This window comes from Aureimonas altamirensis (genome assembly GCF_023702225.1).
In the GTDB taxonomy this organism is placed as follows: domain Bacteria; phylum Pseudomonadota; class Alphaproteobacteria; order Rhizobiales; family Rhizobiaceae; genus Aureimonas; species Aureimonas altamirensis_B.
Map to the genome: position 1 here is coordinate 57672 of NZ_JAMQCO010000001.1, position 55815 is coordinate 113486.

A 55815-nucleotide genomic window follows, 5' to 3' on the forward strand; every position below is an offset into this window, starting at 1 on the left:
GTTGGAAAAGGTGAAGGACAGGACGCGGCGATAGGCGCTGCGCCCGCTCTTGGATAGCTGGGTCATGGTTCGATGCGGCGCGAGGGCCGCCCTTCATCGCGGACTAATCGGACGTCCGGCAGTGATGGAGAAGTGCTCTGCTTGAGGCGAAGCGGTGGGCCGGCCGGGATGGGCGGCGGACGAGCGGAAGGCGGTGGCTACGCCTGGATCGTCGAGGGACGTGCGAAATCCGGATTGTTCATTCAGCCGCCCCCTTTCCGTCTGCTTCGATGAGAGAGGCGCCATAAAGCCATCGAAACCCCGGCCGGTCAAGCCGAGCGTCGGGCTCCGTCGCGGGGTGCAATGGCCTGTGGCTTTCTCGCCACCCCTTGTTGTATCGCCCCGGCACGTCCTCTATTGAAAGATTACGCGCCGCGAGCCACTTGCGGGACACCGAGGCATCAATACGGAATCAGCGTCATGACCGTCGAGCGTCACGCCGAAGTTCTCATCGTCGGCTCCGGGCCGGCCGGCTACACCGCCGCCATCTATGCGGCGCGCGCCATGCTGAAGCCGCTGATGGTCGCCGGGCTGCAGGAAGGTGGGCAGCTCACCATCACCTCCGACGTCGAGAACTATCCGGGGTTCGCGGACCCGATCCAGGGCCCGTGGCTGATGGAACAGATGAAGGCGCAGGCGCTTGCCATGGGTACGGAGATGGCAGCCGACCTGATCGTCGACGCAGACCTGTCCACGCGGCCGTTCCGCCTGCGCGGCGACGGCGGCGTCGTCTATACGGCCGACGCGCTCATCATAGCCACCGGCGCGCAGGCGCGCTGGCTGGGCCTCGACACCGAAGCCGAGTTCCAGGGCTTCGGCGTTTCGGCATGCGCCACCTGCGACGGTTTCTTCTATCGCGGCAAGGATGTCGTCGTGGTGGGCGGCGGCAATACGGCGGTCGAGGAAGCGCTCTACCTTTCCCACATCGCACGCAGCGTTACGGTGGTTCATCGGCGCGACACCTTCCGGGCGGAGCGGATCATGCAGGATCGGCTCCTGGCACGCGACAACGTCTCCGTTGTCTGGAACGCCGAAATCGCCGACGTGGTCGGCATAAAGCATCCCATGAAGCAAGTTACCGGCGTCCGGCTGCGCGACGTCGTCACCGGCGAGATCACCGAACGGGCGGCCGACGGCGTCTTCATCGCCATCGGCCATGCGCCGGCAACCGAGCTCTTCTCCGGCCAATTGCGCACGAAGCCGGGCGGCTATCTCTGGGTAGAGCCGGGCACCACGCAGACATCGGTCGAGGGCGTCTATGCGGCCGGCGACGTCGCCGACGACACCTACCGCCAGGCGGTGACGGCGGCCGGGCTCGGCTGCATGGCCGCCCTGGAGGCGGAGCGCTGGCTGGCGGCGCGCGCCGATGCGCCTTCCGCGCGGCAGGCGGCGGAATAAAGGGCTCCGGCAAGAGTTAAAGGAAGCGGGACGGATCGATGGCGCTCGACTGGGACAAGCTGCGCATATTCCACGCAGCGGCGGAAGCCGGCTCCTTCACCCATGCCGCCAACGCGCTGAACCTGAGCCAGTCGGCGATCAGCCGGCAGGTCGCGGCGCTCGAACAGGAGATCGGCGCCCCCCTCTTCCACCGCCATGCGCGCGGGCTGGTGCTTTCCGAGCAGGGCGAAATCCTGTTCCGCACCGCAACGGATGTGCTCAAGCAGCTCGAAACCGTACGCATGCAGCTCACCGAAACGCGGGAGAAACCCAGCGGTCGGCTGCGCGTCACCACCACGGTAGGCCTCGGCTCCGGCTGGCTTACCCACCGCGCGCAGGAGTTCCTCGAACTTTATCCCGAGCTCGAACTGCAACTCGTGTTCGACAACGAGGAGATCGACCTGACCATGCGCAAGGCGGATTGCGCCATCCGCCTGCGCCAGCCGCAGCAGCCGGACCTGATCCAGCGCCGCCTGTTCACCGTGCATCTGCACGTCTATGCCGCGCCCAGCTACCTTCAGCGCTACGGCAGACCCGAGACGATCGCCGACCTGGACCGCCACCGCCTGATCACCTTCGGCGAGCCCGCCCCGCCCTATCTGCGCAATCTGAACACGCTTGAAACGGTTGGTCTGCCGGAAGGCATGAGCCGCCCGGCAGTGCTGCAGATCAATAATCTGATGGCGATCAAGTCCGCCATCGAGCGCGGTATCGGACTGGCCCTGCTGCCCGACTACATGATCGACAAGGATTCCCGGCTGGTTCAGGTGCTGCCCGAGATGGAGATGCCGGCCTTCGACACCTATCTTTGCTATCCCGAGCAGATGCGGGAGGCCGCCAAGCTGAAGGTGTTCCGCGACTTCCTCATCGCCAAGGCCCGCACCTGGGCCTTCTAGGGCGGTTACCGGACACGCCATGCAAATGTGCATGGCTGGCATGTGCAATCGGCTCTGGTGATCCGGACGTGACCCGCTATTTTCATTATCAGTCGCGGCCGGGGAATACCTCCTCCCATTCCTCCGCCCGACCGTTTCCTCCCAAGGGTTTGCCATATGCAGCCCTTTTGATTTAGCCGGGTTTTCGAACCCGGCTTTTTTTTCCCTGTCGCCGCTTTCCTCACGAAAAAGCCCGCGCCGAACGACGCGGGCTATCGGTCCTTCATGCCGCGCTGCGCTACCGCAGGCTGGAGCAAAAGCGCTGGATGCGCTTGCACGCTTCTTCCAGCAGAGCTTCCGAGGTCGCATAGGAGATACGGAAATTGGGGCCGAGGCCGAAGGCCGAGCCATGCACGACGGCGACGCCTTCCTGCTCCAGCAGCGCGGTGACGAAATCCTCGTCCGTATCGATACGCTTGCCGCCTTCCGTCGATTTGCCGATCAGCCCGGCGCAGGACGGGTAGACGTAGAATGCACCCTCCGGCGTCGGGCACTGGATGCCGGTCGCCTGATTGAGCATCGAGACGACGAGATCGCGCCGGCCCTGGAAGATCGTCCGGTTGCTGGCGATGAAGTCCTGCGGCCCCGTGAGCGCCTCGACGGCCGCCCATTGCGCGATGGAACAGGCTCCGGACGTCTGCTGGCCCTGGATCATGTCCATGGCCTTGATCAGGTTCAACGGGCCACCGGCATAGCCGATGCGCCATCCCGTCATGGCATAGGCCTTGGACACGCCGTTGATCGTCAAGGTACGGTCGTAGAGGCGGGGCTCCACCTGCGCCGGCGTGGCGAAGGTGAAGTCGCCGTAGACGAGATGCTCATACATGTCGTCGGTCATGACCCAGACGTGCTCATGGCGCAGCAGCACGTCCGTGAGCGCCTTCACCTCGTCGTGCGTATAGGCGCCGCCCGACGGGTTCGAAGGCGAATTGAACAGGAACCACTTGGTCCTGGGCGTGATCGCCTTTTCCAGCGCGTCCGGCGTAAGCTTGAACCCGCTCTCCAGCCCGGTCTCCACGAAGACAGGCGTGCCGCCGCACAGAAGCACCATCTCCGGATAGCTGACCCAGTAGGGCGCCGGAATGACGACCTCGTCGCCGGGGTTCAGCGTGGCCATGAAGGCGTTGAAAAGCACCTGCTTGCCGCCGGTGGACACGATGGTCTGGGCAGGCGTGTAGTCCAGACCGTTCTCGCGCTTGAACTTCTGCGAAATCGCCTCGCGCAATTGCGGGATGCCGGCGATGGGGGTGTACTTGGTCTCGCCGCGGTTGATCGCATCGATCGCCGCCGCCTTGATGTTGTCCGGCGTATCGAAATCCGGCTCGCCCGCGCCGAGGCCGATGACGTCGACCCCCTTCGCTTTCAGTTCCCGCGCCTTCTGCGAAACGGCGATGGTGGCGGAAGGCTTCACGCGGTCGAGCGCGGCGGCAAGGAAGGCCATGATCCTGGTACTCCGGCGGTGATGGCATGGATAGTCTGGCTGCGGGCCACACATAGAGCCGGCGCGCCTTCATGCGCAACACGTTATTCGGCATCGCGGATATCAAATAATGTGATGCTTGTCCGCGGCATAATGAATTGGCCGAAGCCTTTCGTCGCCGCTAGCGTCGCGGCCGGATCAAGAAACGTGGACGGGGACGGACGGGATGCGCATCTACGGAATGATGGACAGCGGAAACTGCTACAAGCCGCGCCTGCTGATGGCTCTCACGGGCCGTCCGTTCACCCATGTGGAAGTCTCCACCCGCGACGGCTCGACCCGCAGCGAGCATTTCCTTGGCCGCAACCCCATCGGCCAATGTCCGCTCCTCGAACTGGACGACGGCCGCTTCCTGGCGGAATCGGGCGCGATCCTGAACTATCTGGGCACAGGGACGGACTACGTTCCCGAAGACCCTTACGATCACGCGCGGATGCTGCAGTGGATGTTCTTCGAGCAGAACCAGCACGAGCCCGCCATCGCCGTCCGGCGGGCGCTGACTGTCTATCCCGAGCGGAAAGCGGCAGCCACGGCGGAGAGGCTTCAAACGACGCTGGAAAGGGGTAAGTCGGTTTTGGCGGTGATGGACAGGGCCTTGGCAAAATCGCGCTTTTTCGTCGGCGACCGCCCGAGCCTTGCCGATATCGCGCTGTATCCGTACACGAGGGATGCGCCGGAAGGCGGCTTCGACCTTGCCCCCTTCGGCAATGTCACGGCCTGGCTGAGCCGGGTGGAAGCCCTGCCCGGCTACCGGCCGAAGGACTGGATGCCCGCCTGATGGCAGGCGAGCATCCGGATCGTGCGGGCGCCTCAGTCGCGGCCGAGCACCATGGCATCGACATCCACATCGGCCGCGGCTTCGAGTTCCTCGCGGGTCAGCGTCGGTGCGTTGACGCGCAGGTCGCCGTCGGTGACCTGAATGTCGAGGGCGGACCAGTCCACGAGGACTTCCTTCTCGCCGATGCCGAGGAAGCCGCCGACTTCGACCACGACTGCCGCGATCTGGCCGTCGGTGTCGACGACGAAGTCCTCGATCTCGCCGATCTTGGCGCCGTCGACGCCGTAGACATCCTCATCGTCCAGATCGTCGATCAGGAAATGCGCCGGTGCGGCGCCCTGCGTGACCGGGGGCAGCACCACGATGACCGGGTTGTCGGAAGCCGGGGCCGGGGTCGTGGCGGCCGTCTGCGCCATGGCGCTTCCGCTCATGAGGGCTGCAATGCTGGCGGCGATCAGGATGTTCTTCATAAATGCCTCTCTGTTCATAAGCGGGCCACGGTGACAGCACCGACGGCCTGCGGGTTTCGAAAGGCGCAACTGCGCGCATTGGTTCCAACATTTCCGGTTACGGACATGCGATTTTTTCCCGGCGGGCTTTCGGCATGTCACGCGTAACGGCCAATCTCCTGCTGCTGTTCGCCGGTGCCGTCTGGGGCATGGGCTTCGTCGCGCAATCGACCGCCATGGAGAAGATCGGTCCCTGGTCCTACAACGGATTGCGCTTCCTGATCGGCGGCCTTGCGCTTCTGCCGCTCGTCCGGCTGGAAGCGCACCGCGCCGTCGCGCCCCTGTCCATCCGGCAGTGGCAGGGCTTCTGCGCCATCGGCCTGTTCCTCTTCGCCGGCTCGATCCTGCAACAGATCGGCATCGTCCATACCAGCGTCACCAATGCCGGTTTCCTGACCGGGCTCTATGTCGTGCTGACCCCGCTTCTGGCGCTGGCGCTGTTTCGCAGCCGTCCGCACCCCGTCATCCTGATGGCCGCGCCCATGGCTTTCCTCGGCATCGTGCTGACGGGCGGTGCGCATCTGGGGCCCTTGTCCGGCGGTGACATGCTGGTGCTGGCGGGCGCGGTGTTCTGGGCGCTCCAGATCCTGTTCATCGGCCGCTTCGCCCCGGGCGCCGGCCGCCCCTACGCCTTGTCGGCGACGCAGTTTCTCGTCGCGGCCGGACTATCCTTCGCCGGCGCGCTCGTCCTCGAGGATACCGGCCTTGCGGAAATCGCCGCTGCAGCGCCGGAGATCCTCTATGCGGGACTTGTCTCCGTGGCGCTCGGCTTCACCCTCCAGGTGGTGGCCCAGCAACATACGACGGGGCCGCAGGCGGCGGTGATGCTGTCTTCCGAAACGCTCTTTGCCGGCCTGTTCGGAGCGATCATCCTCGGCGAGCGGCTCGGCCTCGCGGCGCTGGCCGGATGCGCGCTCATCTTCACCGCAATGCTGCTCGTGGAGATCGGCCCGGGCGCCTGGCAGGCCCGACGCCGCGCCGGAAATTGAACCCTTCGCCGCACTTGTGTATCTGCTGCCTGCAGGGGATCTGAAGCGGAACGGAACAGATGACGCAACCAGCAAGCGAGACACCGACGGGCGAACTGACGGTGCGGGTACCGGCAATGCCGGCAGACGCCAACGCTGCCGGCGACATCTTCGGTGGCTGGGTCATGTCCCAGATGGACCTTGCAGCCGGTATCCGCGGCGTGGAACGTGCCCATGGCCGCGTCGCGACCGTAGCGGTGGACAAGCTCGTCTTCAACCGCCCGGTCAAGATCGGCGACACACTCAACGTCTATACCGCCGTCGAGCGCGTCGGGCGCACCTCCATCCGCATCGAGGTGGAGGCCTGGGCACAGCGCTATCTGACACGCGACCTGGTCAAGGTGACGGAGGGCGTCTTCACCATGGTCGCGCTGGATGGCGCCGGCAGCCCGACACCGGTGCCCACCGAAGCCTGAGCGCGTTCGCTTGCGGGCGAGCAAGCATCTACGATTGGCACCTGCAAAAGTTGTATCGCGCCGGCAACACACCATCGCCAGTTCGCCGGAACGACCGTCGGCTGCCGGAAATAACTTGACTGTGCATGTCATATTCATGCTTGACGGGATGGAACGAGCGTTTGCCCAAGGCGGGAAGATTCGCTCAGCACCCATCCTTGTGTTCAGTATGATTGGCGCCCCAATGACGACGAGCTCGCCTTCCTCTTCCGCCGACCGGTTCCGGCCTCGCGTCCTCGGGGCCTCGCTTCTGGCCGGATGCACGTTCCTTGCCGTCATGCCGCAGGTTGCCTTCGCACAGGCGACCGCGCCGGCTTCGGCAGACGGCGGACCGATCGTTCTGGACACGATTGTCGTCGACAACGGCGGTGGCGGCAGCATCTTCGGGGGCGGCTACTATAGCGGACTGATCGTTCAGGAAACGACGGCCGGCGGCCGTATGCCAAGCCGGATGCTCGATACGCCGGCCTCGGTTTCCGTCATCACGCCCGAAGAGATCGCCTTGCGCAATGCGAGCAGCGTCGAGGAAGCACTCGATTACACCGCGGGCGTATCTACCGGCTTCTACGGCTCCGACGACCGCTTCGACTTCGTCCGCATCCGCGGCCTCGACGCCTATGCCTTCCGCGACGGGCTCCCTCTCGGCCTGCCATTCGGCGCCCCGCGCGAAGAGATATACGCGTTCGACAATATCGAGGTTCTTCGCGGCGCCAATTCCACGGGCTTCGGCCTGGCCGCCCCCGGCGGCGTCATAAATTACGTGACCAAGCGGCCGAGGCGCGACACTTTCGGAGAGGTCTACGTGACCGGCGGTTCCTTCAATCACAAGGAAATCGGCTTCGATGGCGGCACCAACCTGACGGCCGACGATACGGTTTCGGTACGGGTGGCCGGCAAGCTCCGGGACGCCGACAAGGAATACGACTATTCCAACGACGACGAGAAATTCTTTCAGGGCGGCCTGACGTGGCGCCCGACCGCCTTCACCAATCTCAGCATCGTCTACGACCACCTCTATATCGACAGCGTGCCGGGCAGCGGCGGCCAGCCGAGCGGGTTCGATTTCCCCCGAAGCCAGTTCTTCGGCGAGCCGTCGTTCAATTATCGTGGCACGAAGCGCGATACCGTCAGTCTCTTCTTCGACCATGATTTCGACAATGGTTTCTCCGTCGCCTCCACGGCGCGCTATTCCAGCACGGACAGCGACTTCGGCTACGCCTATATCAGCCGTTCGCCATTGCCTGGCTCATCCATCGCCAGCCGTTCCTTCTTCGGCAACGACAGCGGGTCCGACGTCTTCGTCGCCGACGTCCATGGCCTCTATGAGACGACCTTCGACAGCGTGAATAGCCGAACCCTGTTCGGGTTCGAATATCGCGACGCCTCCGGCGACAACGACACGCTCTTCGGCCCCGCGCCGTCGATCGACGTCCGCAACCCGTTCTACACCGGCGGCCCGTCCTCGCTTCCGGTCATCTCCAGCCAGCGCAACGACCAGCGGACGCGGGCGCTCTACGCGCAGGAAGAGCTGACCTTCTTCGACCGCCTCATCGCCACGGCGGGCATCCGCAACGACTGGCTGGACCTGGAGCAGACGAACAAGCTGACCGATGTCACCCTGTCGGACGACCTCAGCGAGACGACCGGCCGTTTCGGCCTGACATACCTTCTGACCGAAGAGTTTTCGGTCTTCGGCAGCTATTCGGAATCGGTCGTCCCGGCAGCCATCGGCGTCAAGCCGGAGACCGGCGAGCAGTACGAGGTGGGGGTGAAGTACCAGCCGGACGCCTTTCCGGGCCTCATCACCGCCTCCATCTACGATCTGACGCGAGACAATCTCACCCGCACCGACCCCATAACGCTGCAGCGCGTGCCCATCGGCGAAATCGCGGTGCGCGGCCTCGACGTCGAGGCGAAGGCGGATCTGCCGTACAATTTCAACCTCATCGCCAGCTATTCCTACCTGGACTCGGAGATCGTCGAAAACGGCACGCTCGGCAGCGAGGGCAACAGGCCGGCCTTCGTGCCGGAGCATATCGCCTCGGCATTCCTGACCTACACGCTTCCGGCATCCGGACGGCGCGGCAACCTGACATTCGGCGCCGGCGCACGCTACGAGGGCCAGTATTACTTCGACGACGCCAACACGATGGGCGTCGGCGGACATACGGAGTTCGACGCGGTGCTGGTCTATGAGATCGCGGAGAATGCGACCCTGCAGGCCAACGCGAAGAATCTCTTTAACAAGAAATACGTCTCCTATGGCGGGTTCGGGGCCGATTTCTACAATACCGGCACGGAAGTCGACGTGACCCTGCGCTATACCTGGTAGGGACGACGCACATGAAGACGACACTGCTTCGCCGGCTCCTGCACATCGCATCGGCATTCCTGGCCATCGGTGCGCCCATGGCCCAGGCACAGGCCGATGCGGACTATCCCATCACCATCCAACATGCGCTCGGCACCACCGTCATCGAGGCCAGGCCGGAAAGAGTGGCGGCCGTCTCATGGGCCAATCACGAGGTGCCCCTGGCCCTCGGCGTCGTTCCCGTGGGCTTCGCGCGCGCCAATTTCGGCGACGACGACGATGACGGCCTGCTTCCCTGGGTCGCGGACAAGCTGGACGCGCTCGGAGGCGAGCCCCCCGTTCTGTTCGACGAAGGCGACGGCATCGATTTCGAAGCCGTTGCCGCGACCCGGCCCGACGTCATCCTTGCAGCCTATTCCGGCCTGACCCAGGCCGATTACGATACGTTGTCGCAGATCGCGCCGGTCATCGCCTATCCGCAGGCGCCCTGGGCCACGGAATGGCGAGACATGATCCGGCTCAACAGCAAGGCCATCGGCATGGCGGCGCAGGGCGACGATCTGATCGGTCGTCTGGAAACGGAGATCGCCGCGGCGACGGCCGCTTATCCCCAGCTTGCCGGCAAGTCCGCGATGTTCGTGACCCACATAAATCCGCTCGATCTCAGCACCATAAATTTCTACACGGCCAACGATACCCGCGTGAAATTTTTCGACGATCTCGGTCTCGCCTCACCCAAGAGCGTGCGGGAAGCGTCCACCGGCGGATCGTTCTCCGGTTCGATCAGCGCCGAACGCGTCGACCTGTTCGACGACGTCGATATCGTCGTTACCTACGGCGACCCCGGGGCCATCGAACAGGTCAAGGTGAACGCCTTGATCGGAACGCTTCCGGCCGTGCGTACCGGCGCCATCGTCGGGCTGCGGCGCGACCCTCTGGGCACGGCGGCAAACCCCACGCCTCTGTCCATATCCTGGGTGCTCGAGGATTATGTGCGGCTCCTGGCGGAGGCCGCCGCCAAGGCCGAATGACGGACGCCGCGCCCCGCACCGCGCGCCCGGCCCCTGCCTGGAGGCGCTCGAACGGCACAAGCGGCCTCCTTCTGGTCGCAGCCTTCGTGGTTCTCGTCGGGCTTTGCGCGCTCTCGCTGGCTGTCGGCACCCGCGAGACGAGCTGGGGAGAAGTCGCCTCGGCCCTCTTTGGACATGGCGACGAACTGCTTCGGGCGACGGTCGGGCTGCGAATTCCGCGCACCTTGCTGGCCGTCCTTGCGGGCGCCGCACTGGCGCTGGCCGGCGCGGTGATGCAGGGCATGACACGAAACCCGCTCGCCGATCCGGGGATCCTCGGCGTCAATACCGGGGCGACGCTTGCCGTCGTCATCGGCATCGCCTGGTTCGGCATGTCCACGCCCCACGAGTTCGTCTGGACCGCCATCCTGGGCGCAGGCGGCGCTGCCGTCTTCGTCTACACCATCGGCTCGCTGGGACGCGGCGGCGCCACGCCGCTGAAGCTCGCGCTCGCCGGGGCCGCAACGTCGATCGCATTTTCCTCGCTCGTCATCGCCGTCATCCTGCCGCGCAACGATATTGCCGGCGGAATACAGGCATGGCAGATCGGCGGCGTCGGCGGTGCGACCATGGATCGGACCGTGGCGATCCTGCCGATATTCGTCGCAGGTTTCGCCATCTGCCTCCTCTGCGCCCGCAAGCTGAACCTTCTGGCCCTCGGAGACGATCTGGCTGCCGGCCTCGGCGAGCGGGTTGCGCCGGCGCGCATCGCCGCGGCAACGGGCGCCATCCTTCTGTGCGGCGCGGCGACCTCCCTGTGCGGTCCCATCGGCTTCGTCGGACTGGTGGTTCCGCATGCCTGCCGGCTGATGGTCGGAATCGACCATCGCTGGCTGCTGCCCCTTTCGGCGGTCGCCGGCGCCGGCCTCCTGACCGGCGCAGATATCGCCGGGCGAATCCTTGCCCGGCCGGCCGAGCTGGATGTCGGCATCGTGACCGCGATGATCGGAGCCCCGGCGTTCATCTGGATGGTGCGCCGCAGCCGGGTACGAGAGTTGTGACGGCGGTGCCTCTGGAAGGGATCGTCGCCAGCCGGCGGCGCAATGCGCGTCGCCGCCTGGGCCTGCGCCTGTTTCTGGTCGCGATCCTGGCGCTCGCCTTCGTCTCATCGCTCATGTTCGGCCAATCCACCGTGCCGCCGGGCGACGTCCTGCGCATCCTCATGGGCGAACCGGTCGCCGGCGCCGGCTTCACGGTCGGCACCCTGCGGTTGCCGCGCGCCCTGCTGTCCATACTCGCCGGGCTCAGCTTCGGGCTGTCCGGAGTGGCATTCCAGATCATGCTGCGCAATCCGCTCGCCAGCCCCGACATCATCGGCATCAGTTCCGGGGCCAGCGCCGCCGCGGTTTTTTCCATCGTCGTCCTGTCGCTGAGCGGCCCGATCGTATCGCTGGTCGCCATTCTGGCCGGCCTTGCGGTTTCGCTGGTCATCTACCTCATGTCCATCCGCAACGGCCAGGCTGGAACGCGCCTGATCCTCGTCGGGATCGGCGTATCGGCCATGGTCCAGAGCGTGATCTCGTATCTCCTGCTGCACGCGCCCGAGTGGAGCCGCCAGGAAGCGATCCGCTGGCTGACGGGAAGCGTCAACGGCGCCCGTCTCGACCAGGCCGTGCCGTTGCTCGCCGCGCTTGCGGTCTTCGGCACCCTCCTCCTGTCCCGGACACGCGATCTCGAGGCACTCAGGCTGGGCGACGACATGGCCGGCGCGCTCGGAACACGCGTTTCGGCAACCCGCATCATCGTCATCACCTGTGCCGTCGGCATGATCGCCGTGGCGACGGCGGTGACCGGGCCGATCGCCTTCGTCTCGTTCCTGGCCGGCCCCATCGCGGCCCGCATCGCAGGCGCAAACGGATCGCTGCTCATACCGTCGGCCCTCGTCGGCGCGATTCTGGTTCTGGTCGGCGATTTCTGCGGACAGTTCCTGCTGCCGAGCCGTCTGCCGGTCGGGGTCGTGACCGGCGCGCTGGGCGCACCTTACCTGATCTACCTCATCATTCGTGCCAACCGTACGGGGAACTCGTCGTGACGAACCGCGGATTGACCGTTAGCCGGCTGGTGGCCGGCTACGGGGAGGCCACCGTACTGGACGGGCTGGACCTCGCCGTCGCGCCCGGCCAGGTGACCGCCATCGTCGGGGCCAATGCCTGCGGCAAGTCGACCCTGCTGCGCGCGATGTCGCGCCTGCTGCGCCCCCGGGGCGGCCGGGTTCTTCTCGACGGCAAGGATATACACCGGACCGCGCCGCGTGCGCTGGCGCGCAAGCTGGGCCTGTTGCCGCAATCGCCCATCGCGCCCGAAGGGATCACCGTGCTGGACCTCGTCGGGCGTGGCCGCAACCCCCATCTCGGCCTCCTGTCGGGATGGAGCCGCCGCGACGAGGAAGCCGTGACCGCAGCCCTGCAGGCGACGCAAACCCTGGAGCTTGCCGAGCGCCCGGTTGACGAACTGTCCGGCGGGCAGCGGCAGAGGGTCTGGATCGCCATGGCGCTGGCGCAGGAAACCGAATTGCTGCTGCTGGACGAGCCGACGACATTCCTGGACATTCGACACCAGGTCGAGGTCCTCGATCTTCTGCTCGACCTCAATCGCGCCGGCGGCATCACGATCGTCATGGTGCTGCACGACCTCAATCTGGCCTCGCGCTATTGCGATACGCTCATCGCCATGGCCGGCGGGCGGCTGCACGCGATCGGCCCCCCGGATGTCGTGCTGACCGCAAGCATGGTGCACCAGGTGTTCGGCATCGACAGCAGCATCGTCACCGATCCGCTGTCCGGCCGGCCGATGATGCTCCCGATCGGCCGGCACCGTATGGCCCGGCCCCCATTCGAGCAGGAGAGAGACATATGAGCCAGGATGCGGTCTTCAGGCTTGTCGGCAACGCGGCGTCGGCAGATGGGGCGCGGATCCTCGACGAGGTCTGCGACCATTTCGTCGAGCATGCGGATGTGCGGCGGCAGGGCGACACCGCCACGCTGACGGACGAACTCGGCACGACGGTGCTTCGCCTCGTCGAAGGCCGCATCGAGATCGAACTTGCCTGCGGCACTCAGTCCGCGCTGGACCTCAGCCGCAATCACCTTGCGGAGCACATGTTCTACTTCGCCGGCACGGAGCCCCTCGATCTCGTCTGGCGCACACCCCCCTCCTCCGGACCGGTTCGGAACCTTCAAGAGGTTACGGTCGTATCCGCCTGCGACGTCACCCGCAGCATGCGCAGGGTGGTCTTCCGATGCGACGACATAACGCCCTTCATCGGCGGCGACATCCATGTCCGCCTGCTCATTCCGCCCAAGGGGCGCGAGCCGGCATGGCCGGGATACCGCGACGATGGCCGCATAGACTGGCCCGAGGGCCCCGACGCACCGGTCGTTCGGGCCTATACGATCCGATCGGTCGATGCCGAGCGGCGAGAGCTCTGCATCGATTTCCTGCAGCATCCCGCCTCGCACGGACCGACGCCGGGGGCGGATTTCGCCCGGGACGCCAGGCCGGGCGACAGGGCCGGCCTGCTGGGCCCCGGCAGCGGCGGCATACCCGAGGCGGCGTCCATTTTCCTCGCAGGGGACGAAAGCTCCCTGCCGGCCATCGCGCGGATTCTTGAGGAGGTGCCCGCCGGCACGAAGGTGCAGGCGATCATCGAGGTGGAGGACGCCGGCGAAGAGCGATATCTGCCTGCCGCCGGCCCGCATGTCAGATGGCTGCATCGCGGCAGCCATCCGGGCAATGGCCCGGAAAGCGCCCTGGCGCTTGCCGCGCGCGACGCCATCGAGGGGCTTTCGCACGATACTTTCGTCTTCGTCGCCTGCGAGAAGAAGGACGTGCGGTCCATACGCACGGTCCTGAAGCGCCGCGGCCACGATCGAAACCGCATGTATGTCGCCTGGTACTGGGAAAGGTAGGCGACGAGACGGCCGGCGCTTGCGGCCTACTTGCAGACGGCCCGTCGCCGCTGCTTGGCATCCAGATGGAAATGGTCGTCATGGGCGCGGTTGTAGCCGGGGCCGAGCACCGTGCCGAAATGGCTGCAGCTCGCCTGTCGGACGCTGTTCTGGAAACCGCGCTCGCGGAATCGGAAAATGCCCTTCGGCTCGACGAGCACCGTCGACCCGTCCGAGAATCGAAAGCCGCGTACATCAAGAGCATTGCCCGTCGCATGCTCCGACACGGTACGCGAACCGGCAATGCGCGAGCAGCGATAGGACGACGCGTTGATGACGGCCGTCGGATTCTTCCACAGCCGCCAGCGGGCCGCCGAACGCACATCCTCGTCCAGCCAGCGGGCAACCTGCAACGCTGCCCGGCAATTCAACGTCGCCGCCGGCTGCATCGCGATGCCGCGCACGGCCACCCTGACCTTCAATGCATGCGGAATGCCACAAGCGTTGCCGGGGCCGACCGGGCCCGCTTCCGTGAACTGCGCACCCAGCCGCGCCAGCTCGCGCCGGCAGAGCGCCTCGCCTTCGGGCAGGACAGCGTAGCCCGCCGGCGCCTGATCCGCAGGGACGCCGCGCCCCGGCGGCAGCGATGGCGGCAAGACCGGGGGCTCATCCTCCAGGGCGGCATGATCCTCGGTTTCGTCGATGGGCTCCAGCGGCGGAAGCGCGCCGGCCTGTACCGGCTCGGGCGGCGGCAAGGCCGTCATTGCGGGCGCCGGATCGGGTTCTGCCAGGCGGTCGCCGAAAGCCGTGCTGGGTACGTAAACCGTATCTTGCCCCGGCTCAGGCATGGGCGGGACCGGCCCGCCCCAGACGAGATCGGCCGGGGGCGGCGACGCCGCAGCCGGGCTGCCCCGCTCGCCCATTGCCGGCATGCCGTCCATTGGGGCCAGATCGTTGGCGGCAGAGGGCCAGACCGTGCCCGCCGCCGCCATACACGCGGCGGCGAGCGCAGTCCGATGCCATTTCCTGTACGCAAAACCCATGGGAAATGGCCTCTCATCTCCCGCAAACTCGAGCGGACGAGTGCAACTCTACGGCGCGTTTGGTAAGCGAAAGATGAAGATCGCCGCGGGCCTTTTCACGACCATGGCAACAGCCCATATTCCCGCCATGGCCGACTCCAAGAAACCCTCGCCGCGGCGCTCGCCGACTCTCGATTTTTCGGATGCATCCGAGCCGCTGAACAAGCCGGGCGGCATGCGGGAGGCCCCGCAGGCAAACTTTGATGCGACACCCTATGACGGACCGGTTTCCGGCTGGGCCGACGCCATAGCCGGCCAGTTGGAGGAGACGGCCGAGAAAGCCGCCGACAAACCCTCCAGGGGGACGGCGAAGAGCGGCAAGGGCAAAAAGACCGACGTCAAGGCCAATCCCGGTCGCACGGCGCGCGGCACGTCGATGGGCGGCACGGCGGACCCGAAGGCGCGGGCCCGCGCCGGGTTGAATCCCGTGGCCGGGATGGACGTCAGCCTGGAGGAAGCGTCGGCCCTGCCGGAAAGCGGCGTCACGGCCACGGTCGAGGCGCTGACCAGGCTGATCTCCGAAGGCAACCCGCTGTTGAAGAACGGCGAAATCTGGGTGCCGCACCGGCCGCACCGACCGGAGAAGTCGGAGGGCGGACACAATTTCCGTATCGCTTCCGACTACACGCCGAAGGGCGACCAGCCACAGGCCATCGCGGATCTCGTCTCCGGCATCGCCGACAGGGAGCAGACACAGGTCCTGCTGGGCGTGACGGGCTCGGGCAAGACCTTCACCGTCGCAAACGTGATCGAGCGCACGCAGCGTCCCGCCCTCATCCTGGCGCCCAACAAGACGTTGGCCGCGCAGTTGTACGGCGAGTTCAAGAACTTCTTCCCGGATAACGCCGTGGAGTATTTCGTTTCCTATTACGACTACTACCAGCCCGAGGCCTATGTGCCACGGTCGGACACCTATATCGAGAAGGAAAGCTCCATCAACGAGCAGATCGACCGGATGCGCCACGCGGCGACCCGGGCGCTTCTCGAGCGGGATGACGTCATCATCGTGGCGTCCGTTTCGTGCATCTACGGTATCGGCTCGGTCGAGACCTACACGGCCATGACCTTCCAGATGGCGGTGGGAGACCGGCTGGACCAGCGCCAGCTCCTGGCCGATCTCGTGGCGCAGCAATACAAGCGACGGGACATGGACTTCCAGCGCGGCTCGTTCCGCGTGCGGGGCGACACGATCGAGATCTTCCCCGCCCACCTCGAGGATCGCGCCTGGCGCATCTCCCTGTTCGGAGACGAGATCGAGAGCATCGCCGAGTTCGATCCCCTGACGGGCAGCAAGACCGACGACCTCAAGAGCGTGAAGATCTACGCCAACTCGCACTATGTGACGCCGCGCCCGACGCTGCAGCAGGCGGTCAAGTCGATCAAGGAGGAGTTGCGCCATCGGCTGGTGGAGTTGAACCGCGCCGGCCGGTTGCTGGAGGCGCAGCGGCTGGAGCAGCGCGTCAATTACGATGTCGAGATGATCGAGGCGACGGGATCCTGCAACGGCATCGAGAACTACTCGCGCTATCTGACGGGGCGGCAGCCTGGCCATCCGCCGCCGACGCTGTTCGAATATTTGCCGGACAACGCCCTCGTCTTCATCGATGAAAGCCATGTCACCGTGCCGCAGATCGGCGCGATGTACCGCGGCGACTTCCGGCGCAAGGCGACGCTTGCGGAATACGGCTTCCGCCTGCCGTCCTGCATGGACAACCGGCCGCTCCGCTTCGAAGAGTGGAACGCCATGCGGCCGCAGACCGTAGCGGTATCGGCGACCCCCAGCACATGGGAACTGGAGCAGTCGGGCGGCGTCTTCGCCGAACAGGTGATCCGCCCCACGGGCCTGACCGATCCGCCCGTGGAAATCCGCCCGGCGCGCAGCCAGGTGGACGACCTGATCGGAGAAATCCGCGAAACGGTGGACAAGGGGTACCGGGTTCTCTGCACCGTGCTCACCAAGCGCATGGCCGAGGACCTGACGGAATACCTGCACGAGCAGGGAATCCGTGTCCGCTACATGCATTCGGACATCGATACGCTGGAGCGGATCGAAATCATCCGCGATCTGCGGCTGGGCACATTCGACGTGCTTGTGGGCATCAACCTGCTGCGTGAGGGACTCGATATCCCGGAATGCGGCCTCGTCGCCATCCTGGATGCCGACAAGGAAGGGTTCCTACGGTCCGAAACGTCGCTGATCCAGACCATCGGCCGCGCTGCGCGCAACGTCGATGGGCGCGTCATCCTCTATGCCGACACCATGACCGGTTCGATGGAACGCGCGATCGCCGAAACCAATCGCCGGCGCGAGAAGCAGGAAGCCTACAACGAGGCCAACGGCATCACCCCGGAAAGCGTGAAGGCCAAGATCGCGGACATCCTCGACTCCTACTACGAGAAGGATCACGTCCGGGTCGATACCGGGCCGAACGCCCGCGAGGGCGCGCTGGTCGGCTCCAACCTCAAGAGCCATCTCGAACATCTGGAAAAGGAGATGCGGGACGCGGCGGCCGATCTGGACTTCGAGCGGGCCGCGCGGCTGCGCGATGAGATCAAGCGCCTGCAGGCGACGGAACTGGCCATCGCCGACGATCCCTTGGCGCGCGATATCGCGGAAGCCGACGGCAGCAAGCGGCGCGGCAAATCCAAGGCGCCGGCAAATCCGCGCTTCGGCCCGCGGGGCGAGCCCCTGGCACCGCGCGGGGAGCCGGCTGGCTCTCTCTTCCGCAAGAACACGCTGGACGAGATGACGGTCGGCCGGACCGAGAAGCCGATGGGAGGGCCGGCACCGGCAAGGCCGGAAGCGGACGATGCGCGCCCGGTGCGGCGAGAACGGATTGGCGCGGGGTCCTACGAGGATCCGGGCGACGAAAAGCGCCGCAAACGCCGCCCCGGCAAGACTGGCCGGCCGGGACGGTAGACGGCGGGATCCGCCGTGCGTTACGCAGACGTCAGTTTGCGTTCGCCGGCTGCGGGTCGAGCGGAATGCCGAACCCGGACCGGCCGGTTCCCGGAACCGATCCGTCGTTCGTGACGGCCGAGCCGGACAGGCTCGGTGCGGCCACGCCCTGGGCGCCGACGCCGTTCTGCAGGCCGCCCGGCCCGGAAATGCCCGACGTGTCCGGGGCTGCCGAACTGCCCATGCCGACGCCCGGCAGGGCGCCGGTGCCCAGCACGTTGTTGACCGGCGGCGTGCCGGCCGATGGGGCCTGCATCTGCATCGTCGCGCCGTCATCCTGCATGGCCGGCGCCTGTGCCTGGGCCGCAACGGCCGAACCGAGGATCATTGTGGCACACGCTGCGGCAACGAGACGTCTCATCGTCCAAACTCCTTGACTCATCTGGTCGCGGACATGACGCCCGCTTGGGATGCCCTCAATCTGGCGCTTGGAATCGACGGGAAAAGGGCAAGGGCCCCTTTCCTTTCCCGACCAACGACTTCAACCAAGGATTATTTTCCGCACAGTGTCCTGTCCCGCCTGGTTCGTGCATTCGCATCGCCGGTTGAGGCTTCTGGAAAACAGGGCCCCGCGCAGATTAGTTCGTCTTACGGACATTTGCGGAGCAGATCAGTCGAGGCAGTTGATCTGCACTCTTTTCATCAGCGTTGCACAAAACTTTTGCTTGCAAAGTCCTTGATTGGCATTCACAAAAGTAACGTTCGGGCAATTTCGCGAACACGGGTAATGGACGAATTGCGTATCGGGGGCGCATTCCCCGGGTGGCCCGCTTCTGTGGTCTGCGATGTATCGGTTCCTTTTCCTCGCATCAAGACTTGCCTGCCATGCCCGCAAGGGCGACACGAAAACCTTAGGAAAAGGGTTCCAGCATGGCTCAGACCGGCACGGTCAAATTCTTCAACACCGAAAAGGGCTTCGGCTTCATCAAGCCTGACAACGGCGGCGCGGACATCTTCGTCCATATTTCCGCCGTTCAGGCTTCCGGCCTGCCCGGCCTCGTGGAAAACCAGAAGGTTTCCTACGACATGGAGCCGGACAAGCGCGGAAAGGGCCCGAAGGCCGTCAACCTGCAGGCGCAGGACTGACGCTCGCCACATCGTCGCGCCAGAGCATCAAAAGTGCGTGCGTCCGAACGGACGCACGCGCTCTACAGCCCGATCAGCGGATGAACGGGTTGGTCAGCCGTTCCTGCCCCAGGCGCCCGCCGGGGCCGTGACCGCAGATGAAGCCGACATCGTCACCCAAAGGCAGGATCCGCGTGCGGATGGTGTCGATAAGGGTCGCATGGTCGCCGCCCGGAAGATCGGTTCGGCCGATCGAGCCGGCGAAGATGACGTCGCCCGCATGCAGGAACTTCGCCTGAGGCTGAAAGAAGACGACATGCCCCGGCGAATGGCCGGGCGCGTGGATGACATCGAACCGATGCCGACCGATGGCCAGTTCGTCGCCATCCGCCAGCCAGCGATCCGGAGTTGCGTTGCGGTATCCGGCCCCCACGCCGAACATCGTGGCCTGATCCTCGATCCGCTGCATCAGGAATTCGTCGGCGCGGTGCGGGCCGACGATCTCGACGCCCGCTAGGCGCTCCTTCAGCTCCATTGCCCCGCCGGCATGGTCGATATGGCCATGCGTCAGCCAGATCGCTTCGATCGAGACGCCGATCCTGTCGATCGCAGCCGCGATCTCCTCCACATCGCCGCCCGGATCCACGACCACGCCGCGCTTGTCCTCCACGTCGAAGAGGATGCAGCAATTCTGCTGGAACGGCGTAACGGGGACGATCTCGGCAGCAAGTCTGGTCATGTCGCATAGTCTCCGCGGGGCAGCAGGCACAGGGCGCTGAACATGGAAACGGGGCGGCCGATGGCCACCCCGCTCTTCATTCGGCCTTTGCAGCTACAAACCAGACCCTGGCCCGTACCGCAACCTCGCCCCTATTCGGCGGCGAGCCGCTTGGGCTGCACTTCGGCCATGTAATCCTCCACAAGCTGACGGGTGATCGCGGCCGGGGTGAAGCGATAGGGCCCGATCTCCGCCACCGGCGTCACCTCGGCGGCGGTACCGCACAGGAACGCCTCGCTGAAGCCTTCCAGTTCCTCGGGCTGGATCGCCCGCACCTGGACCTCGAGCCCGCGACGCCGGGCCAGATCGATGACCGTCCGGCGCGTGATGCCGTCCAGGAAGCAATCCGGCGTCGGCGTGTGCACGACGCCGTCCCTGACGAAGAAGATGTTGGCGCCGGTCGCCTCTGCGACCTGCCCCCGCCAGTCCAGCATGAGGGCATCGGCATAGCCCTTGGCCTCGGCCGCATGCTTGGAGATCGTGCAGATCATGTACAGGCCGGCCGCCTTGGACCTGGACGGCGCCGTGCGCGGGTCGGGCCGGCGATACTCGGCGATGTCGAGCCGGATGCCCTTCATGCGCTGCTCCGGGTCGAAGTAGCTCGGCCACTGCCAGATCGCGATGGCGACGTTGATGCGGTTCTTCTGGGCGGCGACGCCCATGGATTCCGACCCGCGCCAGGCGATGGGACGGACATAGGCATCGGTAAATCCCTGGCGGCGCAGAAGCTCGTTGCAGGCAGCGTCGATCTCGTCCGCGCCGTAAGGCACGGTGAAGCCGAGGATGCGGCCCGATTCGATCAGCCGCTCCGTATGCTCGCGCAGCTTGAAGATTTCGCCGCCATAGGCGCGCTCGCCCTCGAATACGGCGCTGGCATAGTGCAGGCCATGCGTCAGCACGTGGACCTTGGCATCCTTCCAGTCGACGAATTCGCCATTGAACCAGATCTGTCCGTCCATTTGATCGAATGGAACGCTCATTTTTCTCCCCTCGCCCTGCGGGCGGCCTTTCCTGTCCATTGCATTGTCTGGCAAAGAGGATATCCGGTTTGCCGCGTGGCAATGCGCCATATCATAGCAGCCGCGGAACGGCGGCTCATGCCTCCCGGGGACGCAGTCCCCGGGCCGACCTTATCGGGGTTCGACCGGCATGACGAGTGTTTCCACGTTGCGATGTTGCGTGTAACAATAACGTCAGGATACGTCAACAATGCTGACCTATTTTTACGGATTTCCCCTTGCTTGACCTGACGGCCCCTCCCGCCGACCCGAACGACATCGAGCGGGAAGCGCTTCCCACGACCGGCTCGGTCGACTTCCGGCTCATCGAGCTGTTCTTCTTCGCCTATCGCGAGTTCACGGCCGATGCCGATGAACTTCTGGCGGAATACGGCTTCGGCCGGGCGCATCACCGCATCCTTCATTTCGTGAATCGTGCGCCGGGCATGACCATCGCCGAAATCCTGGAACTCCTGCAGATCACCAAGCAGTCCCTGTCCCGGGTCTTGCGCCAACTCGTGGAGGAGGGTTTCATCGCCATCCTGCCCGGCGACGACGACCGTCGCCAGCGGCTCCTGTATCCGACGGCACGCGGCAGGAAGCTGACGCTGGAACTGTCGCGGGCACAGGTGCGGCGCATCGATGCGGCGATGGCCGGCACCGGGCAGCGCCATTCCGACTCCATACACCGCTTTCTGCGGCTGATGGGTCAGGACGGCGAAGCGACGCGCGAATGGTTCGCGCGGCAGGGTATCGTGGAGGATGAACGTCGATGAGCCAGGTCCAGCCCGCCGTCCCGGTCGACGGCCGCAAGCCCGACGACGATGCCCCGCATATCCTGGTCATCGACGACGACAGGCGCATCCGCGGCCTTCTGTCGCGATTTCTCTCGGAGCACGGGTTCCGGGTCTCGGTGGCCGCGGATGCCGCCGAGGCCCGTCGCATACTGGGCGGGCTCGATTTCGACCTGCTGGTGGTGGACGTGATGATGCCCGGCGAAAGCGGGCTGGATCTGGTCCGAAGCTTCTCCTCGACCCGCGAGACCCCCATCCTGATGCTGACGGCCCTCTCCGAGACGGAAGAGCGGATCAACGGGCTGGAAGCCGGGGCGGACGACTACCTGCCGAAGCCCTTCGACCCGCGCGAGCTGCTGCTGCGCGTCAACAACATCCTGCGCCGCGGTGCGCCTCCGCAGATCCACAAGGTGGAGCACGTGCGCTTCGGGCCCTTCACCTTTTCCCTGTCGCGGCGCGAATTGAAGCGCGGCGCCGACCTGATCCGGCTTACCGACCGGGAACAGGAGATCATGGCTCAGTTTGCCGCCAATGCCGGCGAAACCGTCCAGCGCCATGAGTTGCTGGGCGGCGAAGGCGAGGTGGGCGAGCGCACCGTCGACGTGCAGATCAACAGGCTGCGGCGCAAGATCGAAAGCGATCCGGCAAATCCGCTCTGGCTGCAGACCGTGCGCGGCATCGGCTACCGGCTGAACGTCGATTGAACCTGCGTTCCTTCCCGGCCCTCAAGCGCCTCCTGCCGACCGGGCGCCTGACCCTGCCCGCCCGATGGCGAATGCCGCGCCGGCCGAGACGGCTTCCGCGCCTGCGCGACCTGCCGGGAATGCGATGGCTGTCGCGGCGCACCCCGAAGGGCCTCTATGCCCGGTCGCTCATCATCATCATCGCACCGATGGTCCTGCTGCAGGCCGTGGTTGCCTCCGTCTTCATGGAGCGCCATTGGGCAACGGTCACGCAGCGGCTGTCCGCCGCGGTCGTGCAGGACATCGCCGCCGTCATCGACGTCATCGAAACCTTCCCGCAGGATCCCGATTTCGCAGAGATCACGCGCATCGCACGCGACAACCTCGATCTCAACATCCTGGTGCTGCCGCCCGAGCCGCTGCCCGCCCCGGCGCCGAAGCCGTTCTTCAACATTCTGGACGCAGTCCTGTCGGAAGAGATCACCGCGCAGATCGGCCGCCCCTTCTGGATCGACACGGTCGGCGACTCGCGCCTGGTGGAAATCCGCATCCAGCTTGAAAACCACATGCTGCGCGTCTTCGCCCGGCGCAACTCGGCCTATGCGTCGAACACCCATATCTTCATCGTCTGGATGGTCGGCACCTCGCTGGTGCTCATCCTGATCGCCGTCCTGTTCCTGCGCAACCAGATCCGGCCGATCCAGCAGCTCGCCTCGGCGGCGGAAGGCTTCGGGCGCGGGCAGCCGCTGCCGCCGGACTTCCGTCTGCGGGGCGCCTCGGAGGTGCGCAAGGCGGCACTGGCCTTCATCCAGATGCGCGACCGCATCGAACGGCAGATCGAGCAGCGCACCCAGATGCTGAACGGCGTCAGCCACGACCTTCGGACCGTGCTCACCCGGTTCCGCCTGCAGCTCACCTTCTTCGCCGATGGCGAGGATCGCCGCGAGTTGGAGCGCGACGTGGACGAGATGCAGCGCATGCTGGAAGGCTACCTTGCCTTCGCACGCGGCGAGGCAGGCGAGGAGGTCGGCGTCCTCGATCTCGAATCGATCCTCGCCCGCTTCGAAACGGAAGCCGCCATGAAAGGCCGAAGCCTCACCGCCACCATCGAGGGCGATCCGACGATCCTGGTGCGGCCGGACAGTTTCACAAGGGCCATCGGCAACCTGGTCGCCAACGCTTTGCGCCATGCCGCCCATGTGGAAGTCACCGCCCGGCACGAGGGCCGCTGGCTGACGGTGACCGTGGAAGACGACGGGCCCGGCATCGCCCCGGACGATCGCGAGGAAGCCTTCAAGCCGTTCGTCCGCCTGGATACGGCGCGCAACATCGACGATGGAGGAACCGGCCTGGGCCTTGCCATCGCACGCGATATCGCCCGCAGCCACGGAGGCGACATCCTCCTGTCGGAGTCGGCCCTGGGCGGACTGCGCGCCATGATCCGCATTCCGGCGTGAGCGGCGATTGCAGTTAAAGTGGATCTATGCAATCAGCTTTTCCCGAGGGACATTCCGGGGACAATCATGGCGACGCGCGCCATCGCCGACGAGCTTCTGGCCGACTATCTGACGCATTGGCACAGCCTGACCCGCCGGCTGCAGCGCCGCGTGGGCAGCCGGGACCTTGCCGAAGACGCCATGCAGGAAACCTATATGCGGCTGTGCGACATGGGTGGCGCGGCCGTGAAGGACCGGCAGGCGATGATATTGCGCATCGCCGCCAATATCGCCATCGACCTCGTGCGTCGCGAGCGGCGTCACACCGAAAGGGCGACTTCGGACGACGACGCGCTCGATGCCGTGGCGGACCCGGCGCCTTCGGCCGAAACCCGCCTCATCGACAAGCAGTCGCTCGACGCTCTGGCACGCGCACTGGCCGCGATGCCGGCCAGGCCGCGTACGGCGCTGCTTCTGGCGCGATGCCACGGCTGGACGCATGCCAGGATCGCCGCGCGCCTCGGCGTATCGGAAAGCATGGTGGCGAAATATCTGGTGCAGGCGCTTTGCCGTTGCCGCGACGCCTGCGACAGGGTGTAGCCGCATGCCGCCCAGCCGCACCGACGAGGACCTGAAGCTCAGCGACGAAGCCATCGCCTGGGTGGTCCGCCTGAATTCCGGCAGCGCGACGCAGGAAGACATGGGCGCCTTCCTGCGCTGGCGTGCCGAGGATCCCAGGCATGAGGAAGCCGCCACGCAAGCCGAAGGCCTGTGGCATGGCGTGGGCATCGCCGCGGGCCACAAGCCGCCTTCAGCCACCGTCGATCGGCGTGCGCTGCTGGGCCTGGGCGCGGTCGGCCTTGCCGGCCTTGCCGCCGCCTACGTTTCGAGGCCGGCCGCGGACAGCGGCATGCAACTGGCCACGGCCACGGGCGAGCGCCGCAGCTTCCGCCTTGAAGACGGCAGTTCGCTGTCGCTCAACGCCGCGTCCCGCGCCTCGGTGGATTTTCGTCCCGATGCCCGCCTCGTCCTTCTGGAGAGCGGGCAGGCGATCTTCGACGTGGCCCACGACCCGGCCCGCCCCTTTCGGGTTTCGGCGGGCGGCGGTGAGATCGTCGCGCTCGGAACGCGCTTCGACGTGGACATGCGCCGCAGCGGCGTCGCGGTGACGGTGCTGGGTGGAACCGTCGAGATAAGACAAGCGCCCGATCGCCCTGCGCAACTGACGGCGGGGCAGCAGATCCTCTTCGGGGCCGATACCGGCCGGACGCCGCCGCGCCCAGCCGATCTGGAAGAGGCCGAGGCCTGGCAGACCGGCCGTCTCGTCTTTTCGGAACGGCCGCTGTCCGACATCGTGGAGGCCATCGCGCGCTATCGGCGCCGCCCCCTGTTCATCGCCGGCTCCAGCGTGGGCCACTTGCGGCTGACAGGCGCCTTCGACCTCGACGATACGGACAAGGTACTGACGGCCATGACCGAGACGCTCCCCGTCAAGGTCGTCGACCTGCCCTTCGCGACGGTCATCTACTGATCCGCTTGCCGGTGCGCAAAAAAAATCGTCCGACGGACTGCAGGATCGGGGCGGCCGTTTCGTCCTTGTTTCGAGAGCCCATGCGTGGGGATGCATGGGCCATGTGACTGGGGACGTAAATCGATGTCTTTCGACAAGATAAGCCTGCGCCTGACGGCGGCCGGCCTGATGGTGATGCTGGCGATTCAGACGGCCGGGGCGCAGGAGCGTGATTACCGGATCGCGGCGCAGCCGCTGGGCAGTGCACTGACGCAGTTCGCCCGCGAAAGCGGCCTGCGGCTGCTGTTCGCCTCCGAGATCGCGGCTGGCCGGACGACATCCGGCGCGAGCGGCGCGATGACCGATGCACAGGCGCTCGACGCCCTCCTGTCCGGAACGGCGCTGACCTACGAGTTCACCTCGGACGGAACGGTCACCATCCGCCCCGTCGACGGGCCGTCGGCATCGTCGGAACAGCCGGCGGAAGGCGGGGCCGTGGCGCTCGACGCCATCGTGGTAACCGGCACCAGGACGCCGCAGCAGATCAGCGAGACGGCGCGGACCATCTATGTCGTGGACGGCGAAAAGATCGCCACGCTCAGCCGATCCGGCATGAACCTGCAGCAAATCCTGGGAATGGAGATTCCCAGCCTCGATGCGTCCAGCCGCGGTACACGCACCAATTTCGGACAGAATCTTCGCGGCCGGGGGGCGCTGGTGCTGATCGACGGCATCTCGCTCAACTCGGCGCGCTCGGTGAGCCGGCAATTCGATGCCATCGACCCGTTCAACATCGCCCGCATCGAGGTTCTGTCCGGCGCCTCGGCAATCTATGGCGGCAACGCCACGGGCGGCATCATCAACATCATCACCCGCAAGGGCAAGGACGCCGGATACGGCCTGCATGGCGAGGTCGCAGGCGGGGCCGAAACCGGATTTCGCGGCAAGGACGACCTCGACGGCAAGGCATCGGGCGCCGTCACATGGCGGAACGACAGCGTCGACATGCGCATATCGGCGACCGGCGGAAAGACGGGCGCCTATTACGATGGCGCAGGGCAGTTGCTGATCCCCGACATCACCCAGACGTCGACCCAGTACAACCGGCTGACCGACCTGTTCGGCAATGTCGGCGTCCAGATCGACGAGAACCAGCGCGCGGAACTGACCGCGCAATATTACGACTCGACCCAGAACAGCCGGACGGGCCTCTACTTCGGCCAGAATTTCGCCGGCCTGCGGGGCCGGCCGGACCTGATCGAGGCGCGCTTCGGGTATCGCTCGGATCTCGACCCGGCATCCCGCCGCAAGATGCTGAACGGCACCTACACCCATGACGACATCCTGGGCCAGAAGCTGTTGCTGCAGGGCTTCTATCGCTCCGAGGAGCTCGACTTCAATCCGTTCCCCTATGGCAGCTATGTCTCGGGCTCCAGCCAGGACACGGACTTCTACGGCTTCAAGGGCGCGATGATCGCCGAACCGCTGGACGGCTTGACGCTGACCTACGGCGTCGACGGAGACAAGGATGTCTTCACCTCGCGCAACACGATTTTCGACACCGCCATCGCCAACTCCAGCGGCGGCATGGTGCTGCAGGAAACGGACGTGGTGGGCCGCTATCCCAAAATCGAAGTATCCACGCTTTCGGGCTTCGCCCAGGCCAGCTACAAGGCCACGGACCGGCTGACGCTGAACGGCGGCTGGCGCTACCAGTATGTGGATACCAAGGTGGGCGATTTCGTCGCCTCGAACCAGCAGGTGGCGATCGCGCTCGGCCAGGCGGATTCCGCCGACGCCGTCCCCGGCGGGTCGGTCGATTACGACGCCAACCTGTTCAATGCCGGCGCCGCCTTCCAGATCACCGATGCAAGCCAGGTCTACGGCAATTTCTCGCAAGGGTTCGAATTGCCGGACCCGGCCAAATATTACGGCCAGGGCTCCTATCGGCTGGTCGGGCGACACTACCGCCTGCTGAACGGGGTTACGGTCGCCGACTCCGCCCTGCAGGAAGTGCAGACCAACAGTTTCGAACTCGGCTACCGCTACAGTGACGGCTTCCTGTCCGCCAATGTCGCCGCCTACTACTCGCTGTCCGACAAGACCATAACCTACAATCGGCAGACATTCCTGGTCGAGCTGGTCGATCAGGACCGGAGGGTCTACGGCATCGAAGCCGAGGTGACCGCGCAACTTCCCTACAGTTTCGAACTGGGCCTCAACGGCCATTATACCCGCAACGAAACCAAGAGCGACGGACACTGGGTCAAGGATGCAGTCACCTACGCCAGTCCTTCCAAGGTGGGCGGCCATGTCGGATGGCGCAAGGAGGCCCTGTCGCTGCGCCTCGACGGCCAGCATTTATTCGATCTCTCGGACGACCAGAGCAACGAACTGGATGGCTACACCCTGTTCGACCTGACGGGCGCCTATGAGTTCGCCGATTACGACATGACGCTCAATTTCGGCATCCTCAACCTCTTCGACAAGGATTACACCACGCTGTGGGGCCAGCGGGCGCAGATATTCTACTCCAGCCTCGCCGACGCGGAAGCCTTCGATTACAAGGGCCGGGGCCGGACTTTCGCGCTCTCGATGACCAAGCGGTTCTGACGGCATGCGCAGGCTTTGTTATCTGGCGGCCGCACTGCTGCTGGTGCTGACGCAGGCCCTTCCCACGCAGGCTGCCGAGCGCATCGCCGCGATAGACTGGGCGCAGGCGGAGACGCTGCTGGCGCTGGGGCTCGTGCCCCTCGCCATCGCGGAGCCGGACGGCTACCGGGAATGGGTCGGCAAGCCGGAACTGCCGGCAACCGTCGCGGACATCGGCTCGCGCCGGGCCCCCAATCTCGAACGCCTCGCCGCTCTGAAACCCGACCTCATCCTGTCGCACGACCTCCTGGCCGCGTTGCAGCCCGGGCTCGAGGCGATCGCGCCCGTCCGTTCGGTCGTGTTCGGGGGCAATGGGCAGGACACCTGGCGGACGATCGTCTCCGCGACACGCGACCTCGGCGCGCAGACGAAGCGTGACGCCGAAGTCGAGGCGCTTCTGACGAAGGCGGACGCGGCCTTTGCGCAAGCCCGCCGCCGGATCGAGGCGGCTGGGCTGGCCGGCACGCCGGTCTATGTCGTTCGGCTGGTCACGGGCTCGGCGCTGCGGGTCGACGGCGCGCGCTCCATGGCGGCCGATGTGCTGCAGAGGCTCGGCCTGCGGAACGCCTATGATGGGCCCGTCAACGAATGGGGGTTCGCGACGGCGGAAGTGGACGCGCTGGCGGGCGATCCCGAAGCCTTCGTGCTGGCGGTCGGCCCCAATGCGCCGGGTACCATGGCCGCCATGTTCGACAGCCCCGTCGGCCGCGCCTTGCCGGCGGTCGGCGCCGGGCGCGTGCGGGAGTTGCCCGTCGTCTGGACCTATGGTGGCGTGCCCTCCGCCATGCGCATGGCCGAAGCGATCGCCGACGCGCTCGCTCCGGACACCCCTTGAGCACAGGCGCGCCCGCAAGGCTGATCGCCCTTTGGGCGGCACTTGGCCTTGCGGCGCTGCTTGCGTCCGCGGCCGCGTGGGAGCCGCATTTCGATGGCGCGACCGTTTTCCCGATCCTGATGGGCCGGGCGCCGGAAAGCTTCTGGCAGATCCTGTTCCGCGATGCATTCCTGCCGCGCCTCGTTGCCGGGTTCCTGGCGGGCGGCAGCCTGGCCCTCGCAGGGGCGCTCCTTCAACTGGCGCTTCGCAACCCGCTTGCTTCGCCCACGACCTTGGGTGTCTCGGCCGGAAGCCAGCTCGCCTTGGCCCTGGCCGCACTGACGCCGGCCCTTGCCGAGGTGCCGGCATCGGCCATCGCCCTTGCGGGCGCAATCGGCGCATTCACCATCGTCTTCGCCGCCGCCCGCCGAACCGGCTTCGACCCAGCCGGCACGGCGCTGGCCGGCGTCGCCGTATCGCTGCTCGCGACGGCCGCTGCCAGCCTGCTTGCGCTGCTGCGGGAAGAGCGTCTCTCATTCCTGTTTCTCTGGGGGTCCGGCCATCTCGCGCAGGCAGACTGGGACGTCGCGCGAATTCTTGGCGTTCAACTGGCCTGCGCCGTCCTGCTGGTCGCGGCCATGGCCCGTCCCCCGCGCCTGCTGGCCGTCGGCGACGACGTCGCCCGCGCCTTGGGTTTTCCCTCCGGTCTCGCGCGGCTGGGCGCGGTCGCCCTCGCCGTGGTCAGCTCGGCCCTGACCGTATCGCAACTCGGCGTCATCGGCTTCGTCGGCCTCGCGGTTCCGGCGATGCTGCGGCTCATGGGCCTGCCTTTCGTGGCCTGCCATCCCCTTGCCACAGTGTTGACCGGCGGCCTCATGGTCGTGGCGGCGGATGCGCTCGCCCGCTTCCTGTCGCTCGGCGCGGCAGAGCTGGTGCCGGCGGGGGCCGTAACAGCTCTCCTCGGTGGGCCGGTCCTGTTCATTCTCGTCCGCCACCTGCCCCGGCGGGCGCCACGACAGGAACCATCGCCCAGCGGCATTGCGATCCTGCGAGGGCGCGCTCTGATACCCGCCGGCCTTGCCGCCCTCCCCATCGCAACGTGCACCGCCCTCGTTGCCGGCACCGATGCCAGCGCCTTCGGGCTGCCCGATGGCCAGATGCTGGGCCAACTCCTGGCGGCGCGATGGCCGCGTGTCTTCGCGGCCGCCGCCTGCGGAGCGGCGCTCGGACTTGCCGGCCTGATGATCCAGAAATTGACGCACAACCGCCTCGCCAGCCCGGAACTGCTCGGCATCAACGGTGGAGCGGCGCTGGCCATCATGGCCGCGACACTCGTGCTGGGCGACCTGCCACGCGGCGCCATGATCGTCGCGGGAACATGCGGCGCCTTCGCCTGCCTGACGCTGTTGCTGGCGACAGCGCCCCGGCGATCCGATATGGGGCCGCATCTGATCCTATCCGGCATAGCGCTCGGCGTGTTCATGGATAGCGTGCTGCGTATCGCCCTCGCCAATGCCGGCCCCAGGCTGGGGGCGCTGCTGACGTGGCTCTCCGGCAGCACCGCCTTCGCCACCGGGCCGGAAGCCATCGTGGCGCTTGCCGCCGCCTGCATCGGCACCGCGTTGCTCCTGGGCATGGCCCGCGCGCTGGACCTGCTTGCACTGGGCGCCGACACGGCGCGCGGACGCGGCCTCGCCATGCGCCGGACGGAACTGCTGGCAACGGGGTCGGCATCCCTTGCCGCCGCGATGGCGGTAACCATCATCGGCCCGCTCGGTTTCGTCGGGCTGCTTGCCCCGCAGGCTGCCATACTGCTCGGGGCCCGCCGGACGGCCGTCCAGATACCTGTTGCGGCGATCCTGGGCGCGTCGTTGATGGTTACGGCCGACTGGGTGGGCCGCCGGGTCGCCTATCCGTTCGAAATCCCCGCCGGTCTTGTCGGCTCCTTTGCCGGAGCGTTGGTGCTGATCGTGCTGGTAACCCGCAGGCGGCGGGCCGGGCCGTAACGCGCCGCCCGCCTGTCGGGACCATGCGCGTCAGAAAAGCCGACCGCCGTTCGGCACGCTATGGCTCAATGCCGCAAGAACGACGTTGCCGCCTTCGTCCGGAAAACCCAGCGTCAGCACTTCGGAGCGCATCGGCCCGATCTGCCTCGGCGGAAAATTCACCACCGCCATGACCTGCCGGCCGACAAGTTCGTCCAGTGAGTGCCGGACGGTGATCTGCGCGGACGACTTCCTGACGCCGATCTCCGGCCCGAAATCGATCATCAGGCGGAAGGCCGGCTTGCGCGCCTCGGGAAAGGGCTCCGCCTGCACGATGGTGCCGACACGGATATCCACCTTGAGGAAGTCCTCGTAGCCGATCTCCGCGGCCACCGCCTCGCCTGCACTCATGAGTCAGTCCTTCGAAAGTTCGGCGGCCCGCCGCGCCGCGGCGGCGATCGCCTTCTGCATCAGCGGCTCCAGCCCGTCCGGCTCCATCAGCACGGCAAGCGCGGCGGCCGTGGTGCCGTTGGGCGAGGTGACGTTGCGGCGCAGTGTCGCCGGCTCGTCGTCCGAGCGGATCATCAACTCGCCGGCGCCGGCCACCGTGTGGCGGGCGAGACGCATGGCCAGATCGGGCGCCAGGCCCAGTTTCGCGCCGGCCGCAGCCATCGCCTCGGCCAAAAGGAACACATAGGCCGGGCCCGAGCCGGAGACCCCGGTCACGAGGTCGATATCGCTTTCGCGCTCGACCCACTCCACCGGCCCGCTTGCTTCCAGCAGCGTCTGCGCCGCGGCGCGCTGCGGTCCCGTGACACGCTGGTTGGCATAGGCGCCGGTGATGCCGCGGCCGATCATGGCGGGGGTGTTCGGCATGGCACGGACGACCGGTCGCTCGCCCAGAAGCCTTTCGACGAAGGACACCGTCTTGCCCGCGGCCACCGAGACGACCGGCGTGTCGCCCGACAAGGCGGGACGCAGCGCAGGCAGCGCCGCTTCCATCGCCTGCGGCTTGACCGCCACCACGACGACATCGAACCTCTCGGACGGAGCCTGCGTCACGTGCCGCACGCCCTTGTCGATCAAGGGCAGCAAGGGCGCACCGGCATTCGGGTCCAGCACCGTCAGGCCGGCGGGAGCAAGCGCCCGCTCGAGCCAGCCATGCGCCATCGCGGCGCCCATATTGCCGCCGCCCACCAGAAGCACCCGCTCCACAGCCGTCATACCGCTCACTCCCGTTGACTCAGGCGTTGCCGACCGTTTCGAACAGGGCATCCGCCAGGGCCTCGTCGGCCGGCTTGTTGGCCCAGACCACGAACTGGAACGCCTGGAAGTATCGGTCGCAGCTATCCAGCGCCAGGACCAGCATGCGCTCCACCTGCTGGCTGGTCGGGTCCGCGCCGCCGCACAGCAACTGGGCATGGCGGAACATCACGGCGCTTTCGGAATTCCAGAGATCGAAATGCCCGACGAGAAGCTTTTCGTTCACCTGCGCCAGAAGCCGATGCATCTCGCACAGGCGGCGCTCCGGCACCTTCAATTCGAAGGCGCAAGCCAGGTGCAGGGCCTCGCAATCCTCGACCCACGAGAAGGAAACGGAGTAATCGGCCCAGCGGCCGGTGACGCTCATCGCGATCTCGTCGTCGCATGGACGTTCGAAACTCCAGTCGCGATCGGACGCGACCACCTCGATGACATCCACGGGGTGCGAGTGCCGCACGAAATCCAGTTCGCCAAAGCGCATGATGAGCAGTCATTCCCCTTTGGCGCGAGAGCGCGCCGGACACCGAATCAACCTTTAGAATCAGTGTATAGGGAGAGAGTCCGGACGCCAGAGGGGTAACCGGATTTTAACCGTTGCATGACAGGCGCGCATGCGCCGCGAGCGGGATGCGTCCGCGCCAAGCGACTCTGCGCCAAGCGCTTTTCGCCTTCTCCACCGGCTCGAGAATGCCGGTGGATAAACGCCGGGACGGCTGTGGAAAACCTGTAGACCGCCGATCAGAGCGTGGGCGCGGCCGGGCTGGAAGGCTCGTCGCCGGGCACGGCGGGCGGCGCGCCATGCCCGAGGCGGGCCTCCAGCGCGGCGATCCGGCGCTTCAGCTCCTCGTTTTCCGTGCGCGCACGAACGGCCATGTCGCGGGCGGCTTCGAACTCTTCGCGCTGGACGATCTCCAGCTGGTTCAGAAGACGCTCCACCTGCGTGCGCACGATGGTCTCCACTTCGCGGCGTACGCCCTGGGCGGCGCCGGCCGTATCGGTGAACACCTTGGCGAACTCGTCGAAAATCCTGTTCGGGCCGCTGTTCGTCATCGTCGCTGTCTCCATCTAAGCCGGAAGCCTGAGGTAGGTGATGGCGGGGCCGTTGGCAATGGCGGCGGGCAATGCGTGCTTGACCGAGGGCCGCCGGCACGACACACCTGCCCGCGAAGACCCATCCGACGGACCCGCCATGAATTCCCTGCCTTTTCTCAGCGTGCTGACCTATCCGCAGATCGACCCCGTCTTCCTGCAGGTGGGCCCCATCGCCCTGCGCTGGTACGGCCTCGCCTATGTGGCGGGCATCCTGTGCGGCTGGCTGTACGGCAGGGCGCTCGTCTCCAACCCGCGCCTGTGGCCGGGCGGACGTTCGCCGCTGACGCGCGAGGATATCGACGATTTCATCGTCTGGATCACCATCGGCATCGTGGCCGGCGGACGCATCGGCCATATCCTCTTCTACGATTTCGCCCGCATCGCGGCCGATCCGCTCTCGGCCTTGCGCATCTGGGAGGGCGGCATGTCGTTCCATGGCGGGCTGATCGGCGTCACCATCGCCATGATCCTCTTCGCACGGGGGCGCAGCGTGCCGATCTTCAGCCTGATCGACGTGGTCGCCGCGTCCGTACCCTTCGGGCTTTTCTTCGGCCGGATCGCCAATTTCATCAACGGCGAACTATGGGGCGCGCCCACCGCCGTCCCCTGGGCCATGGTGTTCCCGCATGCGGGGCCGGAGCCGCGCCACCCAAGCCAGCTCTACGAAGCGCTTCTCGAGGGCGTTCTCATCTTCATCGTGCTGCGTATCATGACGCATCATTTCCAGGCGCTTGGACGACCGCGCCTCGTCAGCGGCGCCTTCGTGCTGCTGTACGGGTTGGCGCGCATCTTCGTCGAATTCTTCCGCCTGCCGGATCCGCAACTCGGCTACCTCCTCGGCACGGGCTGGCTCACCATGGGCATGGTCTTGTCCCTGCCGATGGTGCTGATCGGACTGTGGGCCATCGCCACGGCGCGGCCCGCCGACGCCCGGCCATGACGAAACCGCTTGCGGAGCGCCTTGCGGAGCGCATCGCAGCGCAGGGCCCCATGACCCTGGCCGAGTTCTGGAACGCGGCGCTTTTCGATCCCGTGGACGGCTACTACACCAGCCGCCGGCCCTTCGGCGCGGACGGCGATTTCATCACCGCGCCCGATGTCAGCCAGATGTTCGGAGAACTCGTCGGTGCATGGCTCGTGGCCGCCTGGCGCACTCTGGGGAGCCCCTCCCCCTTCGCCCTCGCCGAAATCGGCCCGGGCCGCGGGACATTGATGGCCGACATACTGCGCACCGTCCGGCAACTCGATACCGGCTTTTCGCGGGCGGCCCGGGTGCACCTCATCGAAATCAGCGACCGGCTGGCCGGCATCCAGCACGAAAGGCTGTCCGGCTTCGACATGCCGCTGCGGCGTCACCGCACCATCGCGGAACTGCCGGCCATGCCGTTGCTGGCGGTCGCCAACGAATTGTTCGACGCCATCGCCATCCGCCAGTTCGTGCATGACGGCACGGCCCTGCGCGAGCGGCTCGTGGCCAACGCGCCCGGAGGCGGCTTCCGCTTCGTGGAGGGGCCGGCAGGCCCGGCCGGAATTCCGGCGCGCCTGCCGCCGCTTCGGGCCGGCGATATCCTGGAAGTCTCGCCTGACCGCCAGCGCCTCGCTGCCCGGTTGGGCTCGCTGCTGGCGCAGCGTAGCGGGGCGTTTCTCTGCTTCGACTACGGCCACGCGCACGGTGGACATGGGGATACGCTGCAAGCGATGCGCCGCCACGCCTTTGCCGACCCGCTCCTGCAGCCGGGCCACCACGACATCACCTCGCATGTGGACTTCGCCGCCCTTGCGCAATCCATGCGCCAAGCGGGCGCCAGCGTTTCGCCCATCGTGACGCAGGGGCGGTTCCTGCTGGCGCTCGGCCTTGCCGAACGTGCAGGCGCGCTGGGCGCCACGCGCGACGAGGCCGGGCGCGCCGAGATCGCATCGCAGGCGCACCGGCTGGCCGGCAACGGCCCGGGCGAGATGGGAGACCTCTTCAAGGTCGTTGCCGCCGCTTCCACCGCATTGCCCCTGCCGCCCTTCGATTGACTTGCGCCTGCCGCTCAACCACCATCCGCGCCATGTTTGAAACGAGTCTCGAAGCAGATCCCACGCTGACGCCGGACGATGTCGTGGGCGGTGCGCCGCTGGACGCGCTCGCCCATGTGCGCCATGCCTTCTTCACCCGGCGCGGCGGCGTTTCGCGCGGCATCTACGAGGGGTTGAACGTCGGCATCGGCTCCGACGACGATCCGGCTCGTGTGGCCGCCAATCGCCGCGCCGCCATGCGCTGGCTCGGGGCGGCCGGCGACGGGCCGGCCACGCCCTGGCAGGTCCATTCGCCCGATGTGGCGGTGATCGACGCCCCCTTCGTCGGCGAGCGTCCCAAGGCGGACGCCGTGGTCACGGCGACGCCGGGTCTCGCCATCGGCGTCGTCACGGCCGATTGCGGCCCGGTGCTCTTTGCCGACCGGCGGGGGCGCTCGGTGGGCGCGGCCCATGCCGGCTGGCGGGGCGCGCTGGGCGGCGTTCTGGAATCCACCGTCGCAGCCATGGAAGGCCTCGGCGCGGCGCGCGGCGACATCGTCGCGGTTCTCGGCCCCTGCATCACCGCCCCCAATTACGAGGTGGGCGCCGCCATGGAAGCGGAGTTCCTCAAGGCCGATGCCGGCTTTGGGCGGTTCTTCGCGCCCGGCGCGGATGCCGAAAAACGCCAGTTCGACCTGCCCGGCTTCATCCTTGCGACACTCGAGCGCGCCGGGGTAGAAGGCCATTTCGTCGGCCGCTGCACCTATGGCGAGCCTGCCGCCTTCTACTCGTTCCGCCGCACCACACATCGGGGCGAGCCGGATTACGGGCGTCAATTGTCGGCCATCATGCTGAACGACAGCTTCTGAGGAAAATCCCTATGCTTCACTTCGCGCCCGACGAATATGCCGCGCGGCTGAACCGGCTGATGGTGGAGATGGCCGAGCAGAAGCTCGACGCCATGCTGCTGTTCGCCCAGGATTCGATGTACTGGCTGACGGGCTACGACACGTTCGGCTTCTGCTTCTTCCAATGCCTCGTCGTGAAGGCCGATGGCGAGATGAAGCTGCTCACCCGCTCGGCGGACCTGCGCCAGGCGCAGGCGACGTCCATCATCAAGGATATCGTCCTCTGGCGCGACCGCGCCGGAGCCGACCCGGCCATCGACCTGCGCGACCTGTGCGACGAGATGGGCCTTCTCGGCGCCAGGATCGGCGTGGAATGGGCGACGCATGGGCTGACCGCCGCCAATGGACGGCTGGTGCAGGAAAAGCTCGGTTCCTTCGCCACCCTGCGCGATGCGTCCGACCTCGTGCCGGCGCTGCGCCTCATCAAGAGCCCGGCCGAGATCGTCCATGTGCGCGAGGCGGCAAGGCTTGCCGACGATGCCTACGAGGCGATGCTGCCGCTGGTGAAGGAGGGGGCCGACGAGGGCGAACTTCTTGCCGTCCTGCAGGGCGACATCCTGCGGCAGGGCGGCGATTATCCGGCCAACCCGTTCATCATCGGGTCCGGTCCGGATGCGCTTTTGTGCCGCTACAAGGCGGGGCGCCGCAAGCTTTCCGCGCAGGACCAGCTGACGCTGGAATGGGCCGGGGTCAAGTCGCAATACCATTCGGCGCTGATGCGCACGCTGATCGTCGGCAGCCCCCTGATGCGGCACGAGGAATTGTTCGCCGCGGCGCACGAGGCGCTGCTGGCGGTGGAAGAGGTCATGCGGCCGGGCCAGACCTTCGGCGACGTCTTCGACGCCCATGCCCGCGTCATGGAGGAGCACAATCTGGTTCGTCACCGCCTGACGGCCTGCGGCTATTCGCTGGGGGCGCGCTTCGCGCCGTCCTGGATGGACCCGCAGATGTTCTACGCCGGCAATCCGGAGGCGATCCAGCCGGATATGACGCTGTTCGCGCACATGATCATCATGGACTCCGATTCCGGCACGGCCATGTGCCTCGGCCGAACCTACCTCACCACCACCGGCGCGCCGGAGCCCCTCTCCCGCCTGCCGCTGGAGATGACGGTGGTCGGATAAACGCTGTTGTGATGGGTCAGGTACTGAAGTGATGTGAGCCGTAGGCAGCAGTTCACATCATCAGGACTGCCGTACTGGCCTTTACGGCCAGAAGGGCCCACCCATAGTCCGTCCGAAAACAAAAAAAAGAATAAGACGTGTCATTCAAGAATTCGAAATACAAGGAACGCCCATTCGATACGTGAATACCCGGCGGAAGAACATCGTTGAGGCTCTCATCATAGCATGATTCGAGTTCCCACAGCTTGTCGGTCAGTGTCCAGCCGAATTCCTCACCGAGATCGCTTTTACGTAGGTCGTAGAATTTACTCCCCTCATTCAAATCTTGAGTGACTCGGGGCACGCTGCCATTCCATTCGAAGCCAGCGATCAGGCAGCCAGCAGTCCAACGGATAAACTTATTACGACCGAGCACGATCTCGGCCGGCATTGCATTTCGGATGGCATCCGCATTCCATAATGGTGGAATGGCTATAACGACTATAAGTATGAATATAATAATTATGACAGTTATGATGCAAGCAAAATAACATAATATTTTTAATAATAAAAGAGATGTTTTCAGCAAACCTGATATAATGAAAATTTCATTCCTAATTGAAGCTGAGATTCGGTCATTTGAATCATTATACTGTTTCATTTTTTCCACTCAGTCGACTATAAACATTCTGTCACCGCGAAAGACGACGAACTGTGGCGATAGAAGACCTGGAATCACCAGAACCCGATTATCCGGCTCGTAAAAAGCTGACATCAGTTGAACCGAATTAAGACCGTGCACCGAAGAGTAATAATTGTCCACTTTACCGGGGAGACATAGTTCGATCGCTGCTTCGGTCATTTCCATGAGTTCTTCCTTGTAAAGGCTCTGCTGAATATCTTTCCCATACGGGATAACGACCTCAGCGCCGTTCGTCTTGAACTCCGCAAGCGCACAGTTGAACGCCGTATAGCGAAAAATCTCTTCTAGAGCCCGGTACTTAAAGGATACACGATCGCACAACTCACATGGACCGCTCAACAGATAAAGCTGAAAGGCAATCAGGGACAACACAGCAAAGAAAACCGCCCCAACGAAAGACCGGATGGATTTAGCAAATACTACCAGCATTATGTTCTACTTTTATTTACCGGATTTCACAATATCATACATATATTATTATATATACAATTACAATCATGATTACGATTGAAATTGCCATTTGGGGTTGTTTTTGTCGGGCTGGATCCGTTTACCGCGCGCCGAGTTCGGATCGCCTGTAATGTCGATCCAGCATGGAGGGCACAATTGCAAACCCAGTGGACGACGGAAATCCTTGAAACGAGTCGAGATTCTGCTTAGAGCCACCGCATCGGACGGCAAGGCCCGTTTGCTCCTTTTGATCGGTCGCGAGCAGGAACCGCATGAAACTCTTCGTCGGCAATTCGAACCGGGTCCTTGCTGAGGCCATAGCGCGCTACCTCGAACTCCCCCTCGGCCGGGCCTCGGTACGCCGCTTCGCCGACCAGGAGATCTTCGTCGAGATACAGGAGAACGTGCGCGGCGAGGATGTCTTCATCATCCAGTCCACCTCCTACCCGGCCAACGATCACCTGATGGAACTGCTCATCATGATCGACGCCATGCGCCGGGCCTCGGCCCGCCGCATCACGGCCGTCCTGCCCTATTTCGGCTACGCGCGGCAGGATCGGAAGGCCGGCGGCCGCACACCGATCTCGGCCAAGCTCGTCGCCAACCTCATCACCGAGGCCGGGGCAGACCGCGTGATGACGCTGGACCTGCATGCCGGGCAGATCCAGGGCTTTTTCGATATTCCCACCGACAACCTCTTCGCCGTGCCGCTGATGGCCCGCGACATCAAGGAGCATCTCGACCTCGACAACGTCATGGTCGTCTCGCCCGATGTCGGCGGCGTGGTGCGCGCCCGCTCGCTGGCCAAGCGCCTCGACGCCCTTCTGGCCATCGTGGACAAGCGCCGCGAGAAACCGGGCGAATCGGAAGTCATGAACATCATCGGCGATGTCGACGGGCGGCACTGCATCCTGATCGACGACATCATCGATTCCGGCGGCACCCTCTGCAACGCCGCCGATGCCCTGATGGCACATGGCGCAAAAAGCGTGCGGGCCTACATCACCCACGGCGTGCTGTCCGGCGGTGCCGTGCCGCGTATCGTCAATTCCAACCTGGAAGAGCTGGTAATCACCGATTCCATCCAGCCCAACACGGCGATCCGCGAAGCGCGCAACATCCGCGTCGTCACGACCGCCAACCTGCTCGGCGAAGCCATCGCGCGGACGGCTTCGGAGCAGTCGGTCTCCAGCCTGTTCGACTGACCGGCAAGCCGGAAAGGCTCACTCCTTCTTCGGCATCAGCGCGTCATCCATAGCGGCGGCGCGCTGATAGGCCGGGCGATCGCTCATCCGCCTCGCATAGGCCGCGAAGGCGGGCCGCTTCTCGATCGTCCCGAAGGCAAGCCCCCAGCCGAGCTGCGCGCCGACATACAGGTCGGCAGCGGTGAACCGGCCGCCGGCAAGGTAGTCGGACGCCGACACCGCGGCCTCCAGCGCGTCCAGTGCAGCCGTATAGCTGCCATAGCCGACCATGCGGCCCTGCTCTGCCGAAGGCTCGAACCCGCAGGCCTTGTTGACGACGGCCTGCTCCAGCGGGCCCGATGCGAAGAACAGCCAGCGATAATAGGGCGCCCGCTCGGGCGAACCGCTTGCCGGGGCAAGCCCGGCCTGCGGAAAGACATCGGCGAGGTAGGCGCAAATGGCCGCGGCCTCGGTGACGACGACGCCATCGTGGCGGATCGCAGGCACCTTGCCCATCGGATTGACGGCCCGGTACTCGGCGCTCTTCATGCCGGAAGGGCCGTAATCGAGAAGTTCGACCCGATAGGGCTCTCCGACCTCCTCCAGCATCCATCGTGCGATCCGCCCGCGCGACATGGGGTTGGTATAAAGGACAAGCTCCGTCATCTGCACCTCCGCCGAAAATCGGACCGGACGCTATCACGCGCCCGTGAAACCGGCCAGCGCGCTGGGGTGCAACAGCGCGGGTTCTTGAAAGTCGAGGGGGTCTGGTCTATAGGCACCCCATCCGCGCAGACACCCTTGGAGGCAGCGCGGAGTGAAGCGACCTCGGGTCGCGGCGCGGCTGCAAGGCCGCCCGTTGGCCGAGTGGCGCTTTTCGTCGTTCCCTGCATGGTGCATCGGAACGGCTTCTCCGATTTAAAGCAAGGACTTACCCATGAGCGAGAGCTACACGGTCAAGGCCGAAGCACGCGAGAAGGTCGGCAAGGGGGCCGCCAGGAATCTCCGTCGCAACGGCAAAGTGCCAGCGGTCATCTACGGCGACAAGCAGGAGCCCCTGCCGATCGCCATCGACTACAAGGAAACCTTCCTGCGCCTGCATTCGGGCGGCTTCCTGACCACGGTCGCCACCATCGAGGTCGACGGCAAGAAGATCCGCGTCCTGCCGAAGGACTACCAGCTCGACGTCGTCAAGGACACGCTGGTGCATGTGGACTTCCTGCGCGTTTCGGCCAGCTCGATCGTCACCGTGCGCGTGCCGGTTCACTTCGAAAACGAAGACGAGGCGCCGGGCATCAAGGCGAAGAACGGCGTTCTCAACATCGCCGAGCATGACGTCAACGTGCATGCGCCGGCCGAGGGCATTCCGGATGCCTTCACCGTCGACCTGACGGGCATGGAGATAGGCGATTCCGTCCACGCTTCGCAGCTCAAGCTGCCGAAGGGCGTGACGCTGGTCGACGACAGCGACTTCGTGGTCGCGTCCATCGTGGCGCCGAAGGTCGAGGTCGAGGCAGACGACGAAGCCGCCGACGAGGCTGCGACGTCCGTGGCCGGCGACGAAGACGACGCCAAGGAAGACTGATCCGTCGGCCCTTCGGGGCCGCGGAATCGACCATCGAAGGGGCCGGGCTTCATGCTGCTGATCGCAGGTCTGGGAAATCCCGGCCCCCGCTACGCCGGAAACCGCCACAATATCGGCTTCATGGCGCTGGACGAGATCCATCGCGACCCGTCCTTCTCGCCCTGGTCCCGTAAGTTCAAGGGCGAGATCTCCGAGGGGCGCATCGGCGCCGAGAAGGTGCTGCTGCTCAAACCGCAGACCTTCATGAACGCCTCGGGCGAAAGCGTCGCCGCCGCAGCCGGCTTCTACAGGATCGACCCCGCATCCATCATCGTCCTGCACGACGAACTCGACCTGCCGCCCGGCAAGGTGCGGGTGAAGACGGGCGGCGGGCACGGTGGCCACAACGGGTTGCGGAGCATCGACGCCCATCTCGGCCGCGACTATCGGCGCGTGCGCCTTGGCATCGGCCACCCGGGCACCAAGGAACTCGTTTCCCCCTACGTGCTCGGCGACTTCGCCAAGGTCGACCAGGAATGGCTGCGCCCGCTTCTGGAAGATGTGGCGCGCAATATGGGTCTGCTCGCTTCCGGCGACGATTCGGGCTTCATGAACCGGCTTTCCGGCTCCGGAACGGTCGCCAGGCGGCAGGAGGCGCCGCCGGAGGAGCCTACGGCGAAGCCGAAAGGCGCCAGCCATATCCGGCAGGCGCGGGGCGCCGCCCCGCAGCGCATTCCGACGAGCGGCCCGATGGCCGACATGCTGAAGCGGATTTTCAGCAAGGATTGAACAGATAAAGGCCCCTTCCCGGCCGCTCGGCGGGGCCATCGGATGAGAGTGCATCATGGGTTTTCGCTGCGGTATCGTCGGTCTGCCGAATGTCGGCAAGTCCACCCTCTTCAACGCGCTCACCAAGACGGCGGCTGCGCAGGCCGCGAATTACCCGTTCTGCACTATCGAGCCGAATACGGGCGATGTCGGCGTTCCGGATCCGCGCCTTGCCGAAATCGCCAGGATCGGCAAGTCCGCCCAGATCGTGCCGACGCGCATCACCTTCGTGGACATTGCCGGCCTCGTGCGCGGCGCATCCAAGGGTGAAGGGCTCGGCAACCAGTTTCTTGCCAATATCCGCGAAGTCGACGCCATCGTGCACGTGTTGCGCTGTTTCGAAAACGACGACATCACCCATGTCGAAGGTCGGATCGACCCGGTTGCAGACGCCGAGACCGTCGAGACCGAACTGATGCTGTCAGATCTCGAAAGCATCGAACGCCGCATCGTGAACACCCGTAAGCGCGCGGCCGGAAAGGACAAGGAGTCCATCGCCCAGTTGCCGGTGATGGAAGCGGTGCTGGCCAAGCTTCAGACCGGCGAGCCCGCACGCACGCTGATCGCCGGCTTCGACGCCGACGAGCGGAGCCAGCTACGCAATCTGAACCTCCTGACATCCAAGCCCGTGCTGTACGTGTGCAACGTAGCCGAAGAGGATGCCGCGACCGGAAACGCCTATTCGGCCGCCGCCGCCGCCATGGCGGAAAAGCAGGGTGCGCGCAGCGTCGTCATCTCCGCCGCCATCGAGGCCGAGATCGCCCAGTTGCCCGACGAGGAGGTCGGGGACTATCTGGAGGCCATGGGTCTGACGGAGCCCGGACTGGATCGGCTTATCCGCGCCGGCTATGACCTTCTCGATCTCATCACCTATTTCACGGTCGGGCCTAAGGAGGCTCGCGCCTGGACCATCCTTCGCGGTTACAAGGCGCCGCAGGCGGCCGGCGTCATCCACACCGATTTCGAGAAGGGCTTCATTCGGGCCCAGACCATCGCCTATGAGGATTTCGTGCGGCTGGGAGGAGAATCCGCCGCAAAGGAGGCCGGCAAGGCGCGGGACGAAGGCAAGGAATACGTCGTCCATGACGGCGATATCATGATGTTCAAGTTCAACGTCTGACGCGCGCCCCAGGAGGAACCGGCCTTGCAGATGTTCGAGGATTTCCCGGTTGGCACGCGCCTGCCGATGGGCCCCTATGAGGTAACGCGCGCAGAGATCGTCGCCTTCGCGCAGGAATACGACCCGCAGCCCATGCATCTCGACGAGGAGGCCGCAACCGACAGCCTTCTCGGCGGCCTATCGGCCTCGGGCTGGCATGTCTGCGGCATGATGATGCGGATGATGTGCGATGCCTTCATCCACACATCTTCCTCGCAGGGCTCACCCGGCGTCGACTTCGTCAACTGGCTGGCGCCGGTGCGGCCGGGCGACAGCCTGACGGGGGAAACCGAGGTGCTGGACGCGCGCGGCTCTGCCTCCCGCCCCCATATCGGCTTCCTGAAGCTGCGGACATGGCTGGCGAACCAGGACGGCGAACGGGTGATCGAAAGCGAGTACAGCGTGATGCTGCGGAGGCGCGAGGCAGCATGAGCTTCTACGACGATATCGTCATCGGTGAGCCGATAGAGCTTGGCGCGCATCTCTTCATGGCGGAAGAGATCGTCCGCTTTGCGCGTGCCTTCGATCCGCAGCCATTCCATCTCGACGCAGAGGCCGCGAAAGCCAGCCTGTTCGGCGGCCTTTGCGCTTCCGGCTGGCATACGACGGCCGTGTTCATGAAGCTCAACGTGCGGTCGATGGCGGCCATTGCCGCTCGGCGCGCCGCCGCAGGGCTGGATCTGCCCGTATGGGGCCCCTCGCCCGGTGTCCGCAACATCAAGTGGCTGCGGCCCATCTTTGCCGGCGACCGGATTGCCTATCGAACGACGGCGACCGCCAAGCGCCTGTCGAAAAGCCGGCCCGGATGGGCCTTGGTCGACAGCCATGTCGATGCAGCCACCGAGGACGGAAAGCCCGTCCTGAGCTTCGACGCGTCGGTCTTCCTTCGCGTCATCCCGGATCAGGCCATTTCATAAACTCCCACTCCGGATCGACGAACGTCACCCAGACAAGCGATCGCGATCGGAACATGGCGAAATGTAAAAGGGGCCGCGAGGGCCCCTTTTGTATTTCGGCGATACGGCTGGCCGCTTAGAGCGCTTCCGCTCTAGTGCGGGATCTTGGCCCAAACCCGGCGCTTCACCGCATAGAGCATGCCGGCGAACACGACGAGGAAGATCATCACCACGAAGCCCAGTGCCTTGCGTTCCACGAGGTGCGGCTCTGCCGCCCACATCAGGAAGGCCGAGACATCGCGCGAATACTGCTCCACCGTCTCGGGCGACCCGTCGCCATACGTCACCTGGCCATCGCTGATCGGCTGCGCCATGGCGAGCGCCGAAGAAGCAATGAAATAGGGGTTGTAATGCGTACCGGGCTGCAGTTCGAGGCCGGCGGGCGGCTCTTCTCCGTAGCCGGTCAACAGCGCGTGGATGTAGTCCGGGCCACCTTCCGCATACTGGGTGAAGATGTCGAACACGAAGGTGGGGAAGCCGCGCTCCACAGCCCGCGCCTTGGCGATCAGCGAGAAGTCCGGCGGATGCGCCCCGCCATTGGAGGCGGCAGCCGCTTCCGGGTTGGGGAACGGCGCGGGGAAATGATCGGACGGGATTCCGGGCCGCTCGAACATTTCGCCGTTGGCGTCCGGACCGTCCTGAATCTGGTATTCGGCTGCGAGGGCACGGACCTGCGCATCGCTGTAGCCGAGGGCTTCTAGGTTGCGGAAGGCGACGAGATTCAGCGAGTGGCACGAGGAGCAGACCTCGCGATACACCTGCATGCCGCGCTGCAGCTGGCCCAGATCCCACTTGCCGAACGGGCCGGCGAAGCTCCAGTCCATATGCTCGGGTTTCCTGAGCGGATAGTGCGGCGTCGCGTGCTCTTCCTCGGCGGCGGCATGGGCTTCGCCCTCCTGCTCGCCGGAGACGGTATTGACGCCGGTGGAGGAGGCGGGCGCCTCACCCGGGCCGGGCGCCTCGACGGCAGGGGTCTCTGCTGCCGGGGTCTCTGCCGGGGCAGGCTCTGCGGTCTGCGCGAAGGCAGGCAGGGGCGCGGAAAGAACCGCCGCCGCAAGGAGTGCTGATAGAAGCCTTTTCATTGCAAGTTCCTTCGTGCGCTTCATCAGCCTTTGGCCACCGCTTCGGCGTTACCGTGACGGGCGGCGTGCCTGGCCAGCACGGCTTCCGTTATCGACGCCGGGAGCTTCTTCGGGGTCTCGATCAGGCCCAGAACCGGCAGGACGATCAGGAAGTGTCCGAAGTAGTAGATCGTGCCGATCAGCGACAGCAGGGGATAGATGCCCTCGGCCGGCCGCGAGCCGAGCCACCCGAGGAAGACCGCGTTGATCGCGAAGATCCAGAAGAAGACCTTGTAGACCGGACGATAGGCCGTCGACTTGACCTTGGACGTGTCGAGCCAGGGCAGGAAGAACAGGACGATGATCGAGCCGAACATCACCAGCACGCCGCCCAGCTTGGAATCGATCGGGCCGATGTTGAAGGTGATCGCCCGCAGCATCGCGTAGAAGGGCAGGAAGTACCATTCGGGCACGATGTGCGCCGGCGTCTGCAGCGAGTTGGCCGGAATGTAGTTGTCCGGATGGCCCAGGTAGTTGGGCAGATAGAACACGAAATAGGCGAAGAAGATCAGGAAGAAGACCATGCCGAACGCGTCCTTGATGGTCGCGTAGGGGGTGAAGGGGACCGTGTCCTTCGGGGTCTTGACCTCGACTCCGGTGGGGTTGGTCTGTCCGGCTACGTGCAGCGCCCAGACGTGCAGCACCACGACGCCCGCGATCATGAAGGGCAGCAGGTAGTGCAGCGCGAAGAAGCGGTTGAGCGTCGGGTTGTCGACCGCGAAGCCGCCGAGCAACAGCGTCTGGATCGGCTCTCCGATGACCGGGAAGGCGGTGAAGAAGCCGGTGATGACGGTGGCGCCCCAGAAGGACATCTGGCCCCACGGCAGCACGTAGCCCATGAAGGCGGTCGCCATCATGAGGAGGAAGATGATGACGCCGAGAATCCAGAGGATTTCGCGCGGGGCCTTGTACGACCCGTAATAGAGGCCGCGGAAGATGTGCAGGTAGACGGCGATGAAGAAGAAGGATGCGCCGTTGGCATGCATGTAGCGCAGCAGCCAGCCCCAGTTCACGTCGCGCATGATGTGCTCGACCGAATTGAAGGCGACGTCCACGGATGCGGCGTAATGCATCGCCAGCACGATGCCGGTGAGGATCTGCGCCGCCAGGAACAAAGTGAGGATGCCGCCGAACGTGTAGGCGTAATTCAGGTTGCGCGGCGTCGGATAGGCGACGAACGAATCGTAGACGAGGCGCGGCAGCGGAAGCCGCGAGTCGATCCAGCGGGTAAGACCGGTGGATGGAACATAGGACGAGTGACCACTCATGATTGCAGCGTTTCCCCCTCGTCAGCCGATACGGATAGTCGTGTCATTGGTGAATTCATAAACCGGAATATGCATGTTTTCCGGTGCCGGCCCCTGACGGATACGTCCGGCCGTGTCGTAGTGCGAGCCGTGGCACGGGCAGTACCAACCGTCGTAATCCCCCGCCTGGCCAAGCGGAATGCAGCCGAGATGCGTGCACACGCCGATCATGACCAGCCACTGCTCACGTTCCGGAACGGCCCGGTTTTCGTCGGTGGCAGGCGCATCGGCGGAAAGATTGGCGTTGCGCGCCAGAGGATCCTTGAGTGCGGCGAGCGGAACCTCTTTCGCTTCCTCGATCTCGGCCGGCGTGCGCTGGCGAACGAAGACGGGGCGGCCGCGCCATTTGGCGGTGATGGACTGGCCTGCGGCGATCTGGCTGACATCGACGTCGATCTGCGCAAGCGCCAGCGTCGCCGCATCGGGGTTCATCTGGTCGATGAAGGGCCAGGCCAGCGCCGCGGCGCCCACGGCGCCCGCGGCGCCCGTCGCGATGTAGAGGAAATCCCGGCGGGTGGGTTCCGATGTATGGTCAACGCTCACGGCCAATCATGCTCCCTCAGGCTCGCCGGCGCGAACCGGCACTGTCGGCCGGCAGGAAAACGATTCGCCCAGATGCGTGAATCCGCATGGCCGAAGGTCCGCAGACCGGCGGGTTTTCTTAAGCGGCCACTTGGAACTTGTCCAGACTATGGCTGCATATCGGCGGCATTATCCGCGGCCTGTGGCGCGTCGGCGCACTCCAGGAAACCGCCGACCTGCCGATGCCACAACTGCGCGTAGATCCCGTCCGCGGCCAGGAGCTGGGCATGGGTGCCCTGCTCCACGATCCGTCCCTTGTCCATCACCACCAGGCGGTCCAGCGCGGCGATGGTGGACAGCCGATGGGCGATGGCAATGACAGTCTTCCCTTCCATCAGCCGGTACAGGTTCTCGGCGATGGCGGCCTCGACCTCGGAGTCGAGCGCCGAGGTCGCCTCGTCGAGGAGCAGGATAGGTGCGTCCTTCAGCATCACGCGGGCGATCGCGATACGCTGCCTCTGCCCGCCCGACAGCTTGACGCCCCGCTCCCCGACCTCGGCATCGAGGCCGCTGCGGCCCTCCCTGTCCGAGAGGCTTGCGATGAAGCCCTCGGCCTCGGCGCGCCGGATGGCGCGCAGGAGATCGTCCTCGTCGGCATCCGGGCGGCCGTAGAGAACGTTGTCGCGGATCGTGCGGTGGAGCAGCGAGGTATCCTGCGTGACCATGCCGATCTGACGGCGCAGCGATGCCTGGGTGACGCCGGCGATGTCCTGCCCATCGATGCTGATTCGGCCGGAGGACACATCGTAGAAGCGCAGGAGAAGGTTGAGCAGGGTGGACTTTCCGGCACCGGAGCGGCCGACCAGCCCGATCTTCTCGCCGGGACGGATCGTCAGCGAAAAATCCTCCACCACCGGGCCGGCCGGCCTGTGCGGCAGGGCCGCGGCATAGGAAAAGGAGACCTTGTCGAACACCACTTCGCCCGCCGTGACGCGCAGTTCCGCGGCATCGCGCCTGTCTTCCAGGGCGACGGGCAAAGTGAAGGTGGAGATGCCGTCGCGGATGGTGCCGATGTTCTCGAACAGGGCCGACACCTCCCACATGATCCATTGCGACATGCCGTTGAGCCGCAGCACCAGCCCGGTGGCGACGGCGATGGCGCCGACGGTCAGGAACTCGCCGAGCCACAGGCCGATTCCCACGGCCGCGACCGAGAAGAGAAGCAATGAATTGAGAAGGTAGAGGCAGACATAGAAGGCCGTGATCAGCCGCGCCTGGCCGTAGACGGTGCCCAGAAAGCCGCGCATCGAGTCGCGCGCATGGTCGGCCTCGCGCCGCGTATGGGCGAACAGCTTGACGGTGCCGATATTGGAATAGGCGTCGACGATCCGCCCTGTCATCAGCGCGCGGGCGTCGGCCTGATTTTCCGCCACCACCATCAGCCGCGGAATGAAATAGCGCAGCATCGCGACATACAGGACGAGCCAGCCGATGAAGGGAAGCGTCAAACGCCAGTCCGCCGCGGCGATCAGCACGACGACGCCGGTGAAGTAGACCGTCACATAGAGCAGCACCTCGATGCCCTTCATCACGGTTTCGCGCACTGCCAGCGCCGTCTGCATGAGCTTGGTGGCGACGCGGCCCGCGAATTCATCGTGGAAGAAGCCGAGGGACTGGTCGAGGAGCCAGTTGTGCACCGTCCAGCGGAAGCGCATCGGAAAGTTGGCGAAGATACCCTGGAAGGTGAACAGGCACTCCACCAGCACCAGCGCAGGCAGCAGCACCAGGATAACGACGGCCATGCCGGCGAGGGTCCAGCCCTGCTCTGCCATGAAAACTTCGCGCGGGGTGGAGGTGAGCCAGTCGACGATCGAGCCGACGAACGAGAACAGCATCACCTCCAGCACCGCCACCATGGCGGTCAGCGCCGCGACGGCAAGGAACACCGGCCAGAGAGGCCGCACGTAATACCAGACGAACGCCATCAGGGATGCCGGCGGCCGGCGGCCCCCGGTATCGGGGAAAGGATTCACCAGCCGCTCGAACTTCCGGTACATGCCCTCGAATCCTTCGTCTCGTCTTCTGTCGTGACGCGCCATCGTCTATCAACCCGGCATGACAGTTTCCATCGCCCTCTACCAGCCGGACATCGCCGGCAACGCCGGCACGATCCTTCGGCTGGGCGCCTGCATGGGCGTACCCGTCGAGATCATCGAACCTGCCGGCTTCGACCTGTCCGACCGAAATCTGCGGCGCGCCGGCATGGACTACCTGGAATTGGCGACGCTGCGCCGCCATGTCGAGTACCCGGCCTTCGACAAGGCCCGCCGCGAAGCCGGCCGGCGCGTGATCCTGCTGACGACGAAGGCGACGCGCGCCTACACGGACTTTTCCTACGGCGCGCAGGATATCCTGCTGTTCGGCCGCGAAAGCGCCGGGGTTCCCTCCCATGTGCACGACGCGGCCGATGCCCGCCTGACCATTCCGATGGCGGCGGGCGCACGCTCCTTGAACCTTGCCGTCAGCGCGGCCATGGTGCTGGGCGAAGCGTTGCGGCAGACGCGCGGCTGACGACGAAACCGAAAGAAGGCAGGCCACATGACGATTCTGGTAACCGGCGGCGCAGGCTATATCGGCAGCCACATGGTCTACGAACTCCTCGACAGGGGCGAGACGGTGGTGGTTCTGGACCGGCTGTCCACCGGGTTCGACTGGGCTGTCGCCCCCGGCGCCGAACTGGTGGTGGGCGATATCGGCGACCAACCGATGGTGGAGCGCCTGATCGCCGACCGCGGCATCGATTCGATCATCCACTTCGCGGGTTCCGTGGTGGTGCCGGACTCGGTCGCGGACCCGCTGGAATACTATCTCAACAACACTGTACGCAGCCGCAGCCTCATCGCCGCGGCGGTGGCCGGCGGCGTCGACAACTTCATCTTCTCGTCCACGGCCGCAGTCTACGGCTCGCCCGAGGCGGTCCCGGTGACGGAAGCCGCGCCCAAGGCGCCGGAATCGCCCTATGGCGCGTCGAAGCTGATGACGGAGCGCATGCTGGAAGATGTTTCCCAGGCGCATGCGCTGCGCTACGCGATCCTGCGCTATTTCAACGTGGCGGGCGCCGATCCGGACGGTCGCACCGGCCAGTCGACGCGCGGCGCCACGCACCTCATCAAGGTCGCCTGCGAGACCGCGCTGGGCAAGCGCGACGGCATGAAGGTGTTCGGCACGGACTACCCTACGGCGGACGGCACCTGCGTCCGCGACTATATCCATGTCACGGACCTTGTCGGTGCGCATGCCGGCGCGCTGGACTATCTGCGCAGCGGCGGCGACAGCACGGTGGCCAATTGCGGCTATGGCCGCGGCTATTCGGTGCTGGAGGTGCTGGACACGGTGCGCGACGTGGTCGGGCGGGACTTTCCGGTGGAAACGGCGGGCCGCCGCCCGGGCGACGCGTCCGCCATCGTGGCGGATGGCAGCCGGGCCCGCGCGCTCTTCGACTGGACCCCGCGCCACGACGACCTGCCCGGCATCGTCCGGAACGCCCTTGCCTGGGAAGAGAAGCTCATGCGGCGCAACACGCCGTAAGAAAATTCGTGCCGGACATCAATCAAGGTTAACCAGTTCTCAACGCAGCCGCGGCCATCATGGGCGGATGGACTGGCCCCCGGGCCATCGACAGAGCGTGAGCCGCCAATGCCCCAGAACAGGATGGAATCCGGCAAGAGCCGTGTCCGCGTCAACCTCGTGCTCGGCATCTTCCTTGCCGCGCATGTCGCCATCGTCGGGCGGCTGGTGGATTTCGCCTACAGCGAGCCGGCGGTGCCCAATTACGGCATCGCCGCGCCCTCCACGGCGCGGCCGGACATACTGGACCGCAACGGCAACATCCTGGCGCGCGACCTCGCCACCTTCTCCGTCTACGCCGAGCCACGCCGCATCGTGGATGCCGACGAGGCGGTCGAAAAACTGCTGACGGCCATGCCGGACCTGAACGCCAAGTCGCTCTACCAGCGGCTCAGCGGCAAATCCGGCTTCACCTGGATCAAGCGGTCGATCAACCCCGCCAAGCAGCAGGAAATCCTGAATCTCGGCATTCCGGGCATCGGCTTCCGCGAGGAGGTCAAGCGCCTCTATCCGAACGGACCCGCGGCCGCGCAGGTGCTCGGGGCGGTGAATGTGGACAATGTCGGCATCGCCGGCATCGAGAAATGGATCGACACATCCGGCCTCGGCGTGCTGCGCACAACCGGCATGCGCTACGAGCGCGCCGACCTCGACCCCGTGCAACTGTCCATCGATCTCTATGTCCAGCACGCCTTTACCGACCAACTGGCGAAGGAGATCGAGAAATACGAGGCCGTCGGCGGGGCCGGCCTGCTGATGGACGTCACCAATGGCGAGGTCCTGTCGCTGGTGTCCCTGCCCGACTTCGATCCCAACGATCCGACACAGGCGCTCAAGAAGGAAAACATCAACCGCATCAATGTCGGCGTGTACGAGATGGGTTCCACCTTCAAGGCGCTCACCACCGCCATGGCGGTCGACAGCGGGCAGTTCAACCTGCGCTCCGTCATCGACGCATCCAAGCCGCTCAGCTTCGGGCGCTTCGCCATCCGCGACTATCGCGGCGAGTACCGGCCACTGAACCTTCCGGAAGCCTTCCTGGTGTCGTCCAACATCGCCTTCGGCAAGATGGCGCTGGCCGTCGGCGTCGAGAAGCACAAGGCCTTCCTGGCCAAGATGGGCGAGACGACCCGCCTGACCACGGAACTGCCCGAGAGCGCAGCTCCCATCGTGCCGAAGCGGTGGACCGACGTGAACACCGCCACCATCGCCTTCGGGCACGGCCTTGCCGTTACGCCCCTGCAGGCGGCAACGGGCGTGGCCGGCCTGGTCAATGGCGGCCACCTGATCCGCCCGACATTCATCAAGGGCACGCCGGTCGCCGACCGCATGATCGCCGACAATGTCGTGGCGCCGGAAACAAGCGAGACCTTGCGCTACCTGATGCGGTTGAACGCCGTGATAGGCTCGGCCAAGCGCGCGAACGTTCCGGGTTACTTCATCGGCGGCAAGACGGGAACGGCCGAAAAGGTCGTCAACGGCCGCTACGACAAGTCGCGCGTGATGACGTCCTTCATGGGCGTCCTGCCGGCCAACGACCCGAAATACCTGATGCTGGTGATCCTGGACGAGCCGAAGGGATCGAAGGAGACCTATGGCTTCCGCACCTCGGGCTGGAACGCCGTGCCGGCCGGCGGCCGCATCTTCGAACGGATCCTGCCGCTGCTGCACCTTGCGCCCGTCTACGACAATCCGCCGGACCCCTTCCCGGTGGCGACGCGGCAGAATGCCTACGGCTACCAGAACGTATTGCCGCAATCGGCCGCGCGCTAAATAGCGAGGCCGTCTTCCGAAAACAGGTAGACATGGGCAGGGTCGACGGAAAGATCGACCCTTGCGCCCGCCTCCAGCCCCGGCCGGCCGGGCGCGACGGCGGTGATCATGTCGCCGCCGGGCGGCCGCGCATAGATCTGCGTCGCCCCGCCGAGATTCTCCGAAAAGTCGACGACCAGCGACAGCGCCGGTGGACCGCCGAGGTGAAGGTGCTCGGGCCGAAGACCCACGATGGCGCGCCCGCCCCGTTCGAGGCTGCCGGTGGATCGCGCCAGCCGCATTTGCCCCCCGGAAAAGGCCGGGTGCGCCAGCGTCACCGCGCTCTGTCCCGCTTCCACGACGTCGGCAGTCAGGAAGTTCATGCGCGGCGAGCCGATGAAGCCGGCGACGAATAGATTGGCCGGCCGGTCGTAGAGTTCGGTGGGCGTGCCGACCTGCTCCACCTTGCCGGCACGCAGCACCACGATACGGTCGGCCAGCGTCATCGCCTCGATCTGGTCGTGCGTCACATAGACCATGGTGACGCCGAGCGCCCGATGCAGGCGGGCGATCTCCACCCGCATCTGGGTGCGCAACTCGGCGTCGAGGTTGGACAAGGGCTCGTCGAACAGGAACAGCTTGGGGTCGCGCACGATTGCGCGGCCGATGGCCACGCGTTGCCGCTGGCCGCCGGACAGCTGGCGCGGCTTGCGCTGCAGCAGCGGTTCGATCTGCAGGATGCGTGCCGCCTCGCCCACCTTGCGCCGGATCTCGTCCTTCGGCGTCTTCACCATGGTCAGGCCGAAGGCCATGTTGTCGAAGACGGTCATATGCGGATAGAGCGCATAGCTCTGGAACACCATCGCCACCTGCCGCAGGGCAGGTTCCACATCGGTGACCACGCGCCCGTCGATGGAGACGTCGCCGCCGGTGATCTCCTCCAGCCCGGCGATCATCCGCAGCAGGGTGGACTTGCCGCAGCCGGACGGACCGACGAAGACGACGAACTCGCCCTTCTGCGCCGAGAAGCTGACACCCTTGATGACCTCGTGGTCGCCGTAGGATTTCGTGACATTGTCGAGGGCCAGGAAGGACATGGCTCAAGCCTCTGCGTGTTCGATGCCGTCTTCGGCCAGCAGGCGCCGGGCGACGGCTTCGTCGGTGACGAGATGGGTGACGGTGGGCCCCAGAAGAGTGGCCCGTATGATGGGGTGCTTGTGCAGCCCCCCGGACGCGAGGATGCGAACGGGAATGGCCGCGAACGTATCGGGCGACAGGCCGACGACGCGTTCGCGCAGCGAATGGTCCACCGGCCGCCCGTCGACGTCCAGGAAGGTGCCGAGCACGTCGCCTACCGCACCGGCCCGTCGCAGGCCTTCCAGTTCGTGCGCCACGATGCTGGTGGAGGCGAGGATGGATCGGGACGAAAGGTCGCCCGCCGAGATCATGGCGATGTCCACTGCGGACGCACGCGCAAGCACCTCCTCCAGCCCGGGATGCGACAGCAGCGCGGCGCGGATGTCGGTGCTCGGGCAATAGATGGGCGCAGCCAGGTAGTGGCATTCGGCGGCGATGCGGTTGGCGACGGCCGTCGCCACGCCGATCGTATTGATGCCCGAGCCCCGCGTCAGGCTGCCCATCAGCGTCACCACGTCGGCGTCGGCCAGCCTGCGGGCGGTCAGGTTGCGCACGCCGGCCCACAGGGTGCGGCCCCAGCCGAGGCCAAGGTCCACGCCCGGCTGCAGCATGGTGTCGAGCAGCGTGCCCGCCGCCTCCCCCACGGCGCGCTGGGTCTCCTCGACCGAGTCCAGCGCCGGCACGACGACGGCTTCGGCGAGGCCGAAGCGCTCCCGAAGCGCCTCGGCCAGCGCGATGCAACCGGCGATGGGTATGCGAATGTCGAAACGGACAAGTCCGTCGGCGCGCGCCTGCCCGATGATGCGGTTGACGCGAAGCCGGGTCAGACCCAGCTTTTCAGCCACCTGCTGCTGCGTCATTCCGCCGACATAGTAGTACCAGACGGCACGCGCCGTCAGTTCGCCGCCTTCCGGCAACGACCCGTCGGAAGCGATGCCGCCTTCCGCGACGCTCATTTGGTGGCGCCCATGGTGAGGCCGCGGACCATGTGGCGAGAGACGAGGATGGCGAAGATGGTGACCGGCAGGACGATCAGCGTGCCCGTCGCCATGATCTTGCCCCAGGGCAGTTCGTAGCCCGACATGAAGCTGGTTGCGATGACGGGCGCGGTCTGCACGTTGCGGCGCGTCAGCACCAGCGCGTACATCAGTTCGTTCCATGAGAAGATGAAGCTGAAGATCGCGGAAACGGCGATGCCCGGCACGCCCAGCGGCACGTAGATGCGGCGGAAGATGGTGAACTGGCTGGCTCCGTCCAGCCGCGCCGCCTGTTCCAGCTCGCCCGGGATGGAGCGGAACTGGTCCGTGCAGATCCAGACGACGATCGGCAGGTTGAAGGTCAGGTAGATCAGCACCAGCACCGCATAGCTGTCGAGCAGACGGAGCTGGTTTGCCAGAAGATAGACGGGCAGCGCCAGCACGATGGGCGAGACCATGCGGTTGGAGATGAACCAGAACCAGAGATCGGATTTGCCGCGAAAGTCGAACCGCGCCAGCGCATAGGCCGCAGGTGTTCCCAGCAGCACGGCGATGGCGGTGGTTGCGCAGGCGACGATGAGGGAGTCGCCGATGGAAGACAGGACCCGCGGGTCGGCCAGGACGGCGCGATAATGGTCCAGCGTCGGGTTGAATATCCACATCGGCGGCGAGGCCAGGAGGTCCGATTGTTGCTTCAGGCTGGAAGAGACCATCCAGTAGAAGGGAAACAGCGTGAAGACGATGACGGCCAGAAGGCCCAGCGCGTGCAGGGCGCGCGAAAGCGGCGAGGTCATCACTCGATCTCCCGGTAGAAGAGGCGGATGTAAAGCCGGCTGATGATGATGGTGAAGATGAGCAGGATGATCGCCTGCGCCGACGCAAGCCCCATGTCGAAGATGCGGAAGCCCACCCGCTGGATATAGACGGAGACGAGGTCGGTGGCCGAGCCCGGACCGCCGCGCGTCATCACGAAGACCATGTCGAACAGCTTCAGCACGTCGGCGGACCGCAGGATCAGGATGGCCGTCAGCCCCGGCAGAAGATAGGGCAGTTGCACATGGCGCAGCAGGGCGAGCCTGGACCGCGTTTCCAGCCGGGCCGCCTCCTCGATCTCCACGGGCACCATCGACAGCCCGGCCAGGAAGATGAGCGCGCAGAAGGGCGTCCACTGCCAGATGTCCATGACCACGATGGCGGTGAAGGCCCCCGCCGGAGAGCCGAGCCAGTTGAAGCCCGGCAGTCCGAACCACCCGATGATCTGGTTGGCCACGCCGAAGTCGCCGTTGAAGATAAGGCGCCCGATCAGGCCGACGACGGCATAGGTGGTCGCCAGCGGCACCACCAGCGACACCCGTGCGAAGGCGCGCAGGAAGCCGAGTCCCGGACGGTGCAGCAGCAGCGCCACGAATAGGCCGAGCGCGATCTGCACCGGCAGCGCCGTCACGTAGAAGCGCAGCGTCAGCAGCAGCGCGTTCC

The 55815-nt window shown here is 65.6% G+C and carries 56 protein-coding genes (2 of these 56 running past the window's edge); 34 read left to right on the forward strand and 22 right to left on the reverse strand.

The features are described from left to right. Positions 1-66, reverse strand: the beginning of a protein-coding gene (locus tag NDN16_RS00255) for an ABC transporter ATP-binding protein (RefSeq protein WP_251111620.1). The gene continues 1734 nt to the left of window position 1, outside the view; only the first 66 of its 1800 coding nucleotides appear in the window; it begins with the start codon at positions 64-66; its stop codon lies beyond the left edge, outside the window. A 393-nt stretch (positions 67-459) separates the two neighbouring features. On the opposite strand from NDN16_RS00255, the gene trxB reads away from it, so the two are divergent. Together trxB and NDN16_RS00265 are read left to right on the forward strand one after the other, a co-directional pair. After that, positions 460-1437 carry a thioredoxin-disulfide reductase gene (gene trxB / locus NDN16_RS00260; protein ID WP_251111621.1) on the forward strand — a complete coding sequence of 326 codons (978 nt, stop codon included), beginning with the start codon at positions 460-462 and terminating at the stop codon, positions 1435-1437. A 38-nt stretch (positions 1438-1475) separates the two neighbouring features. Beyond that, positions 1476-2372 (forward strand): LysR family transcriptional regulator, encoded by an 897-nt coding sequence (locus NDN16_RS00265; protein ID WP_251111622.1) that lies wholly within the window; start codon positions 1476-1478, stop codon positions 2370-2372. Between the two features lie 277 nt (positions 2373-2649). Here NDN16_RS00265 and NDN16_RS00270 read toward each other — a convergent pair whose 3' ends face one another. Beyond that, complete coding sequence (locus NDN16_RS00270) at positions 2650-3852, reverse strand: pyridoxal phosphate-dependent aminotransferase (RefSeq protein WP_251111623.1); 1203 nt, start codon at positions 3850-3852, stop codon at positions 2650-2652. Positions 3853-4057: 205 nt separating this feature from the next. Between NDN16_RS00270 and NDN16_RS00275 the strand changes: the two genes are divergently transcribed. After that, positions 4058-4669 (forward strand): glutathione S-transferase family protein, encoded by a 612-nt coding sequence (locus NDN16_RS00275; protein ID WP_251111624.1) that lies wholly within the window; start codon positions 4058-4060, stop codon positions 4667-4669. Positions 4670-4701: 32 nt separating this feature from the next. Here the strand turns inward: NDN16_RS00275 and NDN16_RS00280 are convergent, their stop codons facing one another. Then, positions 4702-5139, reverse strand: a complete 438-nt coding sequence (locus tag NDN16_RS00280) for a PRC-barrel domain-containing protein (protein ID WP_251111625.1) — start codon at positions 5137-5139, stop codon at positions 4702-4704. Positions 5140-5273: 134 nt separating this feature from the next. Between NDN16_RS00280 and NDN16_RS00285 the strand changes: the two genes are divergently transcribed. From NDN16_RS00285 to NDN16_RS00320, 8 genes are all read left to right on the forward strand, one after another. After that, the gene (locus NDN16_RS00285; RefSeq protein ID WP_251111626.1) at positions 5274-6167 is read left to right on the forward strand and encodes a DMT family transporter; all 894 of its coding nucleotides are present in this window, start codon (positions 5274-5276) and stop codon (positions 6165-6167) included. Positions 6168-6226: 59 nt separating this feature from the next. Further along, a complete protein-coding gene (locus NDN16_RS00290) occupies positions 6227-6622 on the forward strand; it encodes an acyl-CoA thioesterase (RefSeq protein WP_251111627.1) in 396 nt (131 codons plus the stop codon). 223 nt (positions 6623-6845) lie between these two features. Then, complete coding sequence (locus NDN16_RS00295; RefSeq protein ID WP_251111628.1) at positions 6846-8993, forward strand: TonB-dependent siderophore receptor; 2148 nt, start codon at positions 6846-6848, stop codon at positions 8991-8993. 11 nt (positions 8994-9004) lie between these two features. Beyond that, complete coding sequence (locus NDN16_RS00300) at positions 9005-10003, forward strand: iron-siderophore ABC transporter substrate-binding protein (protein WP_251111629.1); 999 nt, start codon at positions 9005-9007, stop codon at positions 10001-10003. Next, complete coding sequence (locus NDN16_RS00305; protein ID WP_251111630.1) at positions 10000-11043, forward strand: FecCD family ABC transporter permease; 1044 nt, start codon at positions 10000-10002, stop codon at positions 11041-11043. Before NDN16_RS00300 ends, NDN16_RS00305 begins: the two co-directional genes overlap by 4 nt. A 20-nt stretch (positions 11044-11063) precedes the next feature. Next, positions 11064-12074 carry a FecCD family ABC transporter permease gene (locus tag NDN16_RS00310; protein ID WP_251112064.1) on the forward strand — a complete coding sequence of 337 codons (1011 nt, stop codon included), beginning with the start codon at positions 11064-11066 and terminating at the stop codon, positions 12072-12074. Further along, entirely contained in the window at positions 12071-12898 is an 828-nt protein-coding gene (locus NDN16_RS00315) for an ABC transporter ATP-binding protein (RefSeq protein WP_251111631.1), read from the forward strand. The genes NDN16_RS00310 and NDN16_RS00315 overlap by 4 nt, the downstream gene beginning before the upstream one ends. Continuing rightward, positions 12895-13950 carry a DUF2218 domain-containing protein gene (locus NDN16_RS00320; RefSeq protein ID WP_251111632.1) on the forward strand — a complete coding sequence of 352 codons (1056 nt, stop codon included), beginning with the start codon at positions 12895-12897 and terminating at the stop codon, positions 13948-13950. Before NDN16_RS00315 ends, NDN16_RS00320 begins: the two co-directional genes overlap by 4 nt. Before the next feature lie 26 nt (positions 13951-13976). On the opposite strand, the gene NDN16_RS00325 is transcribed toward NDN16_RS00320, so the two are convergent. Continuing rightward, entirely contained in the window at positions 13977-14870 is an 894-nt protein-coding gene (locus tag NDN16_RS00325; protein WP_251111633.1) for an extensin-like domain-containing protein, read from the reverse strand. A gap of 229 nt (positions 14871-15099) precedes the next feature. Between NDN16_RS00325 and uvrB the strand changes: the two genes are divergently transcribed. Then, positions 15100-17931: an excinuclease ABC subunit UvrB gene (gene uvrB / locus NDN16_RS00330; protein ID WP_251112065.1), complete on the forward strand. Its 2832-nt coding sequence runs from the start codon at positions 15100-15102 to the stop codon at positions 17929-17931. Positions 17932-17962: 31 nt separating this feature from the next. Here uvrB and NDN16_RS00335 read toward each other — a convergent pair whose 3' ends face one another. Further along, on the reverse strand, positions 17963-18331 hold the full coding sequence (locus NDN16_RS00335) for a hypothetical protein (protein WP_251111634.1): 369 nt from the start codon (positions 18329-18331) through the stop codon (positions 17963-17965). A gap of 509 nt (positions 18332-18840) precedes the next feature. On the opposite strand from NDN16_RS00335, the gene NDN16_RS00340 reads away from it, so the two are divergent. Continuing rightward, positions 18841-19056 (forward strand): cold-shock protein, encoded by a 216-nt coding sequence (locus tag NDN16_RS00340; RefSeq protein ID WP_251111635.1) that lies wholly within the window; start codon positions 18841-18843, stop codon positions 19054-19056. A 73-nt stretch (positions 19057-19129) separates the two neighbouring features. Here NDN16_RS00340 and NDN16_RS00345 read toward each other — a convergent pair whose 3' ends face one another. After that, entirely contained in the window at positions 19130-19774 is a 645-nt protein-coding gene (locus NDN16_RS00345) for an MBL fold metallo-hydrolase (RefSeq protein WP_251111636.1), read from the reverse strand. A 131-nt stretch (positions 19775-19905) separates the two neighbouring features. After that, entirely contained in the window at positions 19906-20832 is a 927-nt protein-coding gene (locus NDN16_RS00350) for a branched-chain amino acid aminotransferase (protein WP_435301035.1), read from the reverse strand. 218 nt (positions 20833-21050) lie between these two features. Between NDN16_RS00350 and NDN16_RS00355 the strand changes: the two genes are divergently transcribed. The 8 genes from NDN16_RS00355 to NDN16_RS00390 all read left to right on the forward strand — a co-directional run bounded on the left by NDN16_RS00355 (position 21051) and on the right by NDN16_RS00390 (position 30706). After that, entirely contained in the window at positions 21051-21587 is a 537-nt protein-coding gene (locus NDN16_RS00355) for a MarR family winged helix-turn-helix transcriptional regulator (RefSeq protein WP_435301026.1), read from the forward strand. Then, positions 21584-22309: a response regulator gene (locus NDN16_RS00360; RefSeq protein ID WP_251111638.1), complete on the forward strand. Its 726-nt coding sequence runs from the start codon at positions 21584-21586 to the stop codon at positions 22307-22309. The genes NDN16_RS00355 and NDN16_RS00360 overlap by 4 nt, the downstream gene beginning before the upstream one ends. A 119-nt stretch (positions 22310-22428) precedes the next feature. Then, positions 22429-23745: an ATP-binding protein gene (locus tag NDN16_RS00365; RefSeq protein WP_251112067.1), complete on the forward strand. Its 1317-nt coding sequence runs from the start codon at positions 22429-22431 to the stop codon at positions 23743-23745. A gap of 66 nt (positions 23746-23811) precedes the next feature. Further along, a complete protein-coding gene (locus NDN16_RS00370) occupies positions 23812-24324 on the forward strand; it encodes an RNA polymerase sigma factor (protein WP_251111639.1) in 513 nt (170 codons plus the stop codon). A 4-nt stretch (positions 24325-24328) separates the two neighbouring features. Beyond that, on the forward strand, positions 24329-25255 hold the full coding sequence (locus NDN16_RS00375; RefSeq protein WP_251111640.1) for a FecR family protein: 927 nt from the start codon (positions 24329-24331) through the stop codon (positions 25253-25255). A gap of 123 nt (positions 25256-25378) precedes the next feature. Then, positions 25379-27847, forward strand: coding sequence for a TonB-dependent siderophore receptor (locus tag NDN16_RS00380; protein WP_251111641.1), 2469 nt, complete (start codon positions 25379-25381; stop codon positions 27845-27847). A 4-nt stretch (positions 27848-27851) separates the two neighbouring features. After that, entirely contained in the window at positions 27852-28721 is an 870-nt protein-coding gene (locus tag NDN16_RS00385) for an iron-siderophore ABC transporter substrate-binding protein (protein ID WP_251111642.1), read from the forward strand. Next, complete coding sequence (locus NDN16_RS00390) at positions 28718-30706, forward strand: iron ABC transporter permease (RefSeq protein ID WP_251111643.1); 1989 nt, start codon at positions 28718-28720, stop codon at positions 30704-30706. Before NDN16_RS00385 ends, NDN16_RS00390 begins: the two co-directional genes overlap by 4 nt. 30 nt (positions 30707-30736) lie before the next feature. Here NDN16_RS00390 and NDN16_RS00395 read toward each other — a convergent pair whose 3' ends face one another. From NDN16_RS00395 to NDN16_RS00410, 4 genes are all read right to left on the reverse strand, one after another. After that, on the reverse strand, positions 30737-31096 hold the full coding sequence (locus NDN16_RS00395) for a tRNA-binding protein (RefSeq protein WP_251111644.1): 360 nt from the start codon (positions 31094-31096) through the stop codon (positions 30737-30739). Positions 31097-31099: 3 nt separating this feature from the next. Further along, on the reverse strand, positions 31100-31909 hold the full coding sequence (proC, locus tag NDN16_RS00400) for a pyrroline-5-carboxylate reductase (protein ID WP_251111645.1): 810 nt from the start codon (positions 31907-31909) through the stop codon (positions 31100-31102). Between the two features lie 19 nt (positions 31910-31928). Then, complete coding sequence (locus tag NDN16_RS00405) at positions 31929-32429, reverse strand: YbjN domain-containing protein (RefSeq protein ID WP_251111646.1); 501 nt, start codon at positions 32427-32429, stop codon at positions 31929-31931. A 257-nt stretch (positions 32430-32686) separates the two neighbouring features. Next, positions 32687-32998 carry an accessory factor UbiK family protein gene (locus NDN16_RS00410; RefSeq protein ID WP_251111647.1) on the reverse strand — a complete coding sequence of 104 codons (312 nt, stop codon included), beginning with the start codon at positions 32996-32998 and terminating at the stop codon, positions 32687-32689. A gap of 139 nt (positions 32999-33137) precedes the next feature. Between NDN16_RS00410 and lgt the strand changes: the two genes are divergently transcribed. The 4 genes from lgt to NDN16_RS00430 are packed head-to-tail and all read left to right on the forward strand — an operon-like array spanning position 33138 to position 37073. Further along, complete coding sequence (gene lgt, locus NDN16_RS00415) at positions 33138-33980, forward strand: prolipoprotein diacylglyceryl transferase (protein WP_251111648.1); 843 nt, start codon at positions 33138-33140, stop codon at positions 33978-33980. After that, positions 33977-35062 carry a class I SAM-dependent methyltransferase gene (locus NDN16_RS00420; protein WP_251111649.1) on the forward strand — a complete coding sequence of 362 codons (1086 nt, stop codon included), beginning with the start codon at positions 33977-33979 and terminating at the stop codon, positions 35060-35062. Before lgt ends, NDN16_RS00420 begins: the two co-directional genes overlap by 4 nt. Positions 35063-35094: 32 nt before the next feature. Continuing rightward, positions 35095-35910 carry a peptidoglycan editing factor PgeF gene (gene pgeF, locus NDN16_RS00425; RefSeq protein WP_251111650.1) on the forward strand — a complete coding sequence of 272 codons (816 nt, stop codon included), beginning with the start codon at positions 35095-35097 and terminating at the stop codon, positions 35908-35910. Between the two features lie 11 nt (positions 35911-35921). Then, positions 35922-37073: a M24 family metallopeptidase gene (locus NDN16_RS00430; protein ID WP_251111651.1), complete on the forward strand. Its 1152-nt coding sequence runs from the start codon at positions 35922-35924 to the stop codon at positions 37071-37073. Between the two features lie 52 nt (positions 37074-37125). On the opposite strand, the gene NDN16_RS00435 is transcribed toward NDN16_RS00430, so the two are convergent. Together NDN16_RS00435 and NDN16_RS00440 are read right to left on the reverse strand one after the other, a co-directional pair. Next, complete coding sequence (locus NDN16_RS00435; protein WP_251111652.1) at positions 37126-37503, reverse strand: hypothetical protein; 378 nt, start codon at positions 37501-37503, stop codon at positions 37126-37128. A 219-nt stretch (positions 37504-37722) separates the two neighbouring features. Then, on the reverse strand, positions 37723-38184 hold the full coding sequence (locus NDN16_RS00440; protein WP_251111653.1) for a hypothetical protein: 462 nt from the start codon (positions 38182-38184) through the stop codon (positions 37723-37725). Positions 38185-38477: 293 nt separating this feature from the next. Here NDN16_RS00440 and NDN16_RS00445 point away from each other — a divergent pair, with 293 nt between their 5' ends. Further along, the gene (locus NDN16_RS00445; protein WP_251111654.1) at positions 38478-39410 is read left to right on the forward strand and encodes a ribose-phosphate pyrophosphokinase; all 933 of its coding nucleotides are present in this window, start codon (positions 38478-38480) and stop codon (positions 39408-39410) included. 18 nt (positions 39411-39428) lie between these two features. On the opposite strand, the gene NDN16_RS00450 is transcribed toward NDN16_RS00445, so the two are convergent. Then, positions 39429-40055 carry a glutathione S-transferase family protein gene (locus tag NDN16_RS00450; protein ID WP_251111655.1) on the reverse strand — a complete coding sequence of 209 codons (627 nt, stop codon included), beginning with the start codon at positions 40053-40055 and terminating at the stop codon, positions 39429-39431. Positions 40056-40326: 271 nt separating this feature from the next. Between NDN16_RS00450 and NDN16_RS00455 the strand changes: the two genes are divergently transcribed. Genes NDN16_RS00455 through NDN16_RS00475 form a run of 5 tightly spaced genes read left to right on the forward strand, consistent with a single transcriptional unit; the run spans position 40327 to position 43857 of the window. Next, entirely contained in the window at positions 40327-40974 is a 648-nt protein-coding gene (locus NDN16_RS00455; RefSeq protein ID WP_251111656.1) for a 50S ribosomal protein L25/general stress protein Ctc, read from the forward strand. A gap of 51 nt (positions 40975-41025) precedes the next feature. Continuing rightward, entirely contained in the window at positions 41026-41742 is a 717-nt protein-coding gene (pth, locus tag NDN16_RS00460; protein WP_251111657.1) for an aminoacyl-tRNA hydrolase, read from the forward strand. A 55-nt stretch (positions 41743-41797) separates the two neighbouring features. Next, a complete protein-coding gene (gene ychF, locus NDN16_RS00465) occupies positions 41798-42901 on the forward strand; it encodes a redox-regulated ATPase YchF (RefSeq protein ID WP_251111658.1) in 1104 nt (367 codons plus the stop codon). Between the two features lie 30 nt (positions 42902-42931). Then, positions 42932-43372 carry a MaoC family dehydratase gene (locus NDN16_RS00470; RefSeq protein ID WP_251112068.1) on the forward strand — a complete coding sequence of 147 codons (441 nt, stop codon included), beginning with the start codon at positions 42932-42934 and terminating at the stop codon, positions 43370-43372. Then, positions 43369-43857 (forward strand): MaoC family dehydratase, encoded by a 489-nt coding sequence (locus NDN16_RS00475; RefSeq protein WP_251111659.1) that lies wholly within the window; start codon positions 43369-43371, stop codon positions 43855-43857. The genes NDN16_RS00470 and NDN16_RS00475 overlap by 4 nt, the downstream gene beginning before the upstream one ends. A gap of 131 nt (positions 43858-43988) precedes the next feature. On the opposite strand, the gene NDN16_RS00480 is transcribed toward NDN16_RS00475, so the two are convergent. From NDN16_RS00480 to NDN16_RS00495, 4 genes are all read right to left on the reverse strand, one after another. Continuing rightward, complete coding sequence (locus tag NDN16_RS00480; RefSeq protein WP_251111660.1) at positions 43989-44978, reverse strand: cytochrome c1; 990 nt, start codon at positions 44976-44978, stop codon at positions 43989-43991. A 23-nt stretch (positions 44979-45001) separates the two neighbouring features. Continuing rightward, positions 45002-46288 carry a cytochrome b gene (locus NDN16_RS00485; protein ID WP_353050185.1) on the reverse strand — a complete coding sequence of 429 codons (1287 nt, stop codon included), beginning with the start codon at positions 46286-46288 and terminating at the stop codon, positions 45002-45004. Positions 46289-46306: 18 nt separating this feature from the next. Continuing rightward, complete coding sequence (gene petA / locus NDN16_RS00490; protein WP_251111662.1) at positions 46307-46867, reverse strand: ubiquinol-cytochrome c reductase iron-sulfur subunit; 561 nt, start codon at positions 46865-46867, stop codon at positions 46307-46309. A 146-nt stretch (positions 46868-47013) separates the two neighbouring features. Then, positions 47014-48903: an ABC transporter ATP-binding protein gene (locus tag NDN16_RS00495; RefSeq protein ID WP_251111663.1), complete on the reverse strand. Its 1890-nt coding sequence runs from the start codon at positions 48901-48903 to the stop codon at positions 47014-47016. A gap of 58 nt (positions 48904-48961) precedes the next feature. Here NDN16_RS00495 and NDN16_RS00500 point away from each other — a divergent pair, with 58 nt between their 5' ends. The 3 genes from NDN16_RS00500 (at position 48962) to NDN16_RS00510 (ending at position 52246) form a co-directional block, all read left to right on the forward strand. Then, a complete protein-coding gene (locus tag NDN16_RS00500) occupies positions 48962-49417 on the forward strand; it encodes a tRNA (cytidine(34)-2'-O)-methyltransferase (protein WP_251111664.1) in 456 nt (151 codons plus the stop codon). A gap of 27 nt (positions 49418-49444) precedes the next feature. Then, on the forward strand, positions 49445-50434 hold the full coding sequence (gene galE / locus NDN16_RS00505) for a UDP-glucose 4-epimerase GalE (protein WP_251111665.1): 990 nt from the start codon (positions 49445-49447) through the stop codon (positions 50432-50434). A 108-nt stretch (positions 50435-50542) separates the two neighbouring features. Beyond that, positions 50543-52246, forward strand: a complete 1704-nt coding sequence (locus NDN16_RS00510; protein ID WP_251111666.1) for a peptidoglycan D,D-transpeptidase FtsI family protein — start codon at positions 50543-50545, stop codon at positions 52244-52246. Here the strand turns inward: NDN16_RS00510 and NDN16_RS00515 are convergent. The 4 genes in view from NDN16_RS00515 to NDN16_RS00530 are tightly spaced (at most 3 nt apart) and all read right to left on the reverse strand, a layout consistent with a single transcriptional unit that may run on beyond the window. Continuing rightward, positions 52243-53322 (reverse strand): ABC transporter ATP-binding protein, encoded by a 1080-nt coding sequence (locus tag NDN16_RS00515; protein ID WP_251111667.1) that lies wholly within the window; start codon positions 53320-53322, stop codon positions 52243-52245. The two genes, NDN16_RS00510 and NDN16_RS00515, sit on opposite strands and share 4 nt — an antisense overlap. 3 nt (positions 53323-53325) lie before the next feature. Further along, the gene (locus NDN16_RS00520; RefSeq protein WP_251111668.1) at positions 53326-54318 is read right to left on the reverse strand and encodes a sugar-binding transcriptional regulator; all 993 of its coding nucleotides are present in this window, start codon (positions 54316-54318) and stop codon (positions 53326-53328) included. After that, on the reverse strand, positions 54315-55133 hold the full coding sequence (locus tag NDN16_RS00525) for a carbohydrate ABC transporter permease (RefSeq protein ID WP_251111669.1): 819 nt from the start codon (positions 55131-55133) through the stop codon (positions 54315-54317). Before NDN16_RS00525 ends, NDN16_RS00520 begins: the two co-directional genes overlap by 4 nt. Further along, a protein-coding gene (locus NDN16_RS00530; protein ID WP_251111670.1) for a carbohydrate ABC transporter permease crosses the window boundary here: on the reverse strand, positions 55133-55815 show its 3' portion. Its footprint extends 220 nt past the window's final position; 683 of the gene's 903 nt are visible here — the last part of the coding sequence; the start codon falls outside the window, past its right edge — the gene reads right to left on this strand; the stop codon is at positions 55133-55135. Before NDN16_RS00530 ends, NDN16_RS00525 begins: the two co-directional genes overlap by 1 nt.

Bases quoted from the DNA above. Each gene is read 5' to 3' on its own strand.
- trxB (WP_251111621.1), top strand. From the start codon at position 460: ATGACCGTCGAGCGTCACGCCGAAGTTCTCATCGTCGGCTCCGGGCCG.
- NDN16_RS00265 (WP_251111622.1), top strand. From the start codon at position 1,476: ATGGCGCTCGACTGGGACAAGCTGCGCATATTCCACGCAGCGGCGGAA.
- NDN16_RS00270 (WP_251111623.1), bottom strand. From the start codon at position 3,852: ATGGCCTTCCTTGCCGCCGCGCTCGACCGCGTGAAGCCTTCCGCCACC.
- NDN16_RS00275 (WP_251111624.1), top strand. From the start codon at position 4,058: ATGCGCATCTACGGAATGATGGACAGCGGAAACTGCTACAAGCCGCGC.
- NDN16_RS00280 (WP_251111625.1), bottom strand. From the start codon at position 5,139: ATGAAGAACATCCTGATCGCCGCCAGCATTGCAGCCCTCATGAGCGGA.
- NDN16_RS00285 (WP_251111626.1), top strand. From the start codon at position 5,274: ATGTCACGCGTAACGGCCAATCTCCTGCTGCTGTTCGCCGGTGCCGTC.
- NDN16_RS00290 (WP_251111627.1), top strand. From the start codon at position 6,227: ATGACGCAACCAGCAAGCGAGACACCGACGGGCGAACTGACGGTGCGG.
- NDN16_RS00295 (WP_251111628.1), top strand. From the start codon at position 6,846: ATGACGACGAGCTCGCCTTCCTCTTCCGCCGACCGGTTCCGGCCTCGC.
- NDN16_RS00300 (WP_251111629.1), top strand. From the start codon at position 9,005: ATGAAGACGACACTGCTTCGCCGGCTCCTGCACATCGCATCGGCATTC.
- NDN16_RS00305 (WP_251111630.1), top strand. From the start codon at position 10,000: ATGACGGACGCCGCGCCCCGCACCGCGCGCCCGGCCCCTGCCTGGAGG.
- NDN16_RS00320 (WP_251111632.1), top strand. From the start codon at position 12,895: ATGAGCCAGGATGCGGTCTTCAGGCTTGTCGGCAACGCGGCGTCGGCA.
- NDN16_RS00325 (WP_251111633.1), bottom strand. From the start codon at position 14,870: ATGGACGGCATGCCGGCAATGGGCGAGCGGGGCAGCCCGGCTGCGGCG.
- uvrB (WP_251112065.1), top strand. From the start codon at position 15,100: ATGGCCGACTCCAAGAAACCCTCGCCGCGGCGCTCGCCGACTCTCGAT.
- NDN16_RS00335 (WP_251111634.1), bottom strand. From the start codon at position 18,331: ATGAGACGTCTCGTTGCCGCAGCGTGTGCCACAATGATCCTCGGTTCG.
- NDN16_RS00340 (WP_251111635.1), top strand. From the start codon at position 18,841: ATGGCTCAGACCGGCACGGTCAAATTCTTCAACACCGAAAAGGGCTTC.
- NDN16_RS00345 (WP_251111636.1), bottom strand. From the start codon at position 19,774: ATGACCAGACTTGCTGCCGAGATCGTCCCCGTTACGCCGTTCCAGCAG.
- NDN16_RS00350 (WP_435301035.1), bottom strand. From the start codon at position 20,832: ATGGACAGGAAAGGCCGCCCGCAGGGCGAGGGGAGAAAAATGAGCGTT.
- NDN16_RS00360 (WP_251111638.1), top strand. From the start codon at position 21,584: ATGAGCCAGGTCCAGCCCGCCGTCCCGGTCGACGGCCGCAAGCCCGAC.
- NDN16_RS00365 (WP_251112067.1), top strand. From the start codon at position 22,429: ATGCGATGGCTGTCGCGGCGCACCCCGAAGGGCCTCTATGCCCGGTCG.
- NDN16_RS00370 (WP_251111639.1), top strand. From the start codon at position 23,812: ATGGCGACGCGCGCCATCGCCGACGAGCTTCTGGCCGACTATCTGACG.
- NDN16_RS00375 (WP_251111640.1), top strand. From the start codon at position 24,329: ATGCCGCCCAGCCGCACCGACGAGGACCTGAAGCTCAGCGACGAAGCC.
- NDN16_RS00380 (WP_251111641.1), top strand. From the start codon at position 25,379: ATGTCTTTCGACAAGATAAGCCTGCGCCTGACGGCGGCCGGCCTGATG.
- NDN16_RS00385 (WP_251111642.1), top strand. From the start codon at position 27,852: ATGCGCAGGCTTTGTTATCTGGCGGCCGCACTGCTGCTGGTGCTGACG.
- NDN16_RS00395 (WP_251111644.1), bottom strand. From the start codon at position 31,096: ATGAGTGCAGGCGAGGCGGTGGCCGCGGAGATCGGCTACGAGGACTTC.
- proC (WP_251111645.1), bottom strand. From the start codon at position 31,909: ATGACGGCTGTGGAGCGGGTGCTTCTGGTGGGCGGCGGCAATATGGGC.
- NDN16_RS00405 (WP_251111646.1), bottom strand. From the start codon at position 32,429: ATGCGCTTTGGCGAACTGGATTTCGTGCGGCACTCGCACCCCGTGGAT.
- NDN16_RS00410 (WP_251111647.1), bottom strand. From the start codon at position 32,998: ATGACGAACAGCGGCCCGAACAGGATTTTCGACGAGTTCGCCAAGGTG.
- lgt (WP_251111648.1), top strand. From the start codon at position 33,138: ATGAATTCCCTGCCTTTTCTCAGCGTGCTGACCTATCCGCAGATCGAC.
- NDN16_RS00420 (WP_251111649.1), top strand. From the start codon at position 33,977: ATGACGAAACCGCTTGCGGAGCGCCTTGCGGAGCGCATCGCAGCGCAG.
- pgeF (WP_251111650.1), top strand. From the start codon at position 35,095: ATGTTTGAAACGAGTCTCGAAGCAGATCCCACGCTGACGCCGGACGAT.
- NDN16_RS00430 (WP_251111651.1), top strand. From the start codon at position 35,922: ATGCTTCACTTCGCGCCCGACGAATATGCCGCGCGGCTGAACCGGCTG.
- NDN16_RS00435 (WP_251111652.1), bottom strand. From the start codon at position 37,503: ATGCCGGCCGAGATCGTGCTCGGTCGTAATAAGTTTATCCGTTGGACT.
- NDN16_RS00440 (WP_251111653.1), bottom strand. From the start codon at position 38,184: ATGCTGGTAGTATTTGCTAAATCCATCCGGTCTTTCGTTGGGGCGGTT.
- NDN16_RS00445 (WP_251111654.1), top strand. From the start codon at position 38,478: ATGAAACTCTTCGTCGGCAATTCGAACCGGGTCCTTGCTGAGGCCATA.
- NDN16_RS00450 (WP_251111655.1), bottom strand. From the start codon at position 40,055: ATGACGGAGCTTGTCCTTTATACCAACCCCATGTCGCGCGGGCGGATC.
- NDN16_RS00455 (WP_251111656.1), top strand. From the start codon at position 40,327: ATGAGCGAGAGCTACACGGTCAAGGCCGAAGCACGCGAGAAGGTCGGC.
- pth (WP_251111657.1), top strand. From the start codon at position 41,026: ATGCTGCTGATCGCAGGTCTGGGAAATCCCGGCCCCCGCTACGCCGGA.
- ychF (WP_251111658.1), top strand. From the start codon at position 41,798: ATGGGTTTTCGCTGCGGTATCGTCGGTCTGCCGAATGTCGGCAAGTCC.
- NDN16_RS00470 (WP_251112068.1), top strand. From the start codon at position 42,932: ATGTTCGAGGATTTCCCGGTTGGCACGCGCCTGCCGATGGGCCCCTAT.
- NDN16_RS00475 (WP_251111659.1), top strand. From the start codon at position 43,369: ATGAGCTTCTACGACGATATCGTCATCGGTGAGCCGATAGAGCTTGGC.
- NDN16_RS00480 (WP_251111660.1), bottom strand. From the start codon at position 44,978: ATGAAAAGGCTTCTATCAGCACTCCTTGCGGCGGCGGTTCTTTCCGCG.
- NDN16_RS00495 (WP_251111663.1), bottom strand. From the start codon at position 48,903: ATGTACCGGAAGTTCGAGCGGCTGGTGAATCCTTTCCCCGATACCGGG.
- NDN16_RS00500 (WP_251111664.1), top strand. From the start codon at position 48,962: ATGACAGTTTCCATCGCCCTCTACCAGCCGGACATCGCCGGCAACGCC.
- galE (WP_251111665.1), top strand. From the start codon at position 49,445: ATGACGATTCTGGTAACCGGCGGCGCAGGCTATATCGGCAGCCACATG.
- NDN16_RS00510 (WP_251111666.1), top strand. From the start codon at position 50,543: ATGCCCCAGAACAGGATGGAATCCGGCAAGAGCCGTGTCCGCGTCAAC.
- NDN16_RS00515 (WP_251111667.1), bottom strand. From the start codon at position 53,322: ATGTCCTTCCTGGCCCTCGACAATGTCACGAAATCCTACGGCGACCAC.
- NDN16_RS00520 (WP_251111668.1), bottom strand. From the start codon at position 54,318: ATGAGCGTCGCGGAAGGCGGCATCGCTTCCGACGGGTCGTTGCCGGAA.
- NDN16_RS00525 (WP_251111669.1), bottom strand. From the start codon at position 55,133: ATGACCTCGCCGCTTTCGCGCGCCCTGCACGCGCTGGGCCTTCTGGCC.